Source organism: Mesorhizobium sp. WSM4308 (genome assembly GCF_002294905.1).
In the GTDB taxonomy this organism is placed as follows: Bacteria; Pseudomonadota; Alphaproteobacteria; order Rhizobiales; family Rhizobiaceae; genus Mesorhizobium.
Genome location: NZ_NSFW01000007.1, coordinates 1 through 57,671, shown reverse-complemented (window position 1 = coordinate 57,671; position 57,671 = coordinate 1). Strand labels below are relative to the sequence as shown.

Annotated in this window: 51 protein-coding genes and 1 pseudogene (1 of these 52 running past the window's edge); 29 read left to right on the top strand and 23 right to left on the bottom strand. The window is 59.8% G+C overall.

Annotation, left to right across the window (positions count from 1 at the left end; genetic code table 11):
- Positions 1-667, top strand: the 3' end of a protein-coding gene (locus CK227_RS14520; protein WP_095774217.1) for an IS5 family transposase. The gene continues 680 nt to the left of window position 1, outside the view; 667 of the gene's 1,347 nt are visible here — the last part of the coding sequence; the start codon falls outside the window, past its left edge; the stop codon is at positions 665-667.
- 95 nt (positions 668-762) lie between these two features.
- Here CK227_RS14520 and CK227_RS37250 read toward each other — a convergent pair whose 3' ends face one another.
- On the bottom strand, positions 763-1,212 hold the full coding sequence (locus CK227_RS37250) for a GntR family transcriptional regulator (RefSeq protein WP_245318194.1): 450 nt from the start codon (positions 1,210-1,212) through the stop codon (positions 763-765).
- Positions 1,213-2,282: 1,070 nt separating this feature from the next.
- Between CK227_RS37250 and CK227_RS14510 the strand changes: the two genes are divergently transcribed.
- The 15 genes from CK227_RS14510 to CK227_RS14445 all read left to right on the top strand — a co-directional run bounded on the left by CK227_RS14510 (position 2,283) and on the right by CK227_RS14445 (position 19,713).
- Positions 2,283-3,680 (top strand): amidase, encoded by a 1,398-nt coding sequence (locus tag CK227_RS14510; protein WP_095774219.1) that lies wholly within the window; start codon positions 2,283-2,285, stop codon positions 3,678-3,680.
- A gap of 112 nt (positions 3,681-3,792) precedes the next feature.
- Complete coding sequence (locus CK227_RS14505) at positions 3,793-5,394, top strand: ABC transporter substrate-binding protein (RefSeq protein WP_095774220.1); 1,602 nt, start codon at positions 3,793-3,795, stop codon at positions 5,392-5,394.
- A gap of 5 nt (positions 5,395-5,399) precedes the next feature.
- Positions 5,400-6,341: an ABC transporter permease gene (locus CK227_RS14500; protein ID WP_095774221.1), complete on the top strand. Its 942-nt coding sequence runs from the start codon at positions 5,400-5,402 to the stop codon at positions 6,339-6,341.
- A gap of 1 nt (position 6,342) precedes the next feature.
- Positions 6,343-7,224, top strand: coding sequence for an ABC transporter permease (locus CK227_RS14495; RefSeq protein ID WP_095774222.1), 882 nt, complete (start codon positions 6,343-6,345; stop codon positions 7,222-7,224).
- A 1-nt stretch (position 7,225) separates the two neighbouring features.
- A complete protein-coding gene (locus tag CK227_RS14490; RefSeq protein ID WP_095774223.1) occupies positions 7,226-8,233 on the top strand; it encodes an ABC transporter ATP-binding protein in 1,008 nt (335 codons plus the stop codon).
- Complete coding sequence (locus CK227_RS14485; protein ID WP_245318195.1) at positions 8,230-9,267, top strand: dipeptide ABC transporter ATP-binding protein; 1,038 nt, start codon at positions 8,230-8,232, stop codon at positions 9,265-9,267. The genes CK227_RS14490 and CK227_RS14485 overlap by 4 nt, the downstream gene beginning before the upstream one ends.
- 14 nt (positions 9,268-9,281) lie before the next feature.
- Positions 9,282-10,658, top strand: a complete 1,377-nt coding sequence (locus tag CK227_RS14480) for an aminotransferase (RefSeq protein WP_095774224.1) — start codon at positions 9,282-9,284, stop codon at positions 10,656-10,658.
- Between the two features lie 65 nt (positions 10,659-10,723).
- Positions 10,724-12,154: an aldehyde dehydrogenase family protein gene (locus CK227_RS14475; RefSeq protein ID WP_095774287.1), complete on the top strand. Its 1,431-nt coding sequence runs from the start codon at positions 10,724-10,726 to the stop codon at positions 12,152-12,154.
- 77 nt (positions 12,155-12,231) lie between these two features.
- A complete protein-coding gene (locus tag CK227_RS37810; protein WP_280951242.1) occupies positions 12,232-12,357 on the top strand; it encodes a hypothetical protein in 126 nt (41 codons plus the stop codon).
- 149 nt (positions 12,358-12,506) lie between these two features.
- Positions 12,507-13,229: a 3-oxoacid CoA-transferase subunit A gene (locus tag CK227_RS14470; RefSeq protein WP_095774225.1), complete on the top strand. Its 723-nt coding sequence runs from the start codon at positions 12,507-12,509 to the stop codon at positions 13,227-13,229.
- Positions 13,226-13,897 (top strand): 3-oxoacid CoA-transferase subunit B, encoded by a 672-nt coding sequence (locus CK227_RS14465; RefSeq protein WP_095774226.1) that lies wholly within the window; start codon positions 13,226-13,228, stop codon positions 13,895-13,897. Before CK227_RS14470 ends, CK227_RS14465 begins: the two co-directional genes overlap by 4 nt.
- Position 13,898: 1 nt before the next feature.
- The gene (gene pcaF / locus CK227_RS14460) at positions 13,899-15,104 is read left to right on the top strand and encodes a 3-oxoadipyl-CoA thiolase (RefSeq protein ID WP_095774227.1); all 1,206 of its coding nucleotides are present in this window, start codon (positions 13,899-13,901) and stop codon (positions 15,102-15,104) included.
- Positions 15,105-15,668: 564 nt separating this feature from the next.
- Positions 15,669-17,024, top strand: a complete 1,356-nt coding sequence (locus CK227_RS14455) for a Glu/Leu/Phe/Val dehydrogenase (RefSeq protein WP_095774228.1) — start codon at positions 15,669-15,671, stop codon at positions 17,022-17,024.
- Positions 17,025-18,961: 1,937 nt separating this feature from the next.
- On the top strand, positions 18,962-19,264 hold the full coding sequence (locus CK227_RS14450) for a DUF982 domain-containing protein (protein ID WP_095774229.1): 303 nt from the start codon (positions 18,962-18,964) through the stop codon (positions 19,262-19,264).
- Positions 19,265-19,464: 200 nt separating this feature from the next.
- The gene (locus CK227_RS14445) at positions 19,465-19,713 is read left to right on the top strand and encodes a DUF982 domain-containing protein (protein ID WP_095774230.1); all 249 of its coding nucleotides are present in this window, start codon (positions 19,465-19,467) and stop codon (positions 19,711-19,713) included.
- A 300-nt stretch (positions 19,714-20,013) separates the two neighbouring features.
- Here the strand turns inward: CK227_RS14445 and CK227_RS14440 are convergent, their stop codons facing one another.
- Positions 20,014-21,489: an NAD-dependent succinate-semialdehyde dehydrogenase gene (locus CK227_RS14440; RefSeq protein WP_095774231.1), complete on the bottom strand. Its 1,476-nt coding sequence runs from the start codon at positions 21,487-21,489 to the stop codon at positions 20,014-20,016.
- Positions 21,490-21,793: 304 nt separating this feature from the next.
- Here CK227_RS14440 and CK227_RS14435 point away from each other — a divergent pair, with 304 nt between their 5' ends.
- Positions 21,794-22,006 carry a cold-shock protein gene (locus tag CK227_RS14435; protein ID WP_095774232.1) on the top strand — a complete coding sequence of 71 codons (213 nt, stop codon included), beginning with the start codon at positions 21,794-21,796 and terminating at the stop codon, positions 22,004-22,006.
- A gap of 242 nt (positions 22,007-22,248) precedes the next feature.
- On the opposite strand, the gene CK227_RS14430 is transcribed toward CK227_RS14435, so the two are convergent.
- From CK227_RS14430 to CK227_RS14375, 11 genes are all read right to left on the bottom strand, one after another.
- Positions 22,249-22,719 carry a MucR family transcriptional regulator gene (locus CK227_RS14430; protein ID WP_095774233.1) on the bottom strand — a complete coding sequence of 157 codons (471 nt, stop codon included), beginning with the start codon at positions 22,717-22,719 and terminating at the stop codon, positions 22,249-22,251.
- 1,136 nt (positions 22,720-23,855) lie between these two features.
- The gene (panD, locus tag CK227_RS14420; protein ID WP_095774235.1) at positions 23,856-24,308 is read right to left on the bottom strand and encodes an aspartate 1-decarboxylase; all 453 of its coding nucleotides are present in this window, start codon (positions 24,306-24,308) and stop codon (positions 23,856-23,858) included.
- A 57-nt stretch (positions 24,309-24,365) separates the two neighbouring features.
- Positions 24,366-25,349 carry a beta-ketoacyl-ACP synthase III gene (locus CK227_RS14415; RefSeq protein ID WP_095774236.1) on the bottom strand — a complete coding sequence of 328 codons (984 nt, stop codon included), beginning with the start codon at positions 25,347-25,349 and terminating at the stop codon, positions 24,366-24,368.
- Positions 25,346-26,611 carry an adenosylmethionine--8-amino-7-oxononanoate transaminase gene (locus tag CK227_RS14410; protein ID WP_095774288.1) on the bottom strand — a complete coding sequence of 422 codons (1,266 nt, stop codon included), beginning with the start codon at positions 26,609-26,611 and terminating at the stop codon, positions 25,346-25,348. The genes CK227_RS14415 and CK227_RS14410 overlap by 4 nt, the downstream gene beginning before the upstream one ends.
- Positions 26,611-27,246 (bottom strand): dethiobiotin synthase, encoded by a 636-nt coding sequence (gene bioD / locus CK227_RS14405; protein ID WP_095774289.1) that lies wholly within the window; start codon positions 27,244-27,246, stop codon positions 26,611-26,613. Before bioD ends, CK227_RS14410 begins: the two co-directional genes overlap by 1 nt.
- Before the next feature lie 11 nt (positions 27,247-27,257).
- Positions 27,258-28,397: an 8-amino-7-oxononanoate synthase gene (locus tag CK227_RS14400; RefSeq protein WP_095774237.1), complete on the bottom strand. Its 1,140-nt coding sequence runs from the start codon at positions 28,395-28,397 to the stop codon at positions 27,258-27,260.
- Positions 28,394-29,335 carry a biotin synthase BioB gene (gene bioB / locus CK227_RS14395; protein WP_245318196.1) on the bottom strand — a complete coding sequence of 314 codons (942 nt, stop codon included), beginning with the start codon at positions 29,333-29,335 and terminating at the stop codon, positions 28,394-28,396. The genes CK227_RS14400 and bioB overlap by 4 nt, the downstream gene beginning before the upstream one ends.
- A gap of 158 nt (positions 29,336-29,493) precedes the next feature.
- A complete protein-coding gene (gene nadC, locus CK227_RS14390) occupies positions 29,494-30,348 on the bottom strand; it encodes a carboxylating nicotinate-nucleotide diphosphorylase (protein ID WP_095774239.1) in 855 nt (284 codons plus the stop codon).
- Positions 30,348-31,889, bottom strand: a complete 1,542-nt coding sequence (locus tag CK227_RS14385) for an L-aspartate oxidase (RefSeq protein ID WP_095774240.1) — start codon at positions 31,887-31,889, stop codon at positions 30,348-30,350. Before CK227_RS14385 ends, nadC begins: the two co-directional genes overlap by 1 nt.
- A complete protein-coding gene (nadA, locus tag CK227_RS14380; RefSeq protein ID WP_095774241.1) occupies positions 31,886-32,860 on the bottom strand; it encodes a quinolinate synthase NadA in 975 nt (324 codons plus the stop codon). The genes CK227_RS14385 and nadA overlap by 4 nt, the downstream gene beginning before the upstream one ends.
- Before the next feature lie 64 nt (positions 32,861-32,924).
- On the bottom strand, positions 32,925-33,887 hold the full coding sequence (locus CK227_RS14375) for a hypothetical protein (protein WP_095774242.1): 963 nt from the start codon (positions 33,885-33,887) through the stop codon (positions 32,925-32,927).
- Positions 33,888-34,724: 837 nt separating this feature from the next.
- Here CK227_RS14375 and CK227_RS14370 point away from each other — a divergent pair.
- Positions 34,725-34,931: pseudogene (locus tag CK227_RS14370) on the top strand (TrbI/VirB10 family protein); the annotation flags it as partial.
- A 100-nt stretch (positions 34,932-35,031) separates the two neighbouring features.
- On the opposite strand, the gene CK227_RS14365 reads toward CK227_RS14370, so the two are convergent.
- Genes CK227_RS14365 through CK227_RS14350 form a run of 4 tightly spaced genes read right to left on the bottom strand, consistent with a single transcriptional unit; the run spans position 35,032 to position 37,923 of the window.
- Positions 35,032-35,796 (bottom strand): amino acid ABC transporter ATP-binding protein, encoded by a 765-nt coding sequence (locus CK227_RS14365; RefSeq protein WP_095774243.1) that lies wholly within the window; start codon positions 35,794-35,796, stop codon positions 35,032-35,034.
- On the bottom strand, positions 35,793-36,452 hold the full coding sequence (locus CK227_RS14360) for an amino acid ABC transporter permease (RefSeq protein WP_095774244.1): 660 nt from the start codon (positions 36,450-36,452) through the stop codon (positions 35,793-35,795). Before CK227_RS14360 ends, CK227_RS14365 begins: the two co-directional genes overlap by 4 nt.
- Before the next feature lie 9 nt (positions 36,453-36,461).
- Entirely contained in the window at positions 36,462-37,109 is a 648-nt protein-coding gene (locus tag CK227_RS14355) for an amino acid ABC transporter permease (RefSeq protein WP_095774290.1), read from the bottom strand.
- A 52-nt stretch (positions 37,110-37,161) separates the two neighbouring features.
- Positions 37,162-37,923: a transporter substrate-binding domain-containing protein gene (locus CK227_RS14350; RefSeq protein ID WP_245433480.1), complete on the bottom strand. Its 762-nt coding sequence runs from the start codon at positions 37,921-37,923 to the stop codon at positions 37,162-37,164.
- A gap of 1,007 nt (positions 37,924-38,930) precedes the next feature.
- Here CK227_RS14350 and CK227_RS14345 point away from each other — a divergent pair.
- Both CK227_RS14345 and CK227_RS14340 read left to right on the top strand, forming a co-directional pair.
- Positions 38,931-40,238 (top strand): aminotransferase class III-fold pyridoxal phosphate-dependent enzyme, encoded by a 1,308-nt coding sequence (locus CK227_RS14345; RefSeq protein ID WP_095774246.1) that lies wholly within the window; start codon positions 38,931-38,933, stop codon positions 40,236-40,238.
- A 26-nt stretch (positions 40,239-40,264) separates the two neighbouring features.
- Positions 40,265-40,957, top strand: coding sequence for a GntR family transcriptional regulator (locus CK227_RS14340; RefSeq protein WP_095774291.1), 693 nt, complete (start codon positions 40,265-40,267; stop codon positions 40,955-40,957).
- A gap of 6 nt (positions 40,958-40,963) precedes the next feature.
- Here the strand turns inward: CK227_RS14340 and CK227_RS14335 are convergent, their stop codons facing one another.
- Positions 40,964-41,917 carry a LysR family transcriptional regulator gene (locus CK227_RS14335; protein WP_095774247.1) on the bottom strand — a complete coding sequence of 318 codons (954 nt, stop codon included), beginning with the start codon at positions 41,915-41,917 and terminating at the stop codon, positions 40,964-40,966.
- A gap of 119 nt (positions 41,918-42,036) precedes the next feature.
- On the opposite strand from CK227_RS14335, the gene CK227_RS14330 reads away from it, so the two are divergent.
- Together CK227_RS14330 and CK227_RS36725 are read left to right on the top strand one after the other, a co-directional pair.
- Positions 42,037-43,530 (top strand): M81 family metallopeptidase, encoded by a 1,494-nt coding sequence (locus CK227_RS14330; protein WP_095774248.1) that lies wholly within the window; start codon positions 42,037-42,039, stop codon positions 43,528-43,530.
- A gap of 153 nt (positions 43,531-43,683) precedes the next feature.
- Positions 43,684-43,854, top strand: coding sequence for a hypothetical protein (locus tag CK227_RS36725; RefSeq protein WP_179296493.1), 171 nt, complete (start codon positions 43,684-43,686; stop codon positions 43,852-43,854).
- Positions 43,855-44,357: 503 nt separating this feature from the next.
- On the opposite strand, the gene CK227_RS14325 is transcribed toward CK227_RS36725, so the two are convergent.
- The 5 genes from CK227_RS14325 to CK227_RS14305 all read right to left on the bottom strand — a co-directional run bounded on the left by CK227_RS14325 (position 44,358) and on the right by CK227_RS14305 (position 48,832).
- Positions 44,358-44,684, bottom strand: coding sequence for a GNAT family N-acetyltransferase (locus CK227_RS14325; RefSeq protein ID WP_245318201.1), 327 nt, complete (start codon positions 44,682-44,684; stop codon positions 44,358-44,360).
- Positions 44,685-44,906: 222 nt separating this feature from the next.
- A complete protein-coding gene (locus CK227_RS14320) occupies positions 44,907-46,085 on the bottom strand; it encodes an acetyl-CoA C-acyltransferase (RefSeq protein WP_095774249.1) in 1,179 nt (392 codons plus the stop codon).
- 3 nt (positions 46,086-46,088) lie between these two features.
- The gene (locus CK227_RS14315) at positions 46,089-47,372 is read right to left on the bottom strand and encodes an ArgE/DapE family deacylase (RefSeq protein ID WP_095774293.1); all 1,284 of its coding nucleotides are present in this window, start codon (positions 47,370-47,372) and stop codon (positions 46,089-46,091) included.
- 13 nt (positions 47,373-47,385) lie between these two features.
- On the bottom strand, positions 47,386-48,018 hold the full coding sequence (locus CK227_RS14310) for a 3-oxoacid CoA-transferase subunit B (protein WP_095774250.1): 633 nt from the start codon (positions 48,016-48,018) through the stop codon (positions 47,386-47,388).
- A gap of 7 nt (positions 48,019-48,025) precedes the next feature.
- Entirely contained in the window at positions 48,026-48,832 is an 807-nt protein-coding gene (locus CK227_RS14305; RefSeq protein ID WP_095774251.1) for a CoA transferase subunit A, read from the bottom strand.
- 862 nt (positions 48,833-49,694) lie between these two features.
- On the opposite strand from CK227_RS14305, the gene CK227_RS14300 reads away from it, so the two are divergent.
- The 7 genes from CK227_RS14300 (at position 49,695) to CK227_RS14270 (ending at position 57,473) form a co-directional block, all read left to right on the top strand.
- Positions 49,695-51,182, top strand: coding sequence for an ABC transporter substrate-binding protein (locus CK227_RS14300; protein ID WP_095774252.1), 1,488 nt, complete (start codon positions 49,695-49,697; stop codon positions 51,180-51,182).
- Positions 51,183-51,187: 5 nt separating this feature from the next.
- Positions 51,188-52,129, top strand: a complete 942-nt coding sequence (locus CK227_RS14295) for an ABC transporter permease (RefSeq protein WP_095774253.1) — start codon at positions 51,188-51,190, stop codon at positions 52,127-52,129.
- Between the two features lies 1 nt (position 52,130).
- On the top strand, positions 52,131-53,012 hold the full coding sequence (locus CK227_RS14290; protein WP_095774254.1) for an ABC transporter permease: 882 nt from the start codon (positions 52,131-52,133) through the stop codon (positions 53,010-53,012).
- Positions 53,013-53,019: 7 nt separating this feature from the next.
- Complete coding sequence (locus tag CK227_RS14285) at positions 53,020-54,063, top strand: ABC transporter ATP-binding protein (protein ID WP_245318202.1); 1,044 nt, start codon at positions 53,020-53,022, stop codon at positions 54,061-54,063.
- Positions 54,060-55,052 (top strand): dipeptide ABC transporter ATP-binding protein, encoded by a 993-nt coding sequence (locus CK227_RS14280; protein ID WP_095774256.1) that lies wholly within the window; start codon positions 54,060-54,062, stop codon positions 55,050-55,052. The genes CK227_RS14285 and CK227_RS14280 overlap by 4 nt, the downstream gene beginning before the upstream one ends.
- A 359-nt stretch (positions 55,053-55,411) precedes the next feature.
- Positions 55,412-55,909, top strand: coding sequence for a UPF0262 family protein (locus tag CK227_RS14275; protein ID WP_095774294.1), 498 nt, complete (start codon positions 55,412-55,414; stop codon positions 55,907-55,909).
- 208 nt (positions 55,910-56,117) lie between these two features.
- A complete protein-coding gene (locus CK227_RS14270; RefSeq protein ID WP_095774295.1) occupies positions 56,118-57,473 on the top strand; it encodes a Glu/Leu/Phe/Val dehydrogenase in 1,356 nt (451 codons plus the stop codon).
- Positions 57,474-57,671 lie beyond the last annotated feature (198 nt).

The window sequence follows — 57,671 nt, the reverse complement described above, 5'->3', positions numbered from 1 at the left end:
CATTCGCGACATTGGTCGCCAGATCGCCGGCGATGCGGGGCTGGACGCGCTCTTCAAATGGCCGCTCTACCAGGCCGCCACCGTTCTCGAGCAACGTCAGCGCCAGCGCGGCCGCAAGATCTACAGCCTGCACGCGCACGAGGTGGAATGCATCGGCAAGGGCAAGGCGCATGCGCCTTACGAGTTCGGGGTGAAGGTGTCGGTGGCCACCACGCTGAAGCGCGCCAAGGGCGGCCAGTTCGCCCTGCATGCAAAAGCGCTGCCCGGCAATCCCTATGACGGCCACACGCTGGCAAGCGTCATCCCCGACATGGAAAAGACCATCGGCAACGAGATCGGCCGCATCCTCGCCGACGCCGGCTATCGCGGCCACAACGCACCGCAGAGCCACAAGCTCAGGGTCTTCACCAGCGGCCAGAAACGCCGCGTCACCCCGGCCATCAAGCGCCAGATGCGCCGCCGCTCCGCCATCGAGCCCGTCATCGGCCACATCAAGGCCGAGCACCGGATGGGCCGCAACTACCTCGCCGGCCAACAGGGCGATGCCGTCAACGCCATCCTCGCCGCCGCCGGCTACAACTTCTCCCTCCTGCTCAACTGGTTCAGGCGGCTTTTGTGGCTTCTCATCGCAGCCATCCAAAGTCAGCCAAACGAGATCGAAGCCTGACCAATCTCATTGTTCACGGTCGACGACGGCACGAAGTTGGCCGAGTTGATGAGAATGGCAATGACCGGGCTCTAAACACGCTGAAGCCGAGTCTTTCACTTCCGTCGAAGCGGGCGTAGCCGTGCAGTTGCTACCGGATCGTCTACGAATGACATGCGCTCAAGAAGGTAGCTTGTAGTGCCCTCTATCTCCTCTTGCAGCGTTCGCGCTGCAGTTTCAAAATCTCCGCTAACGATACAGCGCATGATATCGGCGTGCTTCGAGCCGCTAGGGGAGCGCCCGATAATCAGCCACCGAGCGTCCCAGAAGTGCGGCCCACGCCGAAGCCAAGTCGCCTCGATCATTGAGAGAAGCATCGCAGTTTGACAAGGTTCATACAAGGCAAGAAGAAATTGGCGATCGGCGCGAAGTAACTGAACAGGATCGCCAGACTCACGAGCTTTTCGCTCGACTTGCAGCAGTTCCTCAAGTCGCACTTTTGTAGCGCCGTCGAAATTGGAAGCAGCCATCTTCACGGCCAGCGGCTCGAGAGCAGCGCGGACCATGCCAAGTTTCGCAAAAGCACTTCGTGTGAGTCGGGGGACTATAGCAGTGCCTGACGGCAGCACGTCTAGCGCTTGTTCGGAAATCAACCGTCTCAAAGCTGTCCTAACTGGCATTGGACTGGTCCCCAGCTCTGACGCAAGCCGACGAATCGGCATTTTCTGACCGGGGGTAAAATCGCCTTCGACTAAGGCTCGGCGCAGTTGTCTATAGGCTTGATCTTCCAGCGAATTGCTAGCGAATCTTCGGTTCGGCAATGTTTTCTGCGGCTTATTCAAAACTGGCCTCTGGCACACCTGCCACATTGGCGCGCTTTGCAGCAGCCGCCGGGAGGCTGCATAGCACGATTTCAATCGCGGTGCCTATCGGCCCTGGCAATGGCGAGAGCCGAGGTGTAGCGGCAGTTTGGGCAATTCCAGGCAGAGTGTTGGGGTATTTTAGCGCTCTGTAACGGTCCAGAAACAGGGCGCAATTCTCCGCAGTACTCCTCGTATTTTGCCGGCAACCCTCGGCGTGAAGAATGTGCCGGGCGAACAGTCGGAGCATCCTCAAAGACGACTTGCTTGGACATCATCCGCGGGCGGGACCAACGGTCCGGACGTGGACATCAAGATCGACTTCGCTCCGCGATAGCGCCCGTGGCAGCAACGTGGCCATTGTCCCGATGGCGACTTCTTCTGATGGTCCAAGGTGGAGAAAGCTTCCAATAGCGACGGATCCCCTCGGTCGCTCAACGCCGCGATGAAATCGGCTGTGGTCTGACAGGGGACCTAGCGTGTGACGGTCTCATTCGTGTCGCCCTAATACAGGCCTTGATTGTGATGCTCCCGCAACACGAGCAGCAGTCGCGAAAGGTTATTCCCCAAGTGCGCTTTCTCCAAGCTTTTGTCGTTGCCTCAGCTCGTCCAATATGCCATTATGAGATCACAAATGCATAATGATTGGGAGTACAAATGGCAAACATGTGTCATAACTGAAGTTCGGGTTCGCAATAAGATGCGCGCAATAACCGAACTCTGAATTCGGAAAGTCGGCTGCTGTCGCCGAACTATCGCTCTCAAGGGGGAAACTAATGAGCCGAACGGCCATCGAGATTGCGGAATGTGTCAGGCGCGGACAGATCAGCGCAACTGAGGTCGTCCGTGACGCTATCAAGCGAATTAAGGCAGTAAATCCGACATTGAACGCGTTCGTCGAAATAGATGAAGAGGGCGCTGAAACCTCTGCCATCCTGATCGATCAGAAGGTTGCGCGTGGTGAGGATCCAGGGCCGCTTGCGGGCGTTCCGATCGGAGTGAAGGACCTAGAAGACTGTGCCGGCCTTCGCACCTGCTATGGCTCAGTGTTCTATCGCGACAGCAAGCCGAAGCAGGCGGACGGCGTGCATGTCGCGCGGCTGCGCCGCGCAGGAGCTATTCCATTAGGCAAGACCGCGACGCCCGATTTCGGGATGGATAATTTGACCGCGACGTTGGCGTTTGGAGTAACGCGAAACCCCTGGAACCCTGAGAGAACGCCCGGCGGTAGTAGCGGTGGCTCGGCCGCAGCTGTAGCTGCGGGTATGGTGCCGCTGGCAACTGCAAGCGATGGAGGGGGATCCACCAGAGGACCGGCCGCTTGGACCGGCCTGGTTGGCTTAAAGCCCAGCCACGGGCGCATCCCGCTCGAGAGGGAATCGGTATTCACCGTTTTAGGAGCGCTGACGACCTCTGTTCTCGACACGGCGCGCTACCTCGATGTGGCGGCGGGCCACCATCCAGTCGACCGGATGAGTTTGCCTCGACCCGATCAGAACTACGAGAAATTGGCTGAATCTCTAGATGTCAGCGGACTAAGGGTCGGGTGGTCGGACGACTTCGGCTACGGTGTGATGGAGCCTGAGATCGTTGAAATCGCATACACCGCGGCCGAGGCTTTGATTAGCACGGCTCGACTCAAAAAACGCAAGCTGGAGCTGTCCCTGGAAACAATCCGCCCACTCTGGCGAAGGCTCGTGGGAAGCCGCACCTGGTCAAATTTATGTCAGGAAGGATATCTTCCCGGTCGAATTGGTGAACTCAGCGACGTGCCACAACAGTCACTGCTTGCCGGAGCCAAGCTCACCATTGAGGAAGTCTATGAGATCGAGAGGCGTCTCAGCAAATTGCGCCGAGATTTCGCTGCTAGCTTTGAAGACATAGATGTCATCGTCTCACCGACAGTTGCTACCGAAGCGTTCGCTGCGGCCGGCCCGGCTCCCGAGATTATTGACGGTCGCGACGCGAGCAATACCGGGCCCGCTCCACTTGGGTTCATCGCAAACACTAGTTGGAATCCAGCAATATCGGCCCCAGCGGGCTTCACAAGATCCGGGATGCCTGTCGGCTTAATGATAACCGCCCCGCAACACCGTGACGACATTGCTTTGAGACTAGCTCGTCTTCTGGAGCTCGCTCGGCCCTGGCCACTTACAGCGCCGCTGCAATGTTAACTAGCGTGGCAGTCAAGCTGCGTTGCGAAATTCCGCGCGTGACACCAACGACGCGGCTGGGTCACTGCCACGGGTAAGATAATTCTTAACAAACAAAAAAGGGAACAGGTACATGACGATCTCTCGAAGGATCCTGCTTAAAGCAGGCGTTGCCGCTGGAACCGCCCTGTCTTTTCCGTCCATATTGCGTGCTCAGAACACGCCGGCGATCGGTCAAACAGTACGTATGGTGAAAAGTGGCGATCTTGGTGTGTTCGATCCGATGATATCGTCGTACTACATCACTGCGCATCACGGCGCGGCCGTCTATGACACGCTGTTTTCGCTGGATTCTCAGATGAGGCCACAGCCTCAGATGGTTCACAGCTGGGGAGTTTCCGACGACGAAAGGACGTATACTTTCGTCCTTCGCGACGGCCTGAGCTGGCACGACGGTACGCCAGTCACTTCGGATGATTGTGTGGCTTCGATCCGTCGATGGATGGAAGCAGCGTCCAGCGGGCCGTTGATAAAGGCTCTGGCCACCGACATCTCGAGGAAAGATGAAAAGACCTTCATAATCGCGCTGAAGGAGCCGCTGGGGCTTCTTGTTGAAACCTTGGCGACCTTAACTCCTCCCTGTCTTTTCATTATGCGAGAGAAGGACGCGAATACGCCTCCGACTATTCCGGTCACGACAAATATCGGATCCGGGCCCTTCAAGTTTAACCACGAACTTGCTCGCCCCGGCGCTAGCTTCACCTATGACCGGAACGAAAAGTATGTGCCACGTCGTGAAGCTCCTGATGGATTGGCGGGCGGAAAAGTTGTCAAGGTCGAGCGCGTGATCTGGGACAATATCGCCGACCAGCAAACAGCGCTTGCAGCCCTGCAGGCAGGGGAAATCGACTATCTAGAGAGCGTGCCAATGGATCTCCTTCCAGTCCTGGAAGGAGATCCGGCTATTACCCTGCAGATCCTCGACAAAGGTGGGTTCGTTCGGTATTTGCGCATAAACTTCCTTCAGAAGCCATTCAACAATCTAAAGGCTAGGCAAGCGTTGCTTCATCTGATTGATCAGGAAGCGGCCATGCGTACGAGTTCTCCTCCCGAATACATCAAGACTGTGACGTCGGTTTTCGGAACGAAGACGCCATACACTAACGATGAAAATACAGGCTGGTTCAAGAAGAGCGGCGATCCTGAGAAAGCCAAGCAGCTTTTTCAGGAGGCAGGATACGCCGGGGAGAAGGTTGTAATTGTTCAGGTCACGAACGTGCCGTGGATGAGCGACGTTTCACAGTACATCGCGAATGCCCTTAGAAAAATAGGAATCAACGCTGAATTGGACCCGACCGAGTGGGGTACCGTGACTGCCCGCTTGGATAATAAGGGTTCGGTTGATGAGGGTGGATGGAGCATCTATCCAACCTCGGACGCCGATTTCGCCATGGGAGATGTTCTTGGCAACCCGATCTTCCTCGCGAATGGCGATAAGGCTTGGTACGGCTGGCCGAAAAACGACGAGTATGAGGCTCTTTACGCGAGATGGGCGACTGTAGCTACTCTTGAGGAGCGCCAGGCGCTCGCGCGAGAGATGCAACGAGTGTGGTGGGATTTCGTCGGTTCAGTTTACTTGGGCGCAATCACCGCACCAATCGCGCGACGCGCTTCCCTGACCGGTCTGATCGAAATGCCGATCATTGTTCCGATGTGGAACATGCAGAAGGGCTGAGCGCGATGGCTGCTTATATCCTCCGCAGGATGGTCTCAACCATCGCCGTCATGGCGATGGTTGGCATCTTCGTTTTCCTGCTCCTAAGGTTATCACCCGGCGACCCGGCGGCCATCATCGCCGGCGATAAGGCCACCCCAGAGATGATCGCCGCAGTCCGCGAGCAATTAGGGCTCGGCGATCCGCTGCCAGTTCAGTTTATCCGCTGGGTGCGCGATCTGGTCGGCGGCGATTTCGGCACCTCGATCTTTGCGGGACAATCGGTTCTCGAGCTCATTTCGCAGCGACTTGAACCAACGCTTTCCCTGGCAGCCTTGACGATGGTAGTCTCAATAGCAGCAGGGGTATTCTTTGGCATCCTTGCGGCGTGGCGGGCCGGGGGTACTGCCGATCGCATCCTGACCGCGTTCGCGACACTTGGTTTTTCTGTGCCCGTGTTTGTCGTCGGCTTCTTTCTCATTTACTTCTTCGCTATTAGCGCACGCTGGCTGCCCGTCCAGGGATATCAACCCATCGACCATGGCTTTGGACCATGGCTTCTGCATCTAGTCCTCCCAACTGCGACTTTGAGCTTTCCCTACATTGCGTATATCGCCCGGATCACACGGGCGAGCATGCTCGAAGTCTTATCTGAAGACTACATGCGCACGGCCGCCGCCAAAGGCGCGTCTGCCTATTCCATGCTTTTCCACCACGCACTGAAGAATGCGGGCGTTCCAATCCTCACCGTGGTCGGCTTAAGCTTTGCAAGCCTAGTTGGGGGGGTCGTCCTCACGGAAACGGTATTCAACATCCCCGGAATAGGTCGTTTAGTAATCGATGCGGTCAACAAACGCGATTATCCGATCATTCAGGGGGTGCTCATCCTCATTTCGGGTCTGTACGTGTTGATTAATCTCGCGGTCGATCTTTCCTACACCCTGGTCGATCCTCGGATTCGGTATTAACATGAAGCTCTTCTCCACACCCGTTGAAACTATACCGTTGGACCGGCTCCGGTTGTCCGGGCTACACCGCCTAGTGAGACGGCGTCCACTGGTCTTTGCAGGCGGCACCCTATTGGCGCTCTTGATCATTCTGGCAATCGCCGCTCCGCTTTACGCTGGTGATCCCGTGAACATGGATCCTTTTAGCCGTCTGCAACCACCGTCCGCGGACATGTGGATGGGAAGCGACAACCTGGGCCGTGACGTATTTGCGCGAACCGCGTTAGGCGCCCAGATCTCTCTTTTGGTGGGATTGGCGTCGGCGGTAAGCGCGGTTCTGGGCGGACTTCTTTTAGGGGTCATCTCTGGCTACAACCGGCGCTTCGACAAGATCGCCATGCGAGTCATGGATGGTCTGATGTCCATACCCACTATCCTACTGGCTATAGCGCTGATTTCTCTGACGGGTCGTGGAATCAGTATTCTCATCGTCGCGATCGCTATACCGGAAATCCCAAGCGTCGCGAGGCTGGTTCGCTCGGTGGTTCTCAACGTGCGGGAGCGACCTTATGTAGAGGCAGCGATCTGCGGCGGGGCACGACTGCCGAAAGTTCTGTGGCGGCACATTCTTCCGAGCACTATCCCGTCCGTGATGGTTTTAAGCGCTAGTGTTTGTGCCAGCGCGATCTTGACCGAGGCCGGTCTGAGCTTTCTTGGTATCGGCGTGCCCCCGGAGATCCCTAGCTGGGGAAACATGATTGCGAGCTCTCGCTTGTATCTCGGCGTTGCGCCCCTGACGGTCTTCGCCCCCGGCATCTGCCTAGCCGTCACGGTTCTGGCCGTTAACCTGCTCGGGGATGGTCTGCGCGACCTGTTCGATCCCCGCGCAAATCGCAGGCGATGATATGCAAGTGCAAAAAGTTGCATCGGATGACGTCCTCCTCGACGTTGTGGGTCTCGAGACACACTTCTTCGGTGAAGATAGCGTCACCCGGGCTCTTGGCGGCATCAGCTTCCAGGTTAAGAGAGGTGAGACACTTGGCGTTGTCGGCGAATCCGGATGTGGCAAGAGCGTCACCGCTCTCTCCATTCTTCGCCTGCTGCCGAAGCTGACCGCCAGGACCGTCGGCGGCGAGATCCGCTTTCATGGACGCGACCTGCTTGAGCTGTCCGATCGCGAGATGCGAAAGGTCCGCGGCGATCAGATCGCCATGATCTTCCAGGAGCCGATGACCAGCCTGAACCCGGTCTACACAGTCGGCCGCCAGATCGCCGAGGCGGTGCAAATCCACACGAAAGCGTCCCGCTCGGTGGCTATGGCAAAGGCAGAAGAGATGCTGCGTCTCGTCCGCATCGCGGACCCCGAGCGTCGCGTCAACAACTACCCCCATGAAATGTCGGGCGGCATGCGCCAGCGTGCCATGATCGCCATGGCCCTGGCCTGCTCGCCGGAACTGTTGATTGCCGACGAGCCGACGACGGCGCTGGACGTGACCATCCAGGCACAGATTCTGCGGCTGATCGTCGATCTGAAATCCCGCACGGGAACAGCTGTGATGTTCATCACGCATGACTTGGGCGTTGTTGCCGAGACATGCCAGCGGGTGATCGTGATGTATGCCGGCCGGATTATAGAACAAGCAAACGTCATCGATCTGTTTGCGCGTCCCGCGCATCCCTACACTCAGGGCCTCATGCGATCGGTGCCTGACCGGCGGCGCGGCCGACAGGGCCGCCTTCCCGAAATTCCAGGCATTGTCCCAAGTCTTCGCGAGCCCATCGTCGGCTGCAGCTTTGCGCCACGCTGTCCGTTCGCGATCGATATTTGCCGTGACAAGGCACCCGTCTTTCGTGATGTCGGGTCAAATCACGCCGCCGCATGCTGGCGCGCCGAAGAGGTGATGGGCGCATGAATGGTCCTTTGCTGAAAGTCGATAACCTGACCAAGCACTATCCGCTTGGCTCGGGCCTCTTCAAGAAAACCATTCCGGTGGTGCGGGCAGTGCAGGATGTATCCTTTTCCGTCGAGGCAGGAGAGACACTTTGCATCGTTGGCGAATCCGGCTGCGGCAAATCCACGGTTGCCCGGCTCTTGATGCGACTGACGGATCCGACGGGTGGACGTGTCCTGATCGACGGGATCGACATTGCCGATCTTAAGAAGCATGAGCTTCGTGCGTATCGCCGTCGGATGCAGATGGTGTTTCAGGATCCTTACTCGTCACTGAACCCGCGTCTGACCGCCGGACAGATCATCACCGAACCTGTCGAGAATTTCGAGCGGCTCAGCCGCAAGCAACGCCAAGCGCTTGCCGCGGAGCTTCTCCAGAAGGTGGGAATGTCGCCGCAGATGAAGGACAGGTTTCCCTCCGAGTTGTCGGGTGGTCAGCGACAGCGGCTTGGCATCGCGCGGGCACTGGCCCTTAAGCCGTCGCTCATTATCGCCGATGAGGCGGTCTCGGCCCTTGATGTTTCCGTGCAGGCACAGATCCTGAACCTGCTCATGGATCTGCAACAGCAGATGGGCATCGCCTTCGTCTTCATATCGCACGACCTCGGCGTCGTGGAGCATATCGGTCATCGCGTGGCGGTCATGTATCTGGGTCGGATCGTGGAGCTTGCGCCGTGCGAAGCGCTCTTCGCCAAGCCGATTCATCCCTACACCGAGGCGCTGATCGCGGCAGCCCCGGTACCCGATCCCGCGCGCGTTCGGCTGGAAGTGCTTGTGGAGGGTGAGGTCCCAAGCCCCATAAATCCGCCGAGCGGGTGCGCATTCCATCCGCGCTGTCCGCTTGCCGTCGAACGCTGCCGCATGGAGGTACCGTCCTTGGTGCCCATGCCGGACGGGCGCTCCGTCGCCTGTCATGTGCGCTCTGATCTGAACCGCGACGTGACCGCGCGATCGAGCCAAATTCATTTGAACGCTGCGTCCCCCAAAGCATCCTGAAGGAACTTCACGTCATGAACAGACCGATCACGAACAACAACCAACCCTACGATACTTTGAGCATTCGCGCACTCGACCTGTCGCATCACATGCATCCCTTCACAGACCAGCAGGAACTCGTTTCCGAAGGCGTGCGCGTCATCACGCGCGGCGAAGGTGTATATCTGTGGGACAGCGAAGGCGAGCGGCTGCTCGACGGCATGGGCGGCCTATGGTGCGTCAACATCGGCTACGGCCGCAAGGAACTTGCGGAAGCCGCGGCGCGGCAGATGGAAGAGTTGCCCTACTACAACACCTTCTTTAAGACCACAACGCCAGTGGCCGCCGAACTGGCGGCCGAGATTGCCTCGGTCAGCCCTAACGGCCTCAACCGCGTATTCTACTCGAACTCCGGTTCAGAGGCCAACGACACCAACATCCGTCTTGCCCGCCTCTACTGGACACGCCTCGGCAAGCCCGAGCGCAAGGCGATCGTCTCGCGTCAGAACGCCTATCACGGTAGCTCGATCGGTTCCGGCTCACTGACAGGGTTCAAAGACATGCACGACATTGCGGGTATGCCGATCGCCGACGTCCACCACGCACCGGCGCCGTTCTGGTGGCGCGACGGCCGCGGCCAAACGGCTGAAGAGCATTGCGCATGGGCGCTCGACGGGCTGGAGAAGACGATCCTTGACGTCGGACCGGAAAACGTTGCCGCCTTCATTGGAGAGCCTGTGCAGGGGGCCGGAGGCGTGCTGACCCCGCCCCCCGGTTACTGGCAGGGGGTGCAGGAGATCTGCCGCAAGTACGACCTCTTGTTGATCTGCGACGAGGTGGTCTGCGGCTTCGGCCGCACCGGGCAGTGGTTCGGTTCTGACACCTACGCGATCAAACCCGACATCATCACCACCGCGAAAGGCCTGTCGTCGGGTTACCTGCCGATTGCTGCCTCCGTCTTCGGGGACCGGGTGGCAAGCGTCCTGATGGACAAGCCCGGCCGCATGAACCACGGATATACATATTCGGGCCACCCCGTGGCGGCTGCCGTCGCGCTCGAAAACATTCGCATCCTAAAGCGCGAGCGGATCGTTGAGCGAGTAGGAGAAGAGACCGGCCCGTACTTCCAGGCGAAGCTGCGGGAACTGCTCGACCATCCGCTGGTGGGCGAGGTGCGCGGCGTCGGCCTGATGGCTGCCGTCGAACTGACGCGGGACAAGGAGGGGCGCACGCCGATCGAACCGGTCTCGAGCTTGGCGATCCCGGTGCGGGATCTCTGCTTCAAGACCGGACTGATCACCCGCGCTGTGCGAGACAGCCTGATCTTCTCGCCGCCGCTTGTCATCTCGAAGGACGAGATCGACTGGCTCGTGAAGCGCCTGCGCGACAATCTCGACCAGTTCGTCGGCTAAACCTGCAGGCGCACTATGCAAAGCGTAGTTCCCACTCAGTTCGTTCGTATGTCGCAGGGGAAATGATGCTGGATCGAACCAGGCACTACATATCGGGCGAATGGACCGCGTCGTCCTCGGACCGCGAAATAGACGTTATTAATCCCGCCACGGAACTCGTGATCGCTCGGATCGCGGACGGCACAAGGCGGGATGTCGAGCGGGCAGTTCGTGCCGCCCGCCAGGCATTTCCTGCTTGGTCAACGACAAGCAGGGACGACCGGACTGTCCGCCTGCGTCGACTCCGTTCCATTTACGAGCGCCGTTTGGAAGAGATGGCGGAAGCCATTTCGCAGGAGATGGGAGCTCCGATACGGTTATCGCGGAGTGCTCACGCACCAAGTGGCTTGCAGGAGATCGACGCGTGCATCGAAATCTTGCAGAAGTTTGAGTTCGAAAGGTGGGTTTCCGAAGGCGCAAATACCGATCTCGTGGTCTACGAGCCGATCGGCGTTTGTGGACTCATCACACCTTGGAATTGGCCAATCAGCCAGGTTGCACTCAAGGTATTCCCGGCATTGGCTTGTGGATGTACTGTTGTGTTGAAGCCCTCGGATTTGGCGCCACTGTCCTCGCTTCTCCTGGCGGAGATAATCGATGAAGCGGGTTTCCCGGCCGGCGTCTTCAACCTCGTCAATGGACGCGGCGAAACCGTTGGGGCGGATATCTCGTCGCACCCCGACGTAGACATGGTTTCGTTCACCGGCTCGACGCGGGCCGGTGTTGCCGTAAGCCAAAGCGCCGCTCCGACGGTAAAGCGAGTTACGCTGGAACTCGGAGGCAAATCACCCAATATCCTCTTTTCCGATTGCAATCTTGTGGAAGCCGTTACCCGCGGCATCCGTATGTGCTTCCAAAATAGCGGTCAGTCCTGCAACGCACCGACGAGAATGCTCGTCGAGCGCAGCATTTACGATCGAGTCGTAAGACTCGCCGCTGATGAAGCTGAAAAGATCCACGTCGCGGATCCCACGCAGGATGGTGATCATATCGGGCCCGTTGTTTCAAAAGCTCAGTTTGACCGAATCCAGGACCTCTTGGGGGTGGGGGTGGCTGAAGGAGCTCTCATCGTGGCAGGAGGGGCCGGTCGACCCAAGGGTATCGACAAGGGATATTTCGTTCGACCTACCGTTTTCGCCGGTGTCACTAATACGATGGCTATTGCTCAGACCGAAGTTTTTGGACCCGTCCTCGTCATTATTCCCTTCGATGACGAGGAGCAGGCGGTTACGATGGCGAACGACACCCCCTATGGCTTGGCCGCCTACATTGAGACCCGTGATAACGACCGCGGTTTTCGCGTCGCGAAGAGGATTTTGGCTGGTAATGTCAAAATCAATGGGAAACCTCGTTTGAAAAGCAGCCCGTTTGGCGGCTTCAAGCAGTCTGGAAACGGTCGTGAACGCGGGGAATATGGCTTTCGCGAGTATCTGGAAGTGAAGGCAATCAGCGGCTGAGACCGCCGGCGATGTCACAGGCCAAGACCGTTTTGCGGCCTTGGTCGTCTCCACCCTCGCCAGACAAGGAAAGAGATATGTTCGTCGCCTATTCCGACAAGCATCTCCCGCATGAGCCCAAGCAGATCATCTTTAGCGGCCGCATCTTCGACAGCGTCGAGGTGCCCGCACGTGCGACCGAGCTTGCAGCCTCGCCGCGCTGAAGGGTGCGAGCTGGCAGCGCGGCGCGAATTCGGCCTCGAGCCGGTTCTTGCCGTCCACGCGTCTGTCTATGTGGAGTGTCTCCAGTCGCGGCCGTGGGCAACTACTGAGGTGTATGATGAACCCACCTTGTGACCAGAGAGGAGCGCCGATGGACAAGACAATCCCCAATCGGGCTGAGGCCGTCGCGGGAATTGGTGATGGTGCGACGGTGATGATCGGCGGTTTCGGAGGCGCAGGCTCGCCGATTGAACTGATCCATGCGCTGATTGACCGCTTTTATGCGGCGGGCAGCCCTAGAAACCTGACGGTGGTGAACAACAACGCGGGCAACGGCCATGTCGGCCTGGCGGCGCTCATCAAACATAGGATGGTCCGGAAGCTGATCTGCTCGTTTCCCCGCTCCGCGGACCCCCACGCGTTCACTGAGACCTATCTGGCCGGAGAGATCGAGCTGGAACTCGTGCCGCAAGGCACACTCGCCGAACGCATCCGTGCCGGCGGGGCAGGCATCCCGGCTTTTTACACGCCTACGGCCTATGGGACTGATCTCGCCAAAGGAAAGGTGATCGCGGAATTTGATGAGCGGCCATATGTGCAGGAGCGCTGGCTGAAGGCTGATTACGCTCTGGTGAAGGCGCATCTTGGCGACCGGCAGGGGAACCTGACCTATCACAAAGCGGCACGAAATTTCAATCCACTCATGTGCATGGCTGCGGCGACAACCATCGTGCAGGTCAGTCGCATCGTGGAAGCAGGCGAGCTCGATCCCGAACACATCGTCACCCCCGGCATCTTCGTGCAAGGCCTCGTCGCGGTGCCCGATCCACAACAGGAAGAAGCCCTGAACCGCGCCGGAGCGCACTATCCATGACCAGCAAGCTTTCCAATGCCCAGATCGCTTGGCGTGCCGCCCAGGACATCGCGGGTGGAGCTTATGTCAATCTTGGCATCGGCTTCCCGGAGATGGTGGCCCAGTACCAACCCTCTGGACGCCAAGCGATCTTTCACACTGAGAATGGCATCCTGAACTTCGGCGAGACCCCGGCAGACGGGAGCGAGGACTGGGATCTGATCAATGCCGGCAAAAAGGCCGTGACGATGAACCCGGGTGCCGCCTTTTTCCATCATGCCGACAGCTTCGCCATGGTGCGGGGCGGGCATCTGGATGTGGCGATCCTGGGCGCCTACCAGGTGGCCGAGAACGGGGATTTGGCGAACTGGAGCACCGGGCCCAAGGGAGTTCCGGCCGTGGGCGGTGCGATGGACCTTGTCCACGGAGCGAAGCGCACGGCCGTTATTACCGATCATGTGACGAGAGACGGGCAGCCCAAACTGGTGAAGCGCTGCACGCTGCCGCTGACCGGCGTCGGTTGCGTCACACGCGTTTATACCAGCCTCGCGGTCATCGACATTGAAGGCGATCGCTTTGTCCTGCGCGAGAAGCTTCCAGCGCTGTCGTTCGAAGACCTGCAAGCCCGGACCGGGGCCGAGCTTCTTGTTAAGCGCCCTGTGGCCGAGCTGATCGTTCCGGATCTCTGAAATGCGCGAAGCTTTTATCTGTGATTATATCCGCACGCCGATCGGCCGCTACAGCGGCGCATTGTCCAGCGTGCGTGCCGACGAGCTCGCCGCGGTGCCGCTGAAGGCATTAACGGAGCGCCACGCAAAGATCGACTTCGAGGATGTCGATGATGTGATCTTCGGGTGCGCCAACCAGGCTGGGGAAGATAACCGCAATGTCGCCCGCATGGCCCTGCTGCTGGCAGGGCTGCCCCGTTCCGTCCCGGGCACCACCCTCAACCGCCTGTGCGGCTCTGGCATGGATGCGGTGATCACCGCCGCCCGCGCCATCAAGGCCGGCGAGGCGGAGCTGATGATTGCAGGCGGGGTTGAGTCCATGTCGCGCGCACCTTTTGTCATACCGAAGGCGGAGACGGCTTTCGGGCGCGCCGCCGAGATCTACGATACCACCATCGGCTGGCGCTTCATCAATCCGCTGATGAAGCGTCAGTACGGCGTCGACTCGATGGCCGAGACCGGTGAGAACGTGGCCGAGGAGTTCCGCGTATCGCGCAAGGATCAGGATGCCTTCGCCCTGCGCTCTCAAACTAAGGCGGCGGCAGCACAGGAGAAGGGTCGCTTCGCGCAGGAGATCGTGCCCGTGACGGTCCCGAAGCGGAAAGGTGGCCCGGTCATGGTGGACAAGGACGAGCATCCGCGTGCCGACACCACGCTGGAGCAGCTGGCGAAGCTGCCAACTCCGTTTCGCAAGGATGGGACGGTGACGCCCGGCAATGCTTCTGGCGTCAACGACGGATCGGCCGCTCTCATCATCGCCTCAGAGGAGGCGGTGCGCAAATACGGGCTTGAGCCGATTGCGCGGGTCGTTGGCGGGGCTGCCGCGGGCGTGCCGCCGCGCGTCATGGGCATGGGTCCGGTGCCGGCCACGAATAAGTTGTGCGCCCGTCTCGGTCTGAAGCCAACCGACTTCGATGTGGTGGAGTTGAACGAAGCTTTTGCCAGCCAAGGCATTGCCGTGCTGCGCGAGCTCGGCCTTCCGGAGGATGCGGAGCACGTTAACCCCAATGGCGGCGCCATAGCGCTCGGTCACCCGCTCGGCATGTCGGGCGCCCGTATCACCGGCACGGCGGCACTGGAGCTGAAGCTGACGGGCCAGAAGCGGGCGCTCGCTACCATGTGCGTGGGTGTCGGCCAGGGAATTTCCATCGCCCTCGAGGCTGTCTAAGGGTTTTTGGTGGTATTCAGATGTCGCTCCTTTTCATACCCTACCAGTGGAACTCAAGCGGCGCGCTGCGACTCCGGCCTGCCAAGGTGGGCCATGATGTTGAGAACCTCCCAGCCTGCCATGACTTGGCCTTTTGCGCAGGCGAAATCCGAGCGTAGAGGCGGCGGCCGATCGCGTTTTGTAGTGCATTATTGCAAGCGCCGGCCAGAGGTGCCTCGGCCACTGAAAGATTGGTCAAACGAAGCAGCACAAGGATTAAGAGCGCTGAAACTTTTCGGTTCACACCTTGCGCCTCGCAAGTCCGGCTACTCATCAAGAGGGTCGAGAGCTGCAAGCTATTCCGCCTGCCCGCACAAGAAGGAAAACGTTCGTTGCCTGTGAGACCAAAAACCCCAATTGAGATCGCGGAAGAAAGTTCCGGCCGCGACGTAAGCATCACCACGCGGCGGACTGCGCGAGCAAACGCATGAACGCGAGCGCCGACCGTCCAGCCATGAGAGGTGCGTGATGCAGGACAATTCCGCTGGCTTTCTAGAGAGCGTTGACCATAATTTCCGTCACGCCATGACGTTCCTCGATCTGCCGGATGGATTGGCGGAGCGGATCATTCAATGCAACTCGACCTACACGGTGCGCTTCGGCGTCAGGCTGCGCGGCCGTATGTACAGCTTCATTGGCTGGCGATCGGTCCACAGCGAGCACTGCGAGCCGGTGAAAGGCGGCATTCGCTATGCACCGAACGCCGATGCCGAGGAGGTGGAGGCGCTTGCTGCGCTGATGACGCTCAAATGCTCGCTGGTCGACGTTCCGTTCGGCGGCTCGAAGGGCGCGCTCAAGATCGACCCTCGCGAATGGACGCCACAGGAACTGGAGCGCATCACCCGCCGCTTCACCCAGGAACTGAACAAGCGTGGCCTGATCGGCCCCGGCATCAACGTTCCTGCGCCCGATATCGGCACCGGTGAGCGGGAGATGGCTTGGATGGTGGACGAGTTCCGCCGCGCCAATCCGACCGATGTGGTCAACGCGCGTGCTTGCGTCACGGGCAAACCCCTGTCGAAGGGCGGAATCGCCGGTAGAACGGAGGCCACGGGCCGGGGCGTTCAGTTCGCCATCCAGAGCTTCCTTCGGGATCCCCGTACTGACGGACTGAAAGGCCGGCGCGATCTCAACAACGCCCTCGTGATCGTCCAGGGGTTCGGTAATGTCGGCTATCACGCGGCCAAGTTCCTGTCTGAAGGCGACGGTGCTCGAGTGACTGTTGTCGCTGAACGGGATGGCTGTGTCTCCAACCCCGAGGGCCTGGCTATCGAGGCCCTCAAGCAGCATCAAATCCGGACCGGCAGCGTCCTTGGTTTTGATGGAGGCAAGTCGCTAGCCGGCGATATGAGCGGCATCGAACAGCCATGCGACGTGCTCATTCCAGCGGCAATGGAAAATGCCATCCATTCGCACAATGCAGAGCGCATCAAAGCCCACTTAGTTGTGGAAGCCGCAAACGGCCCGGTCACGTTCGAGGCGGATAAGATCCTCCGTTCGCGCGGAGTGACGATCCTTCCCGATCTCTACGTCAACGCCGGCGGTGTGGTCGTCAGCTATTTCGAGTGGGTCAAAAACCTGACGCACATCCCATTCGGCCTGATGGAAAGGCGCCGTCGGGAGCGACGCAATCAAACGATCGCAGCCGCCCTTGAACGCATGACCGGCAAGGAATTTCCCGCCGAGATGCGCGACGAGTTTCTTGAAGGAGGTGCAGAGATCGATCTTGTTCGCTCCGGGTTGGAGGACGTCATGCGCAGCACCTGGGCGCGCATCGCAGACCTCATCGAAGAGCGGCCTGAACTGGGTGACTACCGGACTGCTGCCCATGTGGCGTCCATTCGTCACATTGCTGATGCCTACGAGGCGATAGGGATTTGAGCCTCGGTTTCGGAAGGTGGAACCAGGATCTTATTTGCTGAATGCAGGAGTTTGTTGCGCCCGAACTTTTCTAACTTGGGTCCCGTTCCGCCCAGCTCACATATTCTATCACCCCCATCGCCCTCCCAAGGCGTACGGCCCGGCAGCGAGCTTAGTCTCCTGCCGGACCCCTCTCCGGGGAATAGGTTTCAATCCAGCAACCCCATATAATCCATGGTCGAGACGGGAAGGGATACACCACCTTTCAGTGGAATGTACGATCGACTATCCGATGCCGATCGGCGTTCAGTATTCAAAACTGTCTAAACTCGATGGTCCCTGAGAAGGTAATTTCAGCGCGTTCCTTTATCCGAGATCCGCTCGACCGGATTCCTCTACAAGAGGCAGCCAAATCCCGATTGCGCGGCCTACCAGAGGTCCTCAGTTCCGAGGCGCTTATCCTTTGGGATTCTCATTCGATACTGACGACTCTCAGGCACGAAAACGAATTCGCTACTCATAAGAAGATTCGTCGATCTACTTGGAGATCTGTATACTATCAACCACCGGCTCCGGCTGCGCATTATCGCTCATCGTCCAGGCCATGAACTTAATCGGCGTGCAGCCGAATTCCTGTTCAGAGGCACACAGCAATGAGGGAACGAGGCATGCTGTTCGTCTTCGACGTTGGCGGGGTGCTGGTGGACCTACTGCAGGGCCCGGCTTTGGCGGAGCACCCAAGGTAGGCGACGTTTCCATCGTTGACCTCGCGGCAAAGGGACATCTTTCTGCCAGCGCTTTAATTTGCGGGTTCGTCTGCCTCCGGTCTGTGCGTCCAGTGCCTCGGGAACCAGCGCATCCTCAACCGCCAGCGGCTTGGGAGACGATCCGTCGGGCACGATGACGCCTGCCTCAACGGTGGTTGGCACGGGCTGAGAACGAGCATCTTCGGAAAATGTCGGCGGCGGGGTTGCTTCAGCGATCGCACCTTCCGTCTTCACCTCAGCGACTTCGTTGGCGATGGCAGCGAGTCAATGCCGCCCCAGATCGACTGTGGCCGCTTCACCAGCCCTCGCTTCTGTTTGAACTCGACGACAAAGGGTCGCTGCGGCTGCCTCATGGTGATCTCGCGGACTTAGGGGAGTTGCGAGTGTCCTCTAGGCGGAGCGCACGCCTTCGTCCACCCGCCGCCACGCATTCTCCAAAGGTTTTCGGAAACGTTGCCGCTGTCCAAGCCACGACGAAAGCGGCCCGCCGCCGGCACCCGGGCCTGCGCTCGCGATCTCTTGTCCAGCTTTCAGGGTGATGCCAAGACGATCATATCGCCCACGCAGTCGCCTTTGCCGGCCCCATGGCGAAGCCGCAGGAGTTTCAGGATGCAATGAAGATGGTGGCCGCTCCTATCCATGCTTCCATATTTCCGAGTGCATTAGACGCGTCCAACGCATTTTCGGAATCGATCACAAGCGGCCGATTCATGCTGTTGATGGGACCTGCGGCGTAGGTATGCCGGCCAGAGCGGCCGATTGTCGGCGACGCTTTGAGCTGGGGCGCGGCCGTCAGTCACGGAGGGCTGATGCGCCCATGCGACGACACACTGAAATTCGGATCGGAGGTCGCGACAGACTAGGCGGGTTACCGGCAGCATCGTGGCGATCCGCCGCAGGATGGGGATGCATGATGACGATCCGTTTCCGAGATAGACGGCTTCATCGAGGTCGTGCGTGTGACGAGCACGGCTGTCGGGCCCTTGAAGCTCCTCATGCAAACGCCTGGCCATCGCCTTCTTGCGAGGCCTTCGGGAGCCGCGGCAGCGAAATCGGCCTGCTAGTCTGCCAAAGCCGCCTGCTTTCCTCTTGAACCGTCATTGCCCTGACAACACATTGTGCAATCGTCGGCGGGTGTCGATGAGGCGCGTGTTCACGCAAACCAGCCGTTCAGCAGGTCGGGAGGAACCAATGAAGCCTGAAGCTTTCAGCAGCCCAGTTTTCGTGAAGCGTGCAACCTACATCGTCCAGGAAATTGCCAGCCTTGCGGACGCTATCGACTTCCTCAATGACTGGCCAGAAGATCGCCGAGACCTGATCCACGAAGCCGCCGTCAGGGCCTGCTATGATGCATACGATGGGCGAAAACCTGTAAGCGCAGCGCGCAACGCCTTTTTCGGCTTTGCGAAACGGGCCGCCATATTGGAAGATGCAATTTCCGCCATGCAATGGCTCGCTGCCTGCAAGTCGGGCCGTGGAAAAGTGCAGGTATAGGCACCTGGCACGCCGAGGGGGCATTGTGTTGAGATTTTCAGGGATAGCCGAAAGCAGAAGCAGGTTTCGACATTAGCGGCGCAATCCCACCATGAATCAGATACCGCACATGGATCGCGAGGGGCGAGGTTCAGCGAGCAGCGGAACCGTCGGCCGGGCCAAGGTGCGATCGAGGCTATTTGCCTCACAGGAGCGCAGACATGACCGGCTTGAGCAGATTTGAGAGGCCAGTCGTTGTTCAGGTTAGCCACCACGGCTCAGAGCGGATCGTCTTCGAGGTCAATGATGCTGCCGCTATCTTGCTGCGTGATCTTCAACGTCAGACCGTGAAACGGAAGGCCGCGATGGATGCCTGTCTGCAGGTATTGCGCGGTGAGGCTTATCCTGCAGCAGCTCGAAGAGCTTTCGTGGCAGCCGCGCTTGAAGCAAAGATACTTCGCAGCGATTAAGAAAGCTGGGATGCTCCGGAACTGCTCACTGACCATCGCCGGGACGACCGTTGTTGGAACGATGATGTGAACACTTGTCCAGGTCCGGTATCCCGACGCTTTCCAGGGCCGCGCTCACCCGAGGCGACGACCTTGCCTGACTGCGGGACAAGGGCGGGCGTCGGCGCGAAGCTGACCTCAAGGTGACGAATGCGACGGTTTCAGCGGGTTCGTAGCCGCCGCCCATCGAGGTGCGACTTTTGCTTCACAGGTTTGATGATCGCTTGCGCCGGCGGCTCCGCGATTTCGCAAGCGGATGCTTCAGATGCCGCCCATGCAGAGGTATTTCATTTCGAGGTAGTCCTCGAGCCCGTGCCGGGAACCCTCCCGCCCAATGCCGGACTGCTTCATCCCGCCGAAGGGTGCGGCTTCCGATGACATGCGTCCCGTATTGATGCCCACCATGCCATATTCCAGGGCCTCGGCCACACGCCAGACACGCTGCAGGTTCGAGGCATAGAAGTAGGCGGCCAGGCCGTAGATCGTGTCATTTGCCTCGTGTACGACCTGGTCCGCATCGTCGAAGCGAATGGTCGGGGCCAATGGCCCAAAGGTCTCCTCTTGCGCAATCGTCATCTCGCTGGAGACTTCAGTGAGGACCGTCGGTTGGAAGAATGTGCCATCCTTGCCAATGCGTTTGCCCCCGCAGCGAATTGTACCGCCTTTGGCGACGGCATCGGCGATATGCGATTCGATCTTGGAGAGTGCCTGCCTGTCGATCAGCGGGCCGATGGCGACACCTGGATCGAAACCGTCACCAACCTGCAGCTGGCGGACCCGCTCGACGAATTTGTCGATAAATTCATCGTGAACGCCCGATTGGACGTAAAGGCGGTTCGCGGAAACGCAGGTCTGGCCGGCGTTGCGGAACTTGGCCTGGATAGCCCCGTCTACCGCCGCATCGACGTCGGCATCGTCGAAGACGATGAAAGGCGCATTGCCGCCGAGCTCGAGGCTGACCTTCTTGATCTGGTCCGAGCACTGGCGCATGAGCAGCCGGCCAACTTCGGTCGAGCCCGTGAAGCTGATCTTGCGGACTCTGGGGTTTGTACAGAGTTCGCGGCCGACGGCATCGCCTTCAGAAGCGTAGATCAGGTTGACCACCCCTTCGGGAAAGCCAGCTAGATGCGCAAGGGCGAACATTGCGCCGGCAACGAGCGGCGTCTGTTCAGCGGGTTTCAAAACGATCGTGCAGCCCGCGGCCAAGGCCGGCGAGATCTTGCGCGCCACCATGGAGGCCGGGAAATTCCATGGCGTAATCGTACCGACGACGCCGATCGGCTGCTTGATCACCAGCAAGCGCCGGTCTGGCGATGGCGCGGAGATCGTCTCGCCATAGATGCGGTTAGCCTCTTCGGCGTACCATTGCAGGTAGGCCGCCGCATGCGACACTTCCGATTTGGCCTCGGCAAGGGGCTTGCCCATCTCCGCGGTTAATATCGCGGCAAGGTCATCACCGTGGTCGATTATCAGCTGATGCCAGCGCCACAGAACGTCGCTGCGTTCACGGGCCGTCAATGCCGCCCATCCAGGCTGTGCGTTATAGGCTTTGTCGACCGCAACCCGCGTCTCCTCGACACCCATGTCGGGAAGCTCCGCCAGCACTTCGCCGGTCGACGGGTTGAGGACCTCAAATGTCCGCTCACTGACTGGTTTGCCAAGCGCCGGCAGGCGGTCAAGGCTGCCAAAAAGGTCAGGAGATTTGAGGTGGCGGATCAAAGGCGGCAGCAGCGGCAATGTCGATTCCCCAGAAGGCTCTTGGCCTATCCGGCCGGATGGACATCTACTGCGCACATGTGGCTTTTGCATAGGACCACCGCTCACGAAAAGTCGTGCTTCCCTTGGGTCGGGTGGACCTGCCGCGGAAACGTGAGCCCCAACGGGCGGGCGCTGGACGGTGCATGAGGAGTTACAGCGGCCGATCAAACCGGGCCTTGCAAATTTTTCCTTTTTTGCTGCGCCTGACGCAGAAGTATCGGCTATGAATCGGGACTGGCCTAACGGCCTGCCCACGTTGCAATTGTTACAAAGGAAAACGCATATGCCGACTGGAACGGTTAAGTGGTTCAACAGCACCAAGGGATTTGGGTTTATCCAACCCGACAATGGCGGTCAGGATGTTTTTGTCCACATTTCCGCTGTAGAACGAGCGGGCCTCTCTACCCTCGCTGATGGCCAGAAGATCAACTATGAAATCGAACAGGACCGGCGCACCGGCAAGTCCTCGGCCGGCAGCCTCAGCAAAGCCGGCTGACTTTTCTCTCGCCTGCTGGCAACAGCGGGTGGACGCGATAGGTCTCGCCGCGTGACAAGGGCGGGCGAGCACAGGGCTCGACTGGACGGCTTGAGCCGCGGATGCTGCAGCCCGCGCGAATTGTTGGGCAAGCCAGGCTGTCTTGAAAGGGAAGGCGGGTAGACCCCGCCTTTTCATATTCCGTTCAGATGCAGATTATGCCGATGGCACTGCGCGCCCAGAAAAAACCTTGATTTCTGAAATCAAGCTGCGACCATCTTGCGGGCCCGCTTTGCCGGCGCTGGCGGCGTTTCCGGCTCTTTCGGTTTGCGACCAAGACCCATCGTCTTGGCCAACGCCGAGCGCGCCGCGGCGTAGTTCGGCGCGACCATCGGATAATCCGCCGGCAGAGCCCATTTGGTGCGATATTCGTCCGGCGTCAGCCCATAATGGCTCGACAGATGGCGCTTGAGCGATTTGAATCTTTTCCCGTCCTCAAGGCAGATGATGTGGTCCGGTGTCACCGACTTCCTGATCGATACGGCAGGCTTCAGAACCTCCGGGACTTCCGCAGAAACATTGGCGCCGGCCGTGCCCTTGAGTGCCGCGTGCACCTGGCCAATGAGGGCAGGAAGTTCACCGACCGGGACCGGATTGTTGGAGACGTAGGCTGAGACGACATCAGCGGTGAGCTCGATGAGGACGTCGATGTTGTTGTCGGCTTCTTCTGTCATGAAACTCTCCGGGTGGCTTGAAAGACAGGCGGCGAAGTGTCGCTACATAGTGGCGGTTGCCGCTGAAAGCAATAAAGCCCCGGCAAGACTGTTGCGATGCTCGTCTTGCACTGCGGTCAATAGCGACGCTTCCCGTCGTCTTGCGTCTATTGATCGAACGCGGTTGGCAGCATCGCTGCTCGATGTAGCATGAGGGAGCGATCCTGACCTGAAACGCTGCCAAGCCTGTTCTCGATCTCTTCTACGCTGAAGATCGGAAGCGATCATTCGGAGAATGCCGATCCGGCACGCTCGATAGTGGCTCCCTCTGCGAGCAGAGCTGGCCGCCTGTGAAGCAGCAGAATCGAACTCGCCGGTAGGACAGGCGTTCTCCTGTTCCTCTGCAACGATCTGGTCGAGACCGGAAACGATTGCCACGAGAACCCGCGCGCCAAGGCTCGTGCTTCGGGGAGGTGTCCGATGCCCAGCCGGCGGCTGGCGCGTTCGGCTTCGTCCTCGACGAGCCTTCGCCCCGAAAAGGAGCGCCGCGACATTGATGGAAGGGGGCAGGGAAGACGTCCACGGCGCTTGTGCTGTGGCAGCATCCGCACCGACTGCGTCAGTGTTCACAACCGAAAAACCCGCCACTCTTGGGGGCAAGAGCGGCGGGCTTTTTGCAGAGCTACTCGAACTGAATACGCGTTCTCACTGACATTAGCTGTGGATAATTAAGACAGCATTAACGTGCAAGATCGGGTCATCTAAATCGATCCGAATGCAAGATGCGGCCGGCTCGGGATAGCCCGGGCCAGAGCCGCTGTCGCCGTCAAATCCATAAGGCGCCAGCTGTCAAATAATCGGCGCTTGACGTTACGTAAGGTCCCGTGTTTTTCGCTGTGCGGGGAACGACTTCCAGTCTCGGTTCCAAGGCGACGAAAATGAGGGGCGGCGATGGTGGCTGGCGAACCAAACGACGTGCGCGTCAAGCGTTGCGGTGGGGGATGGGTGGTTCATATTATGGAGGACGGCGAACTGACAGTTCATCGGTTCAAGACGCAGTCGCCCGCCGAACATTTTGCCGATGACCAACGCGCCAGGCTCGGCCTTGCGAGCAGGCCACCAATTGACGAACACTGATGTCACATGTGCGGCGGGTGTCACGCCCCGGAGACCAGCGCAGGAATGGCCAAAGCCTGATCAGTCTCGTCAAGGATGGAGAAGGTGTAGCGGCCATCGGCGTCGAGATCGACGGAGTAGCTTAGGCGATCGAGTATATTGTTGTCCTGGTCGAACGTGACAATCAGCGGCTTCAGTGAGGTAATGTGCGCTTCGTCCAGATAAATGGAGTTGCAGACAATGATCTGGTCGTCGGGCTGGCAAGTGCGGGCGGCTGCTCCGTTTAGAATACAGCATCGTGAGCCGCGCTCACCGAGGATGACATAGGTCGAAATCCGCGCACCGGAATTCTTGTTCCATATCTCCACGAATTCCATGGGCAGGATCCCTGCTTCTTCGCAATGATCTGGGTCGAGCGTTATCGAACCGTGGTAGTTGAGGTTCGCTTCGGTGACGTAGATGCCGTGCAGCTTGCCGGCGACTAGTTTTCGCATGGTCTGTTGTCCTTTCCATCATGAATCCTGCCACCCTCGGAGCAGCCAGTTATTCGGCTAAATTCCGACGACGAGCGCGCCGCCGCTGAGGCCCGCACCCGCTGCCGCCAGAAGTATTCTCTCGCCCGGCCGAAAGGGCTCCGTGCGATGGGCGAGCGAGAGCGAGAGCGGGATCGTTGCGGCGGAAGAGTTGCCATATTCGGCGATCGTCTTGACGATCGCGTGATCGGCAATGCCGAGGTTGCGCCCGACCCCATCGAAAATACGGGCATTAGCTTGGTGCGGCACAAACCGCCCGATATCCTGCGGCCGCATTTGGGCTGCAGTGAGCGCACCTCTCGAGCAGGCGGTCATCATCTCGACGGCCTTGCCGAACACTTCACGGCCGTCGGTGATCGTCATCCGGGTCTGCCTCAGGTCTAGGTCGCTGTGAAACGGCGTGTTGCTTCCGCCGGCGGGAATTTGGATCAGCCCGTAGCGAGAGCCGTCGGAATCCACCGATGCGCCGAGAATGCCCCGGTCCGGGTCATTGCAGGGACCAATCACCAAGGCGCCGGCGGCATCGGCAAACAGCACGGCGCTGGCGCGCTCGGCCGGGTTGATGCGGCGGCTGAGGATGTTGGCGGCAATCACAAGGGCCGCCTTGCCATGCAGGCGGGTGAAGCCGTCGGCGAACATCAGCGCATAGATGAAGCCGGCGCAGGCGCCGGTCAGGTCGACCGCGCCCGCACGCCCCAGCCCAAGCCGGTGGGCGACCAGCGGCGCGCTGGGCGGCAGCAGGTGGTCGGGTGTCGAGGTGGCGAGCAACAAAAGACCGATGTCGCCACGGTCGATGCCGGCGCTCGCCAGCGCCATGTCACCGGCATGCGCGGCAAGGCCCGACAGCGTGTCTTCGTCGTTTGCCCAGAAGCGCGAGCGTATCCCGGTCCGCCGCTCGATCCAGCCGGGTTCGAGCCCGAGACGGTCTTCGATTTCCGGATTCTCCACCTTGCGCGACGGCGCATGATGACCAAAGCCGAGAAGGCGCGACGATCTCCTCATGGCTTTAAGCCGAAGCGTTCGCCGGCCTCCTCGATGGCGTCATAGAGCCCGTCCAGTTCCTCGCCGGTGATGCAATAGGGCGGCAGAAGATAGAGGACATTGCCGAGCGGGCGCACGAGAAGGCCGCGCTCGAGGAAGAAGGCGCGCAATTTCGGTCCGATCTCGGCCAGATAGCCGGCAGAGCCGGTGCGCAGATCGAGGGCCGCGATCGTGCCGGTCGCCCGGCTGTCGGCGAGGTAGGGATTGTCGCCAAAGCGCCGAAGCCCGGCGGCCTGTCTCACGCTCAGGGCCGCGATACGCTCGGCCACCGGCTCGTCACGCCAGATCTCAACATTGGCAAGTGCTGCCGCGCAGGCAATCGGATTGGCGGTGTAGGAACTGGAGTGGAAGAACGTCTTCGTGCGGTCCTCGGAATAATGAGCCTGGAAGATCGCATCGGTGGCAAGCGTTGCGGCCAGCGGGATGATGCCGCCGGTCAAGCCTTTCGAGGTGCACAGGATATCTGGAGAAATCGACGCCTGCTCGCAGGCGAACATGGTTCCGGTGCGCCCCCAGCCGGTCATTACCTCGTCGGCGATCAGCAGCGTGCCGGAGGCTTCGGCAATCTTCTTCAATTCGGTCAGAACCGATGCAGGATACATCAGCATGCCGCCGGCGCCGAGCACCAGCGGCTCGACGATCAGCGCGGCGGCGCGCCGGTCGCGGCTGACGGCCTCAAAACGATCCAGCGTCTCTTGTTCGCGTCCCGCGGCCGGGAAGGGGATGGTGTCGACCTCGAACAGCAAGGGTTCGTAGGCGGCGTTGAACACACCGCGAGCGCCGACGCTCATCGTGCCGATCGTGTCGCCATGATAGCTGTGCTCCATGACGACGATGCGCGAACGCAGTGCGCCGATGTTGCGGAAGTAACCGAGCGCCATCTTCAGCGCGACTTCGACCGAGGTCGAACCGCTGTCGGAATAGAACACCCAGTCGAGGCCGGCGGGAGCGAGGCCGACAAGCGCCTTGGCCAGGCGTTCGGCCGGCTCGTGGGTGAAGCCGGCGAAGATGATCTGATCGAGGCTCGACGCGGTCGTCTCGATCGCCTTCATGATGCGGGGATGGCGGTGGCCATGGGTGACGACCCACCAGGAGGAAATGGCGTCCAGGATGCGCGCGCCGTCGGGCTTGTGGAGATAGGCGCCTTCGGTCCGGACGATTTCGGGGATCGAATGCTCGAGCGCGTGCTGGGTGAAGGGGTGCCAAACTCGGGACTGCGGCATCATTGCCCTCCGGCAATCAAAGCGAGGTCGAAGCCGGCAATCATCGCGTCTCTCAGCGTTTTGCCCGTCAGCGGATCGAGCAGCGGAAGCCTGCCGAGCTGCGGTACACCGCCAATTTCCACGATTGTCCGTTGCGTGTCGGCCATCTCATCGCCGATGAAAGCGATTCCTGCCAGCGGGATGGAGCGCGCCCGCAGGGCCTCGATCGACAGCAGCGTGTGGTTGATGGTGCCGAGCGTGGTGCGGGCGCACAAAATGACCGGCAGCCGCCACTCAGCGAAGATGTCGATGAACCTTGTGTGCCGGTTAAGCGGCACCATCAGCCCGCCCGCGCCCTCGATGACGAGCGGCGTCGGCAGGACGGGAAAAGTAAGATCGGCAGCCTTGATCGCGACGCCGTCGATCTCGGCCGAACGATGCGGCGACAGCGGGCTCTTCAAGCGGTAGGCTTCCGGCAGCACGCGCTCTAAGGGCAAGCCGGTAAGCCGGGCAACGACCTCGCTGTCGGTCTCGCCGTCGAGGCCCGATTGCACCGGCTTCCAGTAGAAACCGTCGAGCAGGCCGGCGAGCCCGGCCGCAAACACGGTCTTGCCAATTCCGGTGTCGGTTCCGGTGATGACGATGCGTTGGGTCATGCCGCCTCCGGTCATGTTTGGGCCAACACCTCAACGAGCGCCTCGACCATGGCAGAAATGTCGGCGTCGTCGACGTTGAGCGTCAGCGAAATGCGCAGGCGCGACGTGCCCTCCGGCACCGTCGGCGGACGAATGCCGCGGATGTCAAAGCCGCGTGTCTGCAGTCCCGCCGCCACCACCATGGTGCGCCCGACGTCGCCGATGAGGAATGGCTGGATCTGCGAGCCGCTGGGCGTCACGCCACACCGCTCGGCTAACTGCCTGCCCGCCAAGGCAACGCGTTCCTGCAGCCGAACGCGGCGCATCGGCTCGTCGGACAGCGTGGCGAGCGCTTCGCGCGCTGCGACGGCCATCAGCGGCGATGGCGCGGTGGCGTAGATAAATGGCCGGCAGCGGTTGACGAGATAGTCGCACAGCGTTCGCGGTCCGGTGACGAGTGCGCCGGAGGCTCCAAGCGCCTTACCGCATGTGTGGAGTGCCACGATGTTGTCGCGGCCCTCGAATGTGGCGGCCAGCCCCCGGCCAGCCGGTCCCCAGACGCCGGTGGCATGCGCTTCGTCGACGACCATGAATGCCTCGTGCCGATCGGCAAGCGCCATCAGGCTCGCAAGAGGCGCGTGGTCGCCATCCATGCTGTAGAGGCTTTCGACGGCGATCCAGACACGGCCCAGGCCACCTTCGGCGCGCCAGCGCGTGATCGCATCCTCGAAAGCACCGACGTTGTTGTGCGCGGCCAGCTTGAACTTGGCGCGTCCTGCCCGCGCGCCCTCATGCATGCTGGCATGGGCGATTTCGTCCAGGATCAGCAGGTCTCCCTTCTGCGGCAGGGCAGTCAGGAGAGCGAAGTTGGCGATGTAGCCGCTGCCGAAGAACAGCGCGCGCTCGGTTCCGAAGAACGCCGCTGCGTCCGCCTCCAGTTGCTCGTGTTCCGGCGCATTGCCACGCAACAGCCGCGACCCGGTGGCGCCCACCGGCGTGCCCCGCGCAATCGCCGCCGCAACCGCCTCGCCCAGCCTTTTGGAGCCTGCAAGCCCGAGATAGTCGTTCGACGAAAAGTCGAGCCCGGCGCGCGGCGCAAGTGTGCGTAGCCGGTCCCTGCGCGCCAGTCCCTGCAAGGTTCCCTCGTAGCGGGCAAGCGGTGTCCCGTTCATTGCGTCTCGACTGCCATCGGCTCGATGCCGAGGCGGCGGAAGAGAAGGCTATCCTTGTCTTCGCCGGGATTATCCGCCGTCAGCAGCGTGTCGCCGACGAAGATCGAGTTGGCGCCGGCAAAGAAGCACAGCGCCTGCATCTCGTCGGTCATGGCGGTGCGGCCGGCGGAAAGGCGCACATGCGATTTCGGCATCATGATGCGGGCCAGTGCTATGACGCGCACGAATTCGATCGGCTCGATCGGCCTGGCTTCGGCAAGCGGGGTGCCGGGTATCGGGATCAGCATGTTGATCGGAACGCTTTCGGGGTGCTCCGGCAGATTGGCCAGCGTCACCAGCATGTCGATCCGGTCCACCGGCTCTTCGCCCATGCCGACAATCCCGCCGCAGCAGACCTTGATGCCGGATTGGCGAACCTGTTCGAGCGTATCGAGCCGGTCGGCAAAGCTGCGCGTGCTGATGATCTCGCTGTAGTAGCGTTCCGAGGTATCGATGTTGTGATTATAGTAGTCGAGACCCGCCTGCTTCAGCCGAGCGGCCTGCTCAAGATCGAGCATGCCGAGGGTCATGCAGGTCTCCATGCCGAGCGCCTTGACGCCTTCGACCATCGCCACCACTGCATCCATGTCGCGCGGCTTGGGGTTTCGCCAGGCAGCCCCCATGCAGTAGCGGGTGGCGCCGGCGTCACGTGCCTTGGTCGCCTCGGCGATGACGCGCCTGACCTCCATCAGCTTCGATGCCTTCAGGCCGGTTTCGTGATGCGCCGACTGGCTGCAATAGCCGCAATCTTCAGGGCAGCCGCCCGTCTTGATGCTGAGAAGGCGACTGAGCTGGACCTTGTTGGGATCGAAATTCTCGCGGTGGACGGTTTGAGCGAGGAACAGCAGATTGTTGAACGGAGCATCGTGAAGCGCCCGAGCCTTCTCCAGGGTCCACATCCCTGTGTCTGTGGCTTGAGCCTGTGGCAATGTCTTCGTCGAATTCGATGCGTACATTCCTGTCCTGTTCCCTTGGTTCCGGCGTTACGGCTTCTTTGCCGGCGGATTGACGGCGACTGGAAGGCTTATCAGCCCGCTGCCGTCCGTTTGTCAGTCGATCATGAGTCCCGGTAATCAAGTCCGATATCCAGGATCGGCGCGCTGTGGGTCAGCCAGCCGATGGAGATCAGATCGATGCCGGTGGCGGCGATGGCTGGCGCAGTTGCGGCGGTGATACTGCCCGATGCTTCGGTGATCGCCCGGCCGGCGACCATCGCCACCGCCTGCCGCAATTCGGCAACCGACATGTTGTCGAGCAGGATGGCGTCAGGGGCAAGCGCTAGGGCCTCTTCCAGCTGGGCCAGCGTATCGACTTCGACTTCGATCTTCACAAGGTGGCCGACGCTCATGCGCGCCCGCTCAATGGCAGGTCGAATTCCGCCGGCCATGGCAACGTGGTTGTCCTTGATCAGGATGGCGTCGTCGAGGCCGAAGCGGTGATTGGCGCCACCTCCTGCGCGCACGGCGTATTTTTCCAGCGCCCGCAATCCGGGCGTAGTCTTGCGCGTGCAGACGATTTTCGCGCCATGTCCGCGAACCGCGGTGACGATCGATGCGGTTGCCGTGGCGACACCGCTCAAATGGCACAGAAAATTGAGTGCCGTCCGTTCGGCTGTGAGAATGGCCCGGGCGGGACCGCTCACCGTTGCAATGACCTCTCCTTGCGAGACTTCGCTACCGTCTGCTCGCTCCACGGAGATTTCGACGTCAGGATCGATCAGCCGGAAAGCAAGGATCGCCAGATCGAGGCCGGCAACAACTCCCGACTGGCGCGCCGCCAGCACGGTCCTCGCATGTTGTTCTTTCGGCACGACTGCGTCCGTGGTCACGTCGCCGGCTCTGCCAAGGTCTTCCAGAAGAGCTGCCCGGACAAGAGGCTCCAGCATGACCGTGGGAAGTGGTGCGAGCTTCATCACCTGACCCCCTCGAGGCTCGGGACGTCTGCGAGTTCCCGCGCTGCCGCCAAGGCATCGGCGAGAGTGAGTTCGCTACGTCTGGCAATGGCTTCACGATGGGGAAAGTCGGGGCGGTAGTGGGCGCCACGGCTTTCTTCTCGCGACAAAGCGGCGACCGTCATCATCAGCCCGACAGCCGCCGGATCCGATGCCGCGTCATTGGCCTCGGCGAGCGGCAATAAAGCGCGTGCGGTTGATTTCAAGACCTCGCCGTCCCGCACGATGGCGAGCGCGCGCGACAGGAGAGGCCGCACGGCCCTCGGATCGGGCGAAGGATAATCGTTTGCAGTCGCCGGCCTTGTTCGCAAGACAGGGGTTCCTGCCAGGCTTTCGGCGACCCAGCGCGCGCACACCACGGCTTCGGTCAGCGAGTTGCTGGCAAGCCGGTTGGCGCCGTGTAACCCCGTCGAGGCGACTTCGCCGCAAGCCCAAAGGCCTGAAACAGAAGTGCGACCGGCGCCATCCACGGCAACACCACCCATGTGGTAGTGCTGGGCGGGGCGGATGGGAATGAGGTCATGTGCCGGATCGATGCCGACATCGCGGCAGGCTGCGGCGATCGTCGGAAACTGCCGCGCGAACGCCGTGCCGGGTTTTTCCCGCGCATCGAGAAAGACGCGGTGGCCTTTCGAAAGATGTTTCCAGATCGCTCGCGCTACAACGTCGCGCGGCGCGAGTTCCGCACCTTGTAATCCTTCAAGGAAGCGGTGGCCTGTTTCATCGACGATCTCAGCGCCTTCACCGCGAACCGCTTCACTGATGAGTTGCAGCGGACGGTCCGGCCCGTCGAGCGCTGTCGGGTGGAACTGGATGAATTCGAGATCGGCAAGGACAGCACCCGCGCGGGCTGCAAGTGCCAGGCCCTGTCCGCAACTGCCCAACGGATTGGTTGTGTCGAAAAACAGCCCGCCAATCCCGCCGGTCGCGAGAACGACCCGTCCCGTACCGAAGAACACGGGACCCATTGAAGAGCTTGCCCAGACGCCCCGCACAGCATTCTCGTCCACGGCCAGCCGTCGCGCCTCCACGCCTTCCACGACCACGATCGAGCGAGTGGAACGCACGGCCGCGACAAGGGCACTCATGATCTCGCGTCCGCTCCCGTCGTCGCCGGCATGAACGATGCGCCGTCGGCCATGCGCGGCCTCCAGCCCAAGGCGTATTTTCCCTGCCGGCGTGCGGTCGAAACGGACCCCAAAGCCCTCCAGCGTTTCAATCGCGCCGGGCGCCGCGTGCAGGATGCGACTTGCCATGTCCGCGTCGCACAGCCCATCGCCGGCGGCGAGCGTGTCGGCCAGGTGCAGCGCCGGATTGTCGTCATCGCCGAGGCTGGCAGCCAGGCCGCCCTGTGCCCACGTGCTCGAAGCGTCGGCTCCCAGCGGCGTCCTGGACAGGAGAAGCACCGGCTCGGGCGCCAGGTGAAGCGCCGTCATCAGCCCGGCAATGCCGCCGCCGATGACAATAGGCCGACCGAAGAAGCTGCGGACGTCCGCGTTCATACGGCCAGCATCCGCTCGACGGCGAGCCGTGCCCGGCCGGCGATCTCGGGATCGATGCTCACGACATGCCGGTTTTGTTCCAGAGCCTCGCGGATGTTGGCGAGCGTTATCCGCTTCATGTGCGGGCACAAATTGCAGGGCCGGATGAACTCGAGCTCGGGATGCTCGATCGCGACATTGTCGCTCATCGAGCATTCCGTCAGCAGCACGACGCGAGGCGGTTTTTGTCGTCCGACATAGTCGGACATGGCAGCGGTCGACCCGGAAAAATCGGCTTCAGACACCACGTCTGGCGGGCATTCGGGATGTGCGAGCACGATCACACCGGGATGGCTTTCGCGCAACTCCCTGATATCGGCCGGCGTGAAGCGTTCATGCACCTCGCAATGCCCGTTCCAGGCGATGATCTTCACATCGGTCTGGGCGGCGATATTCTTCGCCAGATACTCGTCCGGCAGCATGATCACCTGGGGAACACCAAGCGACTCGACGATGGCCTTCGCGTTGCCTGAGGTACAGCAGATGTCGGACTCGGCTTTCACCTCGGCCGACGTATTGACATAGGTGACGACAGGCACGCCCGGATAGCGTTGCCGCAGCAGCCGGATATCCTCGGCGGTAATCGAGTCGGCCAGCGAACAGCCAGCGCGCAGGTTGGGAATGAGCACCGTCTTTTGCGGATTGAGCAGCTTCGCCGTCTCCGCCATGAAATGCACGCCGGCAAGCACGATGACGTCGGCTTCGGTCGACATTGCCTTGCGGGCCAGCGCCAGGCTGTCGCCGACGATGTCGGCAACGCAGTGGAATATCTCTGGCGTTTGATAGTTGTGCGCCAGGATGACGGCGTTGCGCTGCTTCTTGAGGTCGAGAATGGCCTCGATGTCCTCGGCAAAAACCGGCCATTCGATCGGGGGGACAAAGTGGCGAACGCGGTCGTACAGCGACGCGCCTGAAGGCAGGATGGCGCTCATCGAGCCTCCAGTTATAGTCTACAAGAATATAAGACCTATATATCCGTTGTGACTATAAGAGATGTCAAGCCCGCATAAGCGGCAATTTTGTCCCAGCGACTGGCCTCTCATCGAGAATGTCGTGGCGGAAGCAGTAGAGCTGCGCCGGTCGGCCGCCGGTCTCAGTGGTCGTCTCCCCGGTTTTCTCCACCAGTTCCTGCTGCTCTATGAGCCGGCGAAAGTTTGGTTTGTTGATGAGCCTCCCGGAAAGCGCTTCAACGGTTCGCTGGAGCTGCAAGAGCGTGAAGAGCGGCGGCATCAGCTCGAACACGACGGGCCGGTATTTGATCTTGGAGCGCAGCCGCGCAATAGCCGTTGCCAGGATGCGGCGGTGATCGGCGATCATCGATTTGCCCGCTACCGGAGTAAGTGCGGCTGAAGGTCTACCGCGTATCGCTTCCTCCACAAGCGCTGCCTCGTAGAGAAGCTCATAGCGCTGCAGCGCGAACTCTTCGTTCCATGACCGGCCGTCGAAGCCGAAGGCGACAGCCGTGCGACGCCGGCGATCGAGCCGCATGGCCTTCTCGTCAGCGCTATCCGCCCATTCCCTGAGGCGTGGCAGCAGATGTTCCAGCACTGCCGCCGGCGCGCCGGAGCGATGATCCTCCCATGGAAAATAGTCGTACCAGCTTGCCCAGGATCGCCTGGCTGCGGCGCCCGCATCGTCGGCTTGCGTGAGCGCGAGATAACTGATCGAGATTACGCGTTCCTCGGCGCCAATCCGGTCGCGATCGGCGAAGGTGTAGAGCTGTTCGATATAGCCGAGCGGGTAGCCGGTCTGTTGTTCGACCCATCCCCTGAGGCCGGACTGCAGCGAACGGTGAGCGAGTTCGAACGGACCTGACGGCAAAGCGTTTGCCTGCGGGATGGTGAGAACGCAAGGAACGCTGTTGTTCATCGCGACGACGACGGCGATCAGGTCCGCCTTGACGTTGTTGCCCTTGCCTCCAGATCTGCGTTGCCTGGTCGGCTTTTTCTGACGGTCCATGATTCCTAATCTGGCTGGGCTGAGTTCCGCTGCGGAAGGAGCTGAACCGATTTAGATTGGTTTTCTACGATAATTGTCGGCCCGTCAACATCAGGCCAGGATGCGGTTTTAGGGTTCTGCACTCGCAGAAAATGGCGTCAAATGCGACACCCTCGGTTGGTAACGCAAGGGCAGCAGCCCTCGTTGACTGCGCTTGCTAGCACCAAGGCGATAAACCCCGTCGGATATCCGTTTGCGAAGGGTGGAACGCGGCTCGTCTGTCTGACGGTACACGACGCCTCACCAAGCTCGTCTAGGTGGGCGACAGTGTTGGAATGGTTTTCCATGTATGCCGATCACACTCGTATGCTCGCCATGATGACACATACGGTATCCGGTGCACATCCACACTGTGCCGTTGCTTTCATTGCAACTAATCAAAGTTCCATAAGTACGTTCGCTGCGGGCGGTCGACGAGAGCCGTTCGGTGACGGTTTATGTCGCGCCGATGTGGTCGTTGTTGAGTTCGAAAGACACAACTGACGTCAGATAGGCTGCGAATTCCTGCTTTGATGGTTGTCGTGGTTCTCTGTCCCTTGGCTCGGGCTGCCGCTGAGGGGGATGCAGTGGCACTCCAAAATCTCTTCGAACGAGGGGCCTGTGGCTGGCAAAACTTTTTCAATGAGCCCATGAGACTTGAGTGTAACCGTCACTTGATTCTTAGCCGGTGATGATCATTGATGCTATCGGGACAGGCGAGGAATTTCTGCAGCCAATTTCACCGCAGTTGCCATGGAGAGCGTCCACCCGAGCGATCCGTGTCCGCAGTTCAAGTAGAGCCAGCGATGCTTGAACCTCGACAAGGTGAACAACCATTATTTCCGAACCTTCGGCTCAGCCGTGCTCATCGCTCTGATCGGGACGGGGATCGACATGGCTGTTCCACAGAGCTCGACACTCGCCACCCAGGATACCGCCTCGGATGCGACACGCCGGAATTTTGCTGAAACGTTCGGCCGGGTTGCTGACCAGACGATTCAGCGGAACATGGATGTTCAGCCGACCCATCAGGATCGCAGTTAACCGATCTCGAATGACAGCCACCTATCAAATGAACCGTTCCGGCATTGACGGAGGACATTTCGTATAAGGGTACGACAAAGGTTTAGGCGGATAGGTGCTTTCGCAAGAACTGTCGAGTGCGTTCCTGCTGAGGGCTGCGGAAGAGCTGAACGGGAGAACCTTCCTCGACCACTCGGCCGCCATCCATGAAGATAACGTGGTCGGAAACCTCTGCGGCAAAACGCATCTCGTGGGTGACAATGAGCATAGTCATGTGTTCGGCGGCGAGTTGCTTCATCACCGCGTTGACCTCGTCGACCAGTTCGGGATCGAGCGCTGAAGTGGCCTCGTCGAAGAGCATCACCTTTGGCTTCATAGCCAGCGCTCTGGCGATTGCCACGCGCTGCTTCTGCCCACCAGATAGCCGCGAGGGATACGCATCCACCTTGTCCACCAGCCCAACCTTGGCCAACAGGTCGCAGGCCAGCTCGCGCGCCTCGGCTCTGGCCATGCCCTTCAACTTGATTGGTCCCAGGCTGATGTTCTCCAGCACACTCAGGTGGGGGAATAGATTGAAATGCTGAAACACCATTCCCATCCGCTGGCGCACAAGGTTGATATGGCGCTCATACGCGATGCCTCGGATATCCAGATTGACCCGCTCGCCGTCGAGCCATACCTCGCCTGCGTTCAGCGTTTCGAGCTGATTGATCGATCGCAGCAGGGTCGATTTACCGGAACCGGAAGGGCCGATCAGCGCAATGATCTGCCCTTTAGCGACCGAAAAATTGATCCCTTTCAGCACTTCCAAATTGCCAAATGATTTGCGTGCATTGCGCACGTCGACCATGGGGTTAATGTTTGTCATCGTGTTGCCTCCACGCGCTTTGCAATCAGCGCCAGCACGCCTTCGAGAATCAGGTTGAGCAGGTAGTAGACAACAGCCACGAATATATAGAACTCAGAGGGGCGGAAGGTGGAGGAAATACCGAGCTGGGCCGCGTTCACCAATTCCGCGACACCAATTACGGACACCAGCGACGATTCCTTCAACAATGCGATCATATTGCTGCCAATAGGAGGCAGGGTCAGTCGCACCGCTTGAGGCACCACAACATAGCTCAAGGTGCCCAGTCGGCCGAAACCAAGCGAACGGGCGCCTTCGGTTTGTCCCTTGTCAATACTCGTAATGCCGGCGCGCAAAATATCTGCATTGTAGACCGCATAGTGAAGCCCAAGACCGATCACCCCTGACCAGATGGCAGGAATATCGATGCCAATCTGCACCAGTCCGAAATAGATCAGAAAGAGTTGCAGGAGCAGGGGCGTGCCCATGAACAGCCACATAAAGCCAGCGACTAGAGCGCGTACGCCGGCGGGAGCGTAAAGCAGGGCCACCGCAAAGACGATGCCCATGCCGAAGCTCAAAAGCCCTGCCAGCATCGAGATGAGTGCTGTCCACAATGCCCCCTCTGCCAGAAGGGGCAGATATTCTATCAGAACGAAAAGATCCAGACCCTCCATCGATGTTCCTCAATCGATCGCAAAGCGTCGGTCGGCCAGACGCACCAGCATTGATACGGCGACGATGATCAACATGTAGAGAAGAGCAGCAACCGCAAAGATCTCGAACGGCCTGAACGTAGAGGAAATGTAGCGTTGCGCGGTGTAGGCTAAATCCACCACTGAAATCGCCGAAACTAACGAAGACCCCTTGATCAGGGCCACCGTGTTAACACCCAGCGGGCGGATCATCAGCCGTGCAGATTGTGGCAAGATCACCAGCCACATGGTGCGAATGCGGCCAAAACCGATGGTCCGGGCTGCTTCGCTCTGTCCTTTATCGACGGCCAGGATCGCGCCGCGCATGGACTCTGCCATATAAGCCGCGATGTTTATGCCCAGGCCTATCCAGCCCGCAGTGAAGGGTGAAAGATTGATGCCGATCTGCGGGCCTCCGAAGTAAAGCAAGAACAGCTGAACGAGGCATGGGGTGCCGCGAAAGATACTGACATAGATGGAGCCAATGGAGCGTAGAGTGCGGCTAGGCGACAGACGCATTGCGGTCAGCGTTGCGGCGAGGATCATCCCCAGAATGAAGGACAGAAGCGAGATCGCGACAGTCATGCCGGCCGCTTCCAAGAAATAGGGAAGAACCCTCTCAACCAGGGCAATGTCCAATGTGGGCTCCCATTGAAAGCTGGTCATCAATCGGCCAGCGTTTAATTCGCGATCAACGAATGTCGCGTCCGATCCACTTCGTCGCAATGGCCGCATACGTGCCATCGGCCATCATGTCGTCGAGGGCCTTCTGCATCGCAGCCTTGAGGTCGGGATTGTCCTTCCGAATCGCTATGCCGATGCCGACACTGCCGCCTTCGATATTTGGAGTGTCGAGCATGTGAATTGGGTCGCCAGTTTGCTTGATCACGGCCAGCAGTGCGATGTAGTCGACCACAACAGCATCGATGCGCCCGGCCTTTAGCTCGAGCACAAGTTCAGGAAGTCCCTTGTAGGTGCGTATCGTCCAGCCACCCGTTTCGCGGGCCCATTTCTCATGCGTCTCGCCAAGGGTTACGCCGATCGTCTTGCCTTTGAGATCAGCCATCCTTTTCGTCGTTGAACTATCTAACACAAACACGCCGCGGCCATCACGATAGTAGGGTCCGACGAAGTCAACAACTTTCTGCCTCTCTTTGGTGATGGCCATAGAACCGACAATAGAATCGTACTTTTTTGACAAGAGACCTGGAATGATCCCATCCCAAGCCGTACTGACGGCCACAGCGTTTACGTTGAGCCGCTTGGCAATTGCATTGGCGATGTCCACATCAAAACCAACGAGCTGGTTCTGCTCGTCGATCATGCTGAAAGGCGGATACTGCCCCGACATCGCCGCGCTGAGTTTGCCGGCTTCCTGGATCGAAGCCAGGTCATCGGCAGCCGCAGGTAGCGTCACAGCGAATGCTAGCCCAAGTACGAATGCGGAACGCATAGCAATCCGTGAAATGCAATGAGACATCAGTTTCCCCGTTGTTGATTAGCTGATTGATCTGTAACGTGCAGTTTTCGTATACGCGCCCTGGTTATTCAGCAAATTGTTAGTTTAAATAGAGACTATAGGTTCAGCGAATGAATGCTCCAGCGCGGCCGGAGGGGGAATGTACCCGAGGTCTCGAAAATACAGCAGTCTTGGCGGGGTAGGATGCTTTGTCGTGAGCGACCCTAATCCAGGCACAGCGGTGCTGTCGATCATGTCGTCGCTTCGGTCTCGTTCTACGAATTCGGCTAAAGTTTCGAGCATCGCAGTTGCCTCGGAAGACGCCATCCCATCCGCCGTATTCGTCAGGCAGATGCCGCCACTGTGCTTCGGCGCGCCCCATACACATCATCCTTTCGAGATATTGACGATTGTCCTGGGGCAGGGCGGCATCCGCGCCCTCGCCATAAAGGCAATAGCGGGCTAATCACCGCCCATCCTTAATCGCCCAAGGCCGCGTCAAAGGCGGCCTTGCAAAACGCTAGCCTGAGCTAAGATCGCGTAAACTTTTTTTCATGCATCCGGGAAGAAGACCATCCCGTTCTTGTGAATTGATCTCACAATCGATCTTTGCCTTTGCGCACGACGCGTTAGCGACAGCGACAGCGACGTCGAAACCGGCGAGCTTTGCCGGCATTGTGGAAATCACTTGACGGCGGCTAGGCACTTTCACCGCGTTTTTTTAGCTCTGTGCCATGTCTGTCTCTGCCCCAAAAACCTCAGACATCGCTACCGTGTCACCTTGTTTACCTCCTTTTTGCTCGCCCGTTCATTGTCGCTTTTCGGCACACTGTCGCGGAGGCGTCGGAGGAAAACTGGCGCCTCTGTCGGCAAATGCTGTCTTTGTAGAAACGCATTTCCAGATCCTCCCATCGGTCCGGCGAGCGAGAATGCGGACTTGACGAGATCACAGATGTGCTATTTTCTTGATCTCAAATTTCGCAATTCGCACGGAATCATTTATGATCGAGAATCCTGCCCACCAGAATTCCTCCCTCGACGCCGCCCTGCTCGAAACCCGAGAGCGCTACGCTGCAAAGCGCCCCAAGAGTGCGGCGCTGCATCGCGAGGCGGTAAAAGTTCTCCCTGGTGGAAACACCCGGAGTGTGCTCGCCTACGCGCCTTTTCCGACCGCCATGGCGCGCGGCGAGGGCTGCCGTCTTTGGGACGTCGATGACAACATCTATCTGGACTTATGTGGGGAATACACCGCCGGTCTTTTTGGTCACAGCGATAGCCGTATTCGTGCGGCCCTACACGACGCTTTAGCGCGGGGACTAAGTCTCGCCGCAGTGGGGGAGGCCGAGCAGCGATTTGCAAGAATCCTCTGCAGCCGATTTCCGTCCATTGACATGATCCGCTTCACGAACAGTGGCACCGAGGCCAACCTGATCGCGCTCAGCGCCGCGCAGGTGGTGACGGGGCGCAATCGCATCATTGCGTTTCGCGGCGGCTATCACGGCAGCCTCCTGTACTACCCTGCGACCGGTTCCAGCCCGATCACCGCCCCGTTGCCGGTGACGCTATGTGACTACAACGACATCGACGGCACCGTGGCCGCCATCCGCTCGGCAGCAGGCGAGCTTGCAGCGGTCATAGTGGAGCCGATGCTGGGTAGCGGGGGCTGTATTGCTGCCGAGCCTACCTTCCTGGCTGCCATCGCCGAAGCTGCACGCGGCGTCGGCGCGATCCTGATATTCGACGAGGTGATGACCTCGCGCATGTCGGGAGGCGGTCTGCAGGAGCGTCTCGGTATCCTGCCTGACATGACCACTCTAGGGAAATATATCGGCGGGGGCATGAGCTTCGGTGCTTTCGGTGGGCGGCACGAGATCATGGAGATTTTCGTCTCCAAGGTGCCTCACGCGGGCACCTTCAACAACAACGTGATGTCCATGGCCGCAGGGATCGCCGCAATGGGAGAGGTGTTTACCGCCGCAGAGGCCGCCGACCTTTTTGCCCTAGGAGAAGCCCTGCGCGAGCAGCTCAACGCAATGTCCGGCAGGGCTGGCGCAACGTTGCAGTTTTGTGGCGTCGGCTCACTCGCCACGGCCCACTTTCGCCGTGACCAGGTCGTTCGCCCTTACGCCATAACCCCGAGGGAGGAAGCTCTTAAAGAGCTGTTCTTCTTTGACATGCTTGACGCGGGGGTCTACATCGCCCGTCGCGGCATGACGGCGCTGAGTTTACCGACGACTGAGCGAGACCTCGTGCAGTTCACAACTGCCGTCGGCGATTTTCTCGACGCACGGGCTCCGTTGCTGCGATAGTGGAGCCGAAGGCAGGACGCCAAGCGATGGACAGGAGCAACACGATCACGCCGGCGCCAGCGGCAGGTGCGCTTGAGGAGGAGGCCTATCAGCTCATTCGCCGCGCTCTTATTGATGGCGATTTCATACCGGACAGCAAACTTTCCATTCGGGTCGTCTGCGGGGCATTGTCGCTGAGCCCGATGCCTGTGCGCGCCGCTCTACGCCGCTTGGTCAACGAGCGCGCGCTGGACGCCAAGCCAACAGGGACGGCCGTGGTGCCTCGCATGACCCGGCGCGAGTTTTCCGACCTGACTGCGATGCGCCTGCAACTGGAGCCGTTGGCGCTGACGCTTGCTGCGCCGCATCTGAAGCCCGCACAGTTCGAGCGGTTTGACGCTTTCGTATTGCAGCATGAAAGAGCCCGCCTCGAGACTGATCCGAAAGGCGTGCGGCAGGCGGATACCGGTTTCCTGTTCGAGCTCTACCGCTCCTCCGGTTCGGCCCTGTTACTCAGCTTCATCGAGAGTTTGTGGCTTCGTCGCAGCCCAATGTTCTGGGAGGCTCGTTGGGCGCTGTTAGGTAGCTCGGTTGGCCGGGCGCCGCACAGGCACAAGGAAATCACTGACGCTCTGCGACACGGCGAGACCGCTATGGCGCGGGACTTCCTCATTGACGAAATTCGCAACACCGGCGAGTTCCTGCTCGAGGCGATGAGGTTCCGCGAGGCCACTGACTGAGCCTGCTCAGTTATAGGTGCGCTCCTCCAGTGATGTTTGGGCGATCATCTCATGGATCGTACGCACGAAGGCGGTCTCGGCCGGGTTCATGCTGCGGCGCGGGTTAACCACGAACTGGACGTCCACTGCTGGTAAATTTTCCTTCGGCGGCACCTGCCACAGGAGCCTGGCATCGACGTCTCGCCGTGCGACATGCACCGGCAGCGCTCCAATGCCCATCCCATTGATGATCATGCGCCGCACCTCAGGCAGATTGGCCGAGATTCCATGTGGTTCGGGTTGTAGATTTGCCCGCTCGCGCAACTGGCGCACCAGGTAAAGCGGACCATTCTCACTTTCTGTCTGGAACGACACCGAGCGTTCGCCGGATATCTCCTCGATACCGATGTCCGACCGGCCGAATAGTCTGTGCATCGGTCCACAGAACAGGCCAAAGAACTCTCGGAAAAGAGTGCGGCCGTCCAACAAAGAATCGTTCTCGCGCATCAGGCAGAGGCCTGCCGACGCCTGATTCTGGCGAACGCGGCTCAGGACCTCGGCGCTGTCTGTAATCGATATCGAATATGTCACCTCTGGATAGGCTGTGTTGAAGTGAGCCATTGCCTCATCGAAATGCTTGCAGACCACGTGGCTCGTCATTGCAATGGCGATATGGCCGGTGACAACGGTCTCCGCCGCCGCCATAAGACCCGGCAGTCGCGAGATCGAGCCAAAGATCATAAGGCTCTCGCGATACAGGGATTCGCCCGCCGGGGTGAGCGCGAAATGCCCCGGCCGGCGATCGAGCAGCCGCTTCTCGCTGGTTTCTTCCAGCCGTTTCAGCGCGCTGCTGATTGTAGGCTGGCTAAGATTCATAAACTCTGCCGCACGAGTGACCCCACCCTGCTCGACTACCACAATGAAGGTGCGCAGCAGGTTCCAGTCCAGGCGCCAGAGAAAACGCTCTTCGTACGGTCGCATTATCTCAGCCTATAGTGATGATTACGTTTATCTGTTTGCGCTATGAGCGGCGGTGAGTCAATCTGACCAACATACGAGTTCCCAACGCAAGCGCTCATGGACAGAGGAAAGCAACAAATATGTCTCTTACTATTTTCGCCGCAACTATTATGCATGAGTCGCATACGTTTAACATCGCGCCGACTAAGCTGGATGATTTTCGGAACGCCGACTATCTCGAGGGTGCTGCGATAGACGAGGCGATGCGGGGAACGCGCAGCGAATGGGGTGCGGTACTCGATCTCGCCGACGAGTTTGGCTGGCATCTCGTGCATCCGCTTGCGGCCTACGCGGAGCCCGCCGGCCGGGTCACGGACCATGCGTTCGATCACATGCTCGGAATCATCACCCATGCGCTCGAACGGGCGATGCCGGTGCACGGCGTAATACTGCCGCTGCACGGCGCCATGGTCACCGAGAGTCACGATGACGCCGAAGGGGAGATCCTCAGACAAGTACGGGCCATCGTCGGGCAAGCAGTACCCATTGCCGTCACTCTCGACCTGCATGCAAACGCAACCGAAAGCATGGCGCGCCTGGCCAACATCATCACCACGTACCGCACAACGCCGCATACCGACACCTACGAGACCGCTGAGCGTGCCGGCCGACTGCTGCAGCGAGCGATGCTGGGTGAGATCAAGCCAACCGTCACGCTGGCGAACCGTCCGGTTCTGAGCGGGCTCGACCATGGCCGCACGATTGCCGGACATGGGGCAATGGTCGAGATGCTGGCACGCGTGCGTGAGGCCGAAGCAGAGACGCCTGGCGTGCTCGATATCGGCGTAAACGCCGGCTTCGTCTGGGCTGACGTGCCGTTCACCGGACCCACAGTGTTGGTCACCGGCGATGGAGCGCGGCCCGAATATCGAGCGGTCGCCGAACAGTTGGCCGATTTTATCTGGGATAGCCGTGGCCGCGAAACAGTCCAACTGCTCCCCATGGACGAAACCATCGACATCGCCCGCAAGGTCGCTCCAGCCGGCTCTGGGCCGCTGCTGATTGGCGACTACACCGACAATCCCGGCGGCGGCGCCCATGGGGATTGCACCGGTCTGGTTCTCGCCTTGGTTGAAGCCGGTATCAAGGGCGTTGCGGTCGGCACCATCGCCGATCCGGGCGCCGCCGCCGCTGGTCTCAAAGCGGGAGTCGGCGCGACGGTTACGGTGGACCTCGGCGGCAAGAAAGATCCCCGCTTCGGTGGTTCGCCAATTCGGCTGACCGGCACGGTGGGCGCCGTCTCTGACGGAATCTATGTCCGCAAGGGCAAGTACATGACTGGCACCAAGGCTAATATGGGCCCGAGCTTCCGCCTCGATCTTGACGGCATACAGATCATCGTCGTGACTTACGCGACTCAGATCGATGACCGCGAGCAGTTCCGCATGTATGGCATTGAGCCGGAGCGCATGAATATCCTCGCCTGCAAGGCGATGAACCACTTCCGCGTCGATTTCGAGCCGATTGCGCGGGCGCTTATCTATGTCGACGCGGGCGGCATCTGCTCGCTTGATTTCAAGCAGTTTCCTTGGAGCAAACTCAGGCGGCCGATCTGGCCACTGGACCTCGATTGATGCATGCGAATACGATCCCATGGGGAGTGAACAGCGGCCGCCTCTCTGGCAAAGTGAGTCGTCAATAACACTCACCCTGTAGGAGACGCCGTCATCGAAGCTGGAACTTACGCCCACCGCTATCCACACCGATCTTGCCGCATTTTCGTACAAATGGACCTCTCGCTCAACGTAGCTGATCACCTCGGCGTCGCCGGGCAATGGCTACGAGATGTCGAAGCACTGGGGGGCGGCGACGATACGACGGCATTGCTAGATCGTTTTGCTCAGTTCCAGAAGAAGGTGCTATCTCGTACGGGCAATCAGGTTCCGATCGTGTGCTGAAGGTGAGCAGGATTGAAAGCTTCGTCGTCAGTCCAGCTTGTATTAGCCTCGCGCAGTCGGCCGCGCTCTACATCGCCGCGCCTGCCTTGCGAAACGTCGGGCTTCCCCACCGCCAAAAAGGCAAACGGGTCGCAGACTCAGGTGAAGCGATGGGCGGCGCGATTTTTCGTGGTACGTCGGTGTCACACCTTCCCGCGTCAACTCTCGGGCAACCAGCGCCTAGTCCAGTTCGCACCAGCCCTGCGGTGGGCGGCGCATTCGATGAAACAGACGCTGTCCAGCGCCGTCTCGTCGTAGCCCGGCGCTAACGGTTGCTCGAAATCCGCCCTCTCGCGCCCACAGCAAATTTACCTAAACCGAGGTCTTGACGTTAGAGAAGGCATTGACAAACTCCCGCAGCGACGTCCCGCCAGGCCTGCCGAGTTTACGGACTGGAGGAAGTGATCCGGCGGTCACCTTGACAATGGCAGAGAACACTATTGGTGCAGCCTCGAAAGTGGCGGTTAGTTTCCGCTGCGACAAAACTTCTCGAATGCCTCGCCATGAAGTCTGTGGATCGTCTCATCGTTCGACGGTTCGAATCCATGCCGAAGATAAAAGCGAGCGCCCGCCTGATTGACATGGTCGACGGTCAGGTGAAGAAAGTGGTAACCGTCATTGCTGGCGGCCCGGGCGACGTGGCGCAGCAACTTTTCACCGATTCGGGCGCTACGGAATTCCTCGTGGACGAACAGGTCCTGGACGTACAGGCCCGGCTTGCCCCTCCAGGGAGAAAACATCGGGAAGTAAAGGCATATGGCGGCTGTCTTGCCGTCCACCTCGGCCAGCATTACGGCAAATTCGCGCCGAGGACCAAAACCGGCGGCTTCGATATCTTCCCTGGTGCTTTTCAATCGTCCAGGAGCGCCGAGGGACTCAGTCAGCAACTGAAGCGCCAGCAGGATCTCGTCGCAATCCTGGCGCTCGGCAATCCGAAATGATAATCCAGACGTCATCATGATCCTTTCTGCTTCCGTCGTCAGGAGCGGAGCCACGAGCTAGGTAGTTTTTACTCAGGAAGCGACCTCAAGAAGCGCTGCGGCCCCCATGCCCCAACCCACACACATGCTCACCACCACCAAGCGCGCGCCACGCCGGCGTCCTTCCAGCAGCGCGTGGCCGACAAGGCGTGCACCGCTCATACCGTAAGGATGGCCAATCGAGATGGCGCCGCCATTGACATTCAGCTTTTCCGGATCGAGACCGAGCCGATCGCGGCAATAGACGAGCTGCGCGGCAAAAGCCTCATTGATCTCGAAGAGGTCGATGTCGTCGAGCGAAATGCCGTGGCGCTGGAGCAGCGATGGAATCGCCAGCGCGGGGCCAATGCCCATTTCCTCGGGGGCGCATCCAACGGTCAACATGCCACGAAATAGACCGAGAGGCGCAAGCCCTCGCCGGGAAGCCTCGTCACCCGACATCAAGACGCAGGCCGAGGCTCCGTCTGAAAGCTGCGAAGAGTTGCCCGCGGTTACGGTGGAAGGCTCTCCCATGACAGGAATCAGGCCGGAAAGGTCCGAAAGCCTGGTGGCAGGCCGGTTGCACTCGTCGCGCGAAGGCGCGACGGTGAGGCGCCTTTCCGCGCCGGTGTCCCGGTCCTTTTCGATCTTCTCCGTCTCGAAAGGAACAATCTCGTCTGCGAAGCGCCCCGCTTCCTGCGCTGCGGCTGTGCGCTTTTGACTGGCCAGCGCATATTCATCCTGCGCCGCACGGGTGATTCGATATTTGCGCGCAACCAGATCGGCGGTGGCCAGCATGGCCATGTAATAGCCCTCGCGCACACGGGCGATGCGGTAATGCGTCCCATTCCAATCGTCGTTCTGTACCAGCGAGATGCTATCCATCCCGCCCGCCAGAGCGATATCGCAGTCGCCGGAGCGGATCTGGTTGGCTGCAGTTGCAATCGCCGATAAACCAGACGCGCATTGCCGGTCGATAGTTGCGGCGGCCACTCCGTCGGGAAGGCCAGCGGCGAAGACGGTATGACGGGCGACATTGATGCCGCTGGTGCCCTGAGTAAGGGCGCAGCCCAGTGTAAAATCCTGGACTTCCCCGCCCTCCAGGCTGGCACGGGTCAAGGCGGCGCGCACGGCATGGGCCGCGAGGACAGGCCCTTGCGTGGCATTGAAGGCACCGCGATAGGCCTTCCCAATGGGGGTTCGGGCGGTGGACACAATGACGGCGTCGCGCATGGGTTATACTTCCTCCAGGCCGCACCAGTCGGCGATGAACAGGGCGGTCGATTGGGTGATGCGGCGCACGGATTCGAGATCGACCCGCTCGTTGAACCCGTGGATCGCCTCAGCGCGCGGGCCATAGACGAGCGCTGGGGTGTCGGCGTAGAGGCCGAAGAAGCGGGCATCGGTCGTGGCGGTGATCGCCTCATGCTCGAGGGGCTTACCGACGACAAAGCTGTGGGCGCGGTCGAGCGCGGCCAGTGCCGCGCGCGCTGCTGCACTCTGGTCATCTTTGAAGGAATAGCCCTCAGCGGCGAAGCCATTGTAGACAACTTCGGGCCGGTTGCTGGCGAGGAAGGGATGGTTGCGGGCCGCATCGAAGATGGCCTGTTCTATCATGCGGCGCATGTCATCGAGGTTCTGGCCGGGGAATACTCCCATGCGCACATCGAAAACACACCAGGCGGGAACGGAACTGGCCCAATCGCCGCCCTCGATCTTGCCGATGTTGAGGTTGAGCGCATGGCTGTGGTCTGCATAGTCGTGATGGCGGCATTCTTGTGCGTTCATCCGCCGCTCCAACAGGTGCAGCGCCTCGAACAGGGGTATGGCCGCTTCGATGGCGTTGGCGCCCGAAGCGGCATAGGCGACATGGGTGGGCAGACCCTTCAGGCGCACCTGAAACCAAATCACCCCAACCTGCGAAGACACGAGCTTTTCGGCAAAGGGTTCCGGAATCAATACCGCATCTGCGCGATAGCCGCGCTGCAAGCAGGCAAGGGCGCCATTGCCGGTGCATTCCTCCTCCACGACAGACTGAAAGAAAACGTCGGCAGCGGGGCGCAGGCCGATATGCTTCAACGCCTCGATCGCAAAGAGGTTCGAGGCCAACCCAGCCTTCATGTCACCCGCGCCGCGGCCACCCATCCAGTCGCCATCGATATGGGGGTCGAAGGGCGCGCGTTCCCACATTTCCAGCGGACCGGTCGGCACCACGTCGACATGGCCGTTGAGGATGAGGCTGCGCCCGCGCTTGCTGCAACTGCGCAGGGTTCCCACGACGTTCGCCGCATCGTCGTAATCGCCGATGACGGGCGAGAACCCCGGCAGCCCAGCGATGTCAGCGACGTCTATCTGCCAGCGGTCGACCTCATAACCAAGTCTGCCAAGCTCGCGTGCGATGAAATCCTGGGCGGACTGCTCCTGCCCCCGCGTTGAGGGGTGGCGAACGAGCTCAACCAGAAAATCTCTTTCGCGGTCGAAAAGCGCGTCGACGGCGTGCAGGATAGCTGTTTTGTCAATGTCCATGTTCATCCTAGAAGTTCGGCACGCCCTGATCGGCGACGTGAAGGGGCGCGCGAGTGGCCTCGCGCAATTCGGCGAGGCTCACGCCTTCCGCGATCTCGACAAGCTCAAGGCCTGTCGGGGTCACGTCAAGGACTGCCATGTCAGTATAAATGCGGTTGACGCGGCCTTTCGCTGTCAACGGCAGCGTGCATTCCTCCAGGATCTTGGAGTCACCTTTGCGGTCGGTATGGGTCATTATCACTCCGACCCGGCGAGCCTTCTGCGCCAACTCGATCGCGCCGCCCATGCCCGGCGAGAATTTTCCGGGGATTTTCCAATTCGCAAGGTCGCCGTTGGCGGCCACCTCAAAGGCCCCCAGCAAGGTCAGATCGAGGCGGCCTGAGCGGACGATGGCGAAGCTGATCGCACTGTCGAAAAACGCTGTGCCGGGGATCACAGAGACATAGGCTCCGCCCGCGTCAATCAAGTTACGGTCGGCCTTGTCGGCGGACAGGACCGGGCCGACACCGGTGATTCCATTTTCCGAATGCAGGCAGACGGGCATATTGGCCGGCACGTATTGCAGGACCTCGGTCGGCAGGCCGATCCCAAGATTGACGGTCATGCCGGGCAAGATATCAGCTGCTGCGCGGCGCAGCATGCGCTCTTTAGCGTTTGACGACACCATAAACCTCCGGCAGTTCGGACAATTCGACGACGTGATCCACAAAGGTCCCGGACAGGTGAATATCCTCGGGAGCGAGCGCACCCAGAGACGCGAGAGACTCGGTCTCGACGATGGTCTTGCGTGCAGCCATGGCCATCAGCGGGTTGAAGTTGCGCGCCGAGGCGGCGAAGGACAAGTTGCCGAAACAGTCTGCCCGCGCGGCGTGCACGAGCGCGAAATCCGCCGTCAAAGCCGTCTCCAGGAGGCCAGCTCTACCGTCGACTGTGACGCGGGTTTTGCCATCCTCAAGCGGGGTGCCAAGACCAATATCGGTGACAAAACCCATCATCCCGGCACCAGCGATGCGGATGCGTTCGGCGAGGATGCCTTGTGGGACGAATTCAACCTCAATAGCGCCGTCGTTCATCATACGCATGGCCCTAGGATTAAGGCCGACATGAGTGGTGATCAGTCGCGCGACTTGGCCACTTTCAAGAAGCCAATCGACGCCCATCCTAGCCTCGTTGGCGTCGTTTTTAATGATGGTCAGCCCACGCGGCCCCTGGCGGACGAGCTCACGGATCAAGCAAAACGGCGTTCCCGGCACGCCGAAACCACCTAGCATGATCACTGCACCATCGCCGATCATGGCGATAGCGTCTCCGATCAAGCCAACCTTGTTGGATAGTTTCATTCCGATCATCCATTTCGTGTCGGCCAGAATGGCTGCGCGAGAGTTTGACGTGGTTGCCACACTGTTGTCGCCATTTTTGGCATAGCGCAAACAGATAATTGTAATGACGGCCATTGATCTGATTAATGGTCGGTACCTACGAAGAGCGTTCTTTGGCGCCGGACTGGAACCTGCTGCGCACCTTCGTGGCGGTTGAGCAGGGTGGCGTCATTCGTGCGACAGAATTTAGGAATCTCGGCCAGCCTACAACCGGCCGCGCGCTGAAGGGAGACCACCGAGAAGTAGTTGCTCGATCGCCGGCCGGGGCATCTCGCGCTGACCTCAGTCGAAGCCCTGTATCGCGAGAACAAGCAACAGCGCTGATCGGCTCTGTTTGCTCACCAGACACTCGGTGGTCAGCCACAGCCGCGGGGCGCGCTGGAGGAGAAACTACCGCCCGGCGGAGATATTCAGCATAAAGGTGCGGGTTGCTATTCGTCTGCGACTTCAAGGGTGACGGCACCGCATTATCAGACTAAGTAACTTGCAAAATGTTGGAGTACTGCTTTTGATCGGTCGCTTAAGCCGATGCTCCGGTAGGCGCCCCTGCACGTGCGCAGCAAGTTCCCACTCGAGCTTTCAGCGAAAGCGCTCACCCCCCAGAGTCATCTATAAATCTGGTCAATAGCCATGATTATGAATATCTGTTTGCCTTATGCTCTGGGAGCGGCCATTTTGGAGCGTCTCAGCGACTAACTTCGGTGCACAAGCCATGCCCTCGCAATGGAGATCGTCTTTGCGCGGACTAGCTGCGATGGGCGAATAGGCGAGTTATGCCATGTCTTCGGGAAGCAAAAACACCACGTTCAGCACAATCAATAAAACAAGGGGAATAGATATGACAATCACGCGACGCACATTGATGAAATCAACTTTGGCTGCTGGCGTAGCCCTCGCAGTCCCGTCGGCACTGCGTGCACAGGGTCAGCCAGTTCGAATGATTATGGGTGACATCCAGATCTTCGATCCGGTATTTAGTACCTCGGCGTACACTATGAACCATGCAACCGCAATTTATGACACTCTGTTTGCCTTGGATGCCGATCTTGTGCCTCAGCCACAAATGGTGGGCAAATGGGGCGTTTCGGATGACAAGAAGACCTACACATTTGAGCTGCGTGATGGCCTGAGCTGGCATGATGGCACGCCTGTGACCGCGGCTGACTGTGTGGCATCGATCCGTCGCTGGGGCCAGGTTCAGCCGTCCGGGCAGCTACTGCTGGAGCGCACTGAGAGCATCACGGCCACGGACGACAAGATCTTTACGATCACGCTCAAGGAGCCGCTTGGTTTGATGATCGACATCCTGGCCGTTACCGGGCAGCCGCTGTTCATGATGCGCGAGCAGGATGCGAAACTTCCAGCAACAAAGCAGGTCACCACGAATGTCGGCTCGGGGCCGTACAAGTTCAACGCAGAGCTTACCAGGCCTGGTTCGCGCGTCGTCTACGAGCGCAACGAGCAATATGTGCCTAGGGACGAGCCGTCCAGCGGCTTCGCCGGTGGCAAGATCGCGAAAGTCGAGCAGGTCATCTGGGAAAACATTTCGGATCCGCAGACCGCGCTGGGGGCACTGCAAGCAGGTGAGGTGGATTTCTGGCTGGAGCCCGTCGCCGATCTGTTTCCCGCGATTGAAAGCAGCAACACACTAGTCCTTGATACCATGGGTGGAAATGGATGGGACTGGGTGGTGCGGATGAACTTTCTGCAGCCGCCTTTTAGCAACGTCAAGATGCGCCAGGCATTGCTGCATCTGATCGATCAAAAAGCTTTCTTGAGCCTATTATCTCCCGATCCCAAGCTCGGTCGGACTGTTACGTCGATGTTTGGAACTGGGTCACCTTACTCGAATGAAGTAAATGCGGATTGGTTCAAGGATGGGGGCAATTTCGATAAAGCGCGACAACTGATCGCGGAGGCGGGATACGCCGGCGAAAAGGTTGTCATCCTCGATCCGACGGATTGGCGCGAAGGCGATTTGGCCTCGCAATTGCTTACCAGTGTGCTGCAGAAGGCAGGCATCAACGCCGAGCTTGCTCCCATGACCTGGAGCGAACTGGCTGTGCGGCGGGATAAAAAGGGTCCGGTAGAAGAAGGTGGCTGGAGCGCTTTTATTACGAATTTTTCAAATTTTGAACTTGGTAATCCGATGTCGGCGTCTCTTTTCCTCATGAACGGCGAAAAGGCTTGGTACGGGTGGCCGAAGAATGACGAATACGAAGCGCTCCGAGCCAAGTGGCCAGACACTGAGACATTGGAGGAGCGGAAGAAGCTGGCGCGTGAGATGCAGCGTGTTTGGTGGGATCACGTCGGTGTCGTTTACCTTTGCGAGACCGCAGCACCTGCCGCACGGAGCAATTCACTGGTGGATATGATCAAGTCCCCGTCCCCAGAGCGGGCAATCTGGAACATGCGGAAAGTCTAAAGCTGATGGTGTCCTACATCCTTCGCAGGATGATTTCGGCCATCGCCGTTATGGCGATGGTCGGGATCTTCGTCTTTCTTCTAATCAGGCTGGCTCCGGGTGATCCCGCAGCAGTCATGGCCGGGCGGAACGCGACGGAAGAGATCATAGCTGGCATCCGCGAGCAACTGGGATTGAACGAACCATTGCCGGTTCAGTTCATCCACTGGCTCTCGGCGATGCTGCACGGGGACTTCGGCACCTCGATTTTCTCTGGCCGTCCGGTTCTCGAACTCCTCCTACAGCGGCTGGGGCCAACCGTTTCGCTGTCTATACTGACCTTAGCCATTTCGGTATGTGTCGGGGTGTATTTCGGTATCCTTGCTGCGTGGCGCGCCGGCGGTATCGTCGACCGCCTTTTATCGGTCTTCTCGGCGTTCGGGTATTCTGTTCCGGTGTTCGTCATCGGCTACTTCCTCGTTTACCTGCTCGCGATCAGCGCGAAATGGCTGCCCGTCCAAGGCTACGCGCCAATCGAAGTGGGCGTAGGCGACTGGCTTGCACACCTGATCCTACCGACCATTGCCTTAAGCCTGCCCTATATAGCGTTCGTCGCCCGCGTCACACGCGCGAGCATGCTTGAGATACTGTCGGAAGACTACATGCGCACCGCGGCGGCCAAGGGCGCCTCTCCCTATGCCATGCTCTTTCACCATGCCCTAAAGAACGCCGGCGTTCCTATCCTGACTGTGATCGGCCTGAGCTTCGCCTACCTTATCGGCGGGGTTGTGCTCACCGAAACGGTGTTCAATATCCCCGGCGTTGGGCGGCTGGTGGTCGACGCGATCAACACCCGGGACTATCCAATTATCCAGAGCATGCTGATCCTCACCTCGGGCCTGTACGTCCTCATCAATCTTGCGGTCGATCTGGCCTATACGCTCATCGATCCCCGCATCAGGTACTGATATGATGTTCTCTTCTGCTAATATTGACACCGTGCCGACCACTCTACTAGGACTTTCGAATCTCCCCCGGCTCGCAAGGCGGCATCCACTGGTCTTGATCGGCAGCGGCCTCCTAATGCTCCTGATCATCCTAGCGGTGGCCGCACCGTTTTACGCCGGTGACCCCCGGAACATGGATCCGTTCGTCCGCCTGCAGCCACCATCTGCCGAGCACTGGTTCGGGACTGACAATCTGGGTCGGGACGTGTTCGCCCGAACCGTTTACGGGGCGCGCATCTCGCTAATGGTGGGTCTGATATCGGCTATATTGGCGGCTTGTGCTGGGTTGCTGATTGGTGTCGTCGCAGGGTACGTGCGCAGATTCGACAACGTCATCATGCGCGTCATGGATGCCTTGATGTCGATCCCAACCATCTTGCTGGCTATCGCCCTCATCTCCTTGACGGGTCCCGGGGTCGGCATCCTGATCGTCGCCGTGACGCTTCCTCAGACGCCAAGCGTGACCCGGCTTGTGCGCTCGGTGGTACTGAGCGTGCGCGAGCGTCCCTACGTGGAGGCGGCGGTCTGCGGCGGCGCGCGGTTGCCGAAGGTTCTGTGGCGACACATTCTTCCGAGCACCATCCCGCCGCTCATGGTACAGTGCGCCATAGTCTGCGCAGATGCGATTATGACCGAAGCCGGGCTGAGCTTCCTAGGCGTAGGCGTACCACCCGAGATCCCAAGCTGGGGCAACATGATCTCAAGCTCGCGCATCTATCTCGCTTCCGCGCCGCTGACGATCTTCGCTCCCGGCATCTTTCTCGCGGTCACGGTTTTGGCGGTCAATCTCTTGGGTGATGGCCTACGGGATCTGTTCGATCCCCGCGCGAAACGGAGGCGCTGAGATGCTGATGCAAGTCTCCAGCCAGGAAAGAAAAATTGAGGGTTTTAGGGAGGACAGGACCATCGACAATGACGTGCTTTTGGATGTCCGGGATCTTGAGACCCACTTCTTCGGTGAAGAAAGTGTCACCCGCGCTCTAGGCGGGGTTAGCTTCCAAGTAAAGAAGGGGGAAACGCTCGCCGTAGTCGGCGAATCCGGTTGCGGCAAGAGCGTGACGGCCCTGTCCATTATGCGCCTGCTGCCGAAGCTGTCCGCCAAGACGGTGGGCGGCGAGGTTCGCTTTCACGGTCGCAATCTCTTGGATCTGTCCGAGCGCGAGATGCGCAGGATTCGGGGGGATAAGATCGCGATGATCTTCCAGGATCCAATGACGAGCCTCAACCCGGTCTACACCGTCGGTCGCCAGATTGCAGAAGCGGTACAAATCCATACTGGTGCCTCCCGTTCCGAGGCCTTGGCAAAGGCTGCAGAAATGCTGCGCCTCGTCCGCATTGCGGACCCCGAAAGGCGGGTTAACGATTATCCCCACGAGATGTCGGGGGGCATGCGCCAGCGTGCCATGATTGCCATGGCACTTGCCTGCTCACCCGAACTCCTGATTGCCGACGAGCCGACGACGGCTCTCGATGTCACTATCCAGGCACAAATCCTGCGGCTAATCGTCGATCTGAAGGATCGCACGGGAACCTCGGTGATGTTCATCACCCATGACCTTGGCGTCGTGGCCGAGACCTGCCAGCGCGTGATCGTGATGTATGCCGGCCGGATTGTCGAGCAGGCAACGGTGACAGATCTCTTCGACCGACCCATGCATCCATACACTAAAGCTCTCATGCGTTCGGTCCCAGACAGACGGCGCGGGAATGAGCGCCGCCTGCCGGAAATCCTTGGCATCGTCCCGAGCCTGCGCGAGCCCATTGTCGGGTGCAGCTTTGCGCCGCGCTGTCCGTTCGCGACCGAAGTCTGCCGGGAGAAGACGCCGGTTCTTAAGGAATACGCCGCCGATCACGCGGCCGCCTGCTGGCATGCAGAAGAGGTGGTGAGCGCATGAGTGGCCCTTTGTTGCAAGTCGAAAAATTAATAAAGCACTATCCACTCAGTGGTGGGCTCTTCAATAAAGATCCATTGGTGGTGCGAGCGGTCGAGAATGTCTCTTTTTCTGTGGAGGCAGGCGAGACGCTCTGCATTGTCGGCGAGTCAGGATGCGGCAAGTCCACGATCGCACGGCTCTTGATGCGGCTCATCGACCCGACGAGTGGCCGCGTACTGCTCGAGGGAACCGATATTGCCAGTCTCAATAAGAACGAGCTTCGGAATTGGCGCCGTCGGATGCAGATGGTCTTCCAGGATCCCTATTCGTCGCTGAACCCGCGGCTAACGGCCGGGCAGATCATCACAGAACCCGTTGAGAATTTCGAGCGTCTGACCCGCAAGAAACGCGAAGCCCTTGCGGCGGAGCTTTTACGCAAGGTGGGGCTTGCGCCCGAGATCATGCACAGGCTTCCCTCGGAGCTATCGGGCGGTCAGCGCCAGCGGCTCGGAATTGCACGCGCGTTGTCCCTCAAACCCTCAATCATCATCGCCGACGAGGCAGTCTCCGCTCTCGACGTTTCCGTGCAGGCGCAGATCCTGAATCTTCTCATGGACCTGCAGGAGGAAACGGGGATCGCCTTCGTGTTCATTTCGCACGATCTTGGTGTTGTGGAGCATATTGGTCACCGAGTAGCCGTCATGTATCTCGGTCGGATTGTCGAATTGGCAACTTGCGAAGCTCTCTTCGCAAATCCGATCCATCCTTACACCGAGGCTCTTATAGCCGCGGCTCCAGTGCCCGACCCCACATATGTCAGACTGGAAGTGCCCGTCGAGGGCGAGGTACCGAGCCCGGTCAATCCGCCAACAGGCTGCGCGTTCCACCCGCGCTGTCCGTTGGCAGAAGGCCGCTGCCGGACAGAGGTCCCGCCTTTCGTACCGGCGGCAGATGGCCGCCTTGTGGCCTGTCATGTGCGCGCTCCGGCCACCGCGTCGTTGCGCAGTTGAGTGGAGCGGGCGACGCTTCTGGTTGTGTCATCGCCGGTTCTCTGCTGCCGCGAATTATGTACGCGTGCCCTCGACACCTCTTCGCGAGGAAGTCCATAATCTCAGTCAATAATGATGATTATGATTATCTGTTTGCATTATGTCTTCGACACGGTCAAATTCGTCAGCGAAGAGTGTTGGCATCCAAAAAAAAACCCTTGAGAGTTGCCGCTGGAAACGAGCTCGGCAGAGGGAACGACATTACGCCATCGGGCCTGCGCTTTCCTAACCTCAATGGTTTGGAACTAACGCTTTGGGCGATGTCGCGGGGCATTGGCATCGCAATGTGTGTCGAAGCGATGGTAGGGAAGGGCAGAGTCCTGGCCGGCGCCCGGTATCATCTTTGCGATGTCGCACTCGATTGCTCCTTCGGGATACGGGACGCGCGCGTCGAGCGTGAACAGGCGCTGGCGATCATCGATCTTTTGGAAAGCAACACATTCACGCCGATTGGCCATGACGGCGGCCCCTATCGACTCAAGATCGAGACGGTGGACGGACGGTTGGCCCTGCACGTTGCCGAGGACAACGGGGTGCATGTTGTCAGCCACTATCTCTCGCTCACCCCTTTCCGGCGGCTGATCAAGGACTACACGCGCATTTGCGAAAGCCACTACGATGCCATGTGCCGGCCCGGGCCAGAGCGGCTGGAGGCGATCGATATGGGCCGCCGTGGCATCCACAACGAAGCGGCCGAGCTTTTAAGAGAGCGTCTCTCCTCTAAAGTCAGCATCGACAAGGGCACGGCGCGCCGCCTGTTCACGCTGATCTATGCGCTCCTCGCCCGCAATGCCGAGCATAGGATTCTCTCGAGTTGAATAGCTATCAAATTGTTGCCCCTGACGGACGGTGGCCGGTGGTCAATAACCATGGAAGGAAGTACCAAGTGCATGCAACGTCACAACTGCCGGCACCAATCGGCAAGCATCATTCTCCAAATCATGCCACTCAACGCGTGAGGGGTGCGTGATGGAGGTCAGCTCCGCAGGCTTTCTGGATAGCGTCGACCAGAACTTCCGCCATGCCATGTCCTTCCTTGATCTGCCGGAGGGATTGGCAGAGCGGATCATCCAGTGCAATTCGACCTATACGGTCCGCTTCGGAGTTCGTCTGCGCGGTCGCATGTACAGCTTCATCGGCTGGCGGTCGGTCCACAGCGAGCACTGCGAACCGGTCAAGGGCGGGATCCGCTACGCATCCAATGCCGATGCCGAAGAGGTCGAGGCACTGGCCGCATTGATGACGCTAAAGTGCTCGCTCGTTGACGTTCCCTTTGGCGGTTCCAAGGGCGCGCTGAAGATTGATCCGCGCGAGTGGACACCGCAGGAACTCGAGCGCATCACCCGCCGCTTTACCCAGGAGCTCAACAAGCGCGGCCTGATCGGTCCGGGCGTTAACGTTCCGGCTCCCGATATCGGCACCGGTGAGCGCGAAATGGCCTGGATGATGGATGAGTTCCGTCGTGCCAATCCGACCGATGTCGTCAATGCGCGCGCCTGCGTCACCGGCAAGCCCTTGTCGAAGGGCGGCATCGCGGGCCGCACGGAAGCGACGGGCAGGGGCGTCCAATTCGCCATCCAAAGCTTTCTTCGCGACACTCGCACAGTCGGGCTCGACGGCCGACGCGATCTGAAGGGCGTCTCGGTCATCGTGCAAGGCTTCGGCAATGTCGGCTATCACGCAGCCAAGTTCGTGTCCGAAGAGGACGGCGCACGCATCACCGTTGTTGCTGAACGCGACGGCTATGTCACCAATACCGAGGGTATCCCCATCGAGGCGCTCAAGCAGCATCAGATCCGCACCGGCAGCATTCTCGGCTTTGAAGGCGCCAAGTCCTTTGTCGGCGATATGACCGGCATCGAACAGCCCTGCGACGTTCTCATTCCAGCGGCGATGGAAAATGCCATTCATGTCGAAAACGCGGAACGCATCAAGGCACACCTGGTCGTGGAGGCGGCCAACGGTCCCGTCAGCTTCGAGGCGGACAAGATCCTGCGCTCCCGTGGTGTGACCATTCTTCCGGATCTCTATGTCAATGCCGGTGGCGTCGTCGTCAGCTACTTCGAGTGGGTTAAGAACCTGACGCATATTCCCTTCGGCCTGATGGAACGGCGCCGGCGCGAGCGGCGCAACCAGACAATCGCTGCAGCGCTCGAGCGGATGACGGGCAAGGAGTTCCCGGCCGACATCCGCGACGAATTCCTCGAAGGCGGCGCAGAGATCGACCTCGTTCGTTCGGGTCTCGAAGATGTCATGCGCAGCACCTGGGCCCGCATCGGCGATCTCATGGAGAAGCAACCGGAACTCGGGGACTATCGCACCGCCGCCTATGTCGCCTCCATCCGACAGATCGCCGAAGCCTACGAGGCGATAGGAATTTGACCTTAGTCCTAAGAACCACATCAGCGAGGTGGCGTGGTTGAGTTCCATAAGATAGATTATGCGACTTTCACATGTAGGAGCTAAGTTAAAATGTCCGGGTTTGGCAAAGTAGGAATGTCGCTCCTGCTTGTGCGCTGCCAATCTCTCCGCCTTCGACGGTGCGGGAGATTGCAACTTGGGACTTGTTCTGATGAGCGA

Bases quoted from the DNA above. Each gene is read 5' to 3' on its own strand.
- CK227_RS37250 (WP_245318194.1), bottom strand. From the start codon at position 1,212: ATGGTCCGCGCTGCTCTCGAGCCGCTGGCCGTGAAGATGGCTGCTTCC.
- CK227_RS14510 (WP_095774219.1), top strand. From the start codon at position 2,283: ATGAGCCGAACGGCCATCGAGATTGCGGAATGTGTCAGGCGCGGACAG.
- CK227_RS14505 (WP_095774220.1), top strand. From the start codon at position 3,793: ATGACGATCTCTCGAAGGATCCTGCTTAAAGCAGGCGTTGCCGCTGGA.
- CK227_RS14500 (WP_095774221.1), top strand. From the start codon at position 5,400: ATGGCTGCTTATATCCTCCGCAGGATGGTCTCAACCATCGCCGTCATG.
- CK227_RS14495 (WP_095774222.1), top strand. From the start codon at position 6,343: ATGAAGCTCTTCTCCACACCCGTTGAAACTATACCGTTGGACCGGCTC.
- CK227_RS14490 (WP_095774223.1), top strand. From the start codon at position 7,226: ATGCAAGTGCAAAAAGTTGCATCGGATGACGTCCTCCTCGACGTTGTG.
- CK227_RS14485 (WP_245318195.1), top strand. From the start codon at position 8,230: ATGAATGGTCCTTTGCTGAAAGTCGATAACCTGACCAAGCACTATCCG.
- CK227_RS14480 (WP_095774224.1), top strand. From the start codon at position 9,282: ATGAACAGACCGATCACGAACAACAACCAACCCTACGATACTTTGAGC.
- CK227_RS14475 (WP_095774287.1), top strand. From the start codon at position 10,724: ATGCTGGATCGAACCAGGCACTACATATCGGGCGAATGGACCGCGTCG.
- CK227_RS37810 (WP_280951242.1), top strand. From the start codon at position 12,232: ATGTTCGTCGCCTATTCCGACAAGCATCTCCCGCATGAGCCCAAGCAG.
- CK227_RS14470 (WP_095774225.1), top strand. From the start codon at position 12,507: ATGGACAAGACAATCCCCAATCGGGCTGAGGCCGTCGCGGGAATTGGT.
- CK227_RS14465 (WP_095774226.1), top strand. From the start codon at position 13,226: ATGACCAGCAAGCTTTCCAATGCCCAGATCGCTTGGCGTGCCGCCCAG.
- pcaF (WP_095774227.1), top strand. From the start codon at position 13,899: ATGCGCGAAGCTTTTATCTGTGATTATATCCGCACGCCGATCGGCCGC.
- CK227_RS14455 (WP_095774228.1), top strand. From the start codon at position 15,669: ATGACGTTCCTCGATCTGCCGGATGGATTGGCGGAGCGGATCATTCAA.
- CK227_RS14450 (WP_095774229.1), top strand. From the start codon at position 18,962: ATGAAGCCTGAAGCTTTCAGCAGCCCAGTTTTCGTGAAGCGTGCAACC.
- CK227_RS14445 (WP_095774230.1), top strand. From the start codon at position 19,465: ATGACCGGCTTGAGCAGATTTGAGAGGCCAGTCGTTGTTCAGGTTAGC.
- CK227_RS14435 (WP_095774232.1), top strand. From the start codon at position 21,794: ATGCCGACTGGAACGGTTAAGTGGTTCAACAGCACCAAGGGATTTGGG.
- CK227_RS14430 (WP_095774233.1), bottom strand. From the start codon at position 22,719: ATGACAGAAGAAGCCGACAACAACATCGACGTCCTCATCGAGCTCACC.
- panD (WP_095774235.1), bottom strand. From the start codon at position 24,308: ATGCGAAAACTAGTCGCCGGCAAGCTGCACGGCATCTACGTCACCGAA.
- CK227_RS14415 (WP_095774236.1), bottom strand. From the start codon at position 25,349: ATGAGGAGATCGTCGCGCCTTCTCGGCTTTGGTCATCATGCGCCGTCG.
- CK227_RS14410 (WP_095774288.1), bottom strand. From the start codon at position 26,611: ATGCCGCAGTCCCGAGTTTGGCACCCCTTCACCCAGCACGCGCTCGAG.
- bioD (WP_095774289.1), bottom strand. From the start codon at position 27,246: ATGACCCAACGCATCGTCATCACCGGAACCGACACCGGAATTGGCAAG.
- CK227_RS14400 (WP_095774237.1), bottom strand. From the start codon at position 28,397: ATGAACGGGACACCGCTTGCCCGCTACGAGGGAACCTTGCAGGGACTG.
- bioB (WP_245318196.1), bottom strand. From the start codon at position 29,335: ATGTGGACCCTGGAGAAGGCTCGGGCGCTTCACGATGCTCCGTTCAAC.
- nadC (WP_095774239.1), bottom strand. From the start codon at position 30,348: ATGAAGCTCGCACCACTTCCCACGGTCATGCTGGAGCCTCTTGTCCGG.
- CK227_RS14385 (WP_095774240.1), bottom strand. From the start codon at position 31,889: ATGAACGCGGACGTCCGCAGCTTCTTCGGTCGGCCTATTGTCATCGGC.
- nadA (WP_095774241.1), bottom strand. From the start codon at position 32,860: ATGAGCGCCATCCTGCCTTCAGGCGCGTCGCTGTACGACCGCGTTCGC.
- CK227_RS14375 (WP_095774242.1), bottom strand. From the start codon at position 33,887: ATGGACCGTCAGAAAAAGCCGACCAGGCAACGCAGATCTGGAGGCAAG.
- CK227_RS14365 (WP_095774243.1), bottom strand. From the start codon at position 35,796: ATGACAAACATTAACCCCATGGTCGACGTGCGCAATGCACGCAAATCA.
- CK227_RS14360 (WP_095774244.1), bottom strand. From the start codon at position 36,452: ATGGAGGGTCTGGATCTTTTCGTTCTGATAGAATATCTGCCCCTTCTG.
- CK227_RS14350 (WP_245433480.1), bottom strand. From the start codon at position 37,923: ATGCGTTCCGCATTCGTACTTGGGCTAGCATTCGCTGTGACGCTACCT.
- CK227_RS14345 (WP_095774246.1), top strand. From the start codon at position 38,931: ATGATCGAGAATCCTGCCCACCAGAATTCCTCCCTCGACGCCGCCCTG.
- CK227_RS14340 (WP_095774291.1), top strand. From the start codon at position 40,265: ATGGACAGGAGCAACACGATCACGCCGGCGCCAGCGGCAGGTGCGCTT.
- CK227_RS14335 (WP_095774247.1), bottom strand. From the start codon at position 41,917: ATGCGACCGTACGAAGAGCGTTTTCTCTGGCGCCTGGACTGGAACCTG.
- CK227_RS14330 (WP_095774248.1), top strand. From the start codon at position 42,037: ATGTCTCTTACTATTTTCGCCGCAACTATTATGCATGAGTCGCATACG.
- CK227_RS36725 (WP_179296493.1), top strand. From the start codon at position 43,684: ATGGACCTCTCGCTCAACGTAGCTGATCACCTCGGCGTCGCCGGGCAA.
- CK227_RS14325 (WP_245318201.1), bottom strand. From the start codon at position 44,684: ATGCTGGCCGAGGTGGACGGCAAGACAGCCGCCATATGCCTTTACTTC.
- CK227_RS14320 (WP_095774249.1), bottom strand. From the start codon at position 46,085: ATGCGCGACGCCGTCATTGTGTCCACCGCCCGAACCCCCATTGGGAAG.
- CK227_RS14310 (WP_095774250.1), bottom strand. From the start codon at position 48,018: ATGCTGCGCCGCGCAGCAGCTGATATCTTGCCCGGCATGACCGTCAAT.
- CK227_RS14305 (WP_095774251.1), bottom strand. From the start codon at position 48,832: ATGGCCGTCATTACAATTATCTGTTTGCGCTATGCCAAAAATGGCGAC.
- CK227_RS14300 (WP_095774252.1), top strand. From the start codon at position 49,695: ATGATTATGGGTGACATCCAGATCTTCGATCCGGTATTTAGTACCTCG.
- CK227_RS14295 (WP_095774253.1), top strand. From the start codon at position 51,188: ATGGTGTCCTACATCCTTCGCAGGATGATTTCGGCCATCGCCGTTATG.
- CK227_RS14290 (WP_095774254.1), top strand. From the start codon at position 52,131: ATGATGTTCTCTTCTGCTAATATTGACACCGTGCCGACCACTCTACTA.
- CK227_RS14285 (WP_245318202.1), top strand. From the start codon at position 53,020: ATGCAAGTCTCCAGCCAGGAAAGAAAAATTGAGGGTTTTAGGGAGGAC.
- CK227_RS14280 (WP_095774256.1), top strand. From the start codon at position 54,060: ATGAGTGGCCCTTTGTTGCAAGTCGAAAAATTAATAAAGCACTATCCA.
- CK227_RS14270 (WP_095774295.1), top strand. From the start codon at position 56,118: ATGTCCTTCCTTGATCTGCCGGAGGGATTGGCAGAGCGGATCATCCAG.